This window comes from uncultured Microscilla sp., from assembly GCF_947493425.1.
In the GTDB taxonomy this organism is placed as follows: domain Bacteria; phylum Bacteroidota; class Bacteroidia; order Cytophagales; family Microscillaceae; genus Microscilla.
The window spans coordinates 1-45,105 of sequence record NZ_CANLRP010000055.1 but is presented as its reverse complement, the minus strand read 5'-3'; the positions used below and the strand labels follow the sequence as shown (position 1 = coordinate 45,105).

44 protein-coding genes are annotated in these 45,105 nt (G+C 39.5%); 17 read left to right on the top strand and 27 right to left on the bottom strand.

Features of this window, described 5'->3' with window-relative positions; all coding sequences use genetic code 11:
• Window positions 1-664: 664 nt before the first annotated feature.
• From ccoN to Q0954_RS15640, 7 genes are all read left to right on the top strand, one after another.
• Window positions 665-2,812, top strand: coding sequence for a cytochrome-c oxidase, cbb3-type subunit I (gene ccoN / locus Q0954_RS15670; RefSeq protein ID WP_299458436.1), 2,148 nt, complete (start codon window positions 665-667; stop codon window positions 2,810-2,812).
• A gap of 75 nt (window positions 2,813-2,887) precedes the next feature.
• A complete protein-coding gene (locus Q0954_RS15665; protein ID WP_002698469.1) occupies window positions 2,888-3,091 on the top strand; it encodes a hypothetical protein in 204 nt (67 codons plus the stop codon).
• Complete coding sequence (locus Q0954_RS15660) at window positions 3,088-4,014, top strand: cbb3-type cytochrome c oxidase N-terminal domain-containing protein (protein WP_299458434.1); 927 nt, start codon at window positions 3,088-3,090, stop codon at window positions 4,012-4,014. The genes Q0954_RS15665 and Q0954_RS15660 overlap by 4 nt, the downstream gene beginning before the upstream one ends.
• A 78-nt stretch (window positions 4,015-4,092) precedes the next feature.
• A complete protein-coding gene (locus Q0954_RS15655; protein ID WP_299458433.1) occupies window positions 4,093-4,512 on the top strand; it encodes a globin domain-containing protein in 420 nt (139 codons plus the stop codon).
• 107 nt (window positions 4,513-4,619) lie between these two features.
• Window positions 4,620-6,068, top strand: coding sequence for a cytochrome c oxidase accessory protein CcoG (ccoG, locus tag Q0954_RS15650; RefSeq protein WP_299458432.1), 1,449 nt, complete (start codon window positions 4,620-4,622; stop codon window positions 6,066-6,068).
• Between the two features lie 97 nt (window positions 6,069-6,165).
• Window positions 6,166-6,633 carry a FixH family protein gene (locus Q0954_RS15645; protein ID WP_299458431.1) on the top strand — a complete coding sequence of 156 codons (468 nt, stop codon included), beginning with the start codon at window positions 6,166-6,168 and terminating at the stop codon, window positions 6,631-6,633.
• A gap of 130 nt (window positions 6,634-6,763) precedes the next feature.
• Window positions 6,764-7,498, top strand: a complete 735-nt coding sequence (locus tag Q0954_RS15640) for a sulfite exporter TauE/SafE family protein (protein ID WP_299458429.1) — start codon at window positions 6,764-6,766, stop codon at window positions 7,496-7,498.
• 103 nt (window positions 7,499-7,601) lie between these two features.
• Here the strand turns inward: Q0954_RS15640 and Q0954_RS15635 are convergent, their stop codons facing one another.
• Complete coding sequence (locus Q0954_RS15635; RefSeq protein ID WP_299458427.1) at window positions 7,602-8,705, bottom strand: type III polyketide synthase; 1,104 nt, start codon at window positions 8,703-8,705, stop codon at window positions 7,602-7,604.
• A 334-nt stretch (window positions 8,706-9,039) separates the two neighbouring features.
• Here Q0954_RS15635 and Q0954_RS15630 point away from each other — a divergent pair, with 334 nt between their 5' ends.
• On the top strand, window positions 9,040-9,786 hold the full coding sequence (locus Q0954_RS15630; protein ID WP_299458425.1) for an ABC transporter permease: 747 nt from the start codon (window positions 9,040-9,042) through the stop codon (window positions 9,784-9,786).
• A 79-nt stretch (window positions 9,787-9,865) separates the two neighbouring features.
• On the opposite strand, the gene Q0954_RS15625 is transcribed toward Q0954_RS15630, so the two are convergent.
• Window positions 9,866-12,715: an exodeoxyribonuclease V subunit beta gene (locus Q0954_RS15625; RefSeq protein ID WP_299458423.1), complete on the bottom strand. Its 2,850-nt coding sequence runs from the start codon at window positions 12,713-12,715 to the stop codon at window positions 9,866-9,868.
• Window positions 12,716-13,402: 687 nt separating this feature from the next.
• Between Q0954_RS15625 and Q0954_RS15620 the strand changes: the two genes are divergently transcribed.
• Both Q0954_RS15620 and Q0954_RS15615 read left to right on the top strand, forming a co-directional pair.
• Window positions 13,403-13,561 carry a hypothetical protein gene (locus Q0954_RS15620; protein ID WP_299458421.1) on the top strand — a complete coding sequence of 53 codons (159 nt, stop codon included), beginning with the start codon at window positions 13,403-13,405 and terminating at the stop codon, window positions 13,559-13,561.
• A gap of 22 nt (window positions 13,562-13,583) precedes the next feature.
• Window positions 13,584-13,943 carry a CoA-binding protein gene (locus Q0954_RS15615; protein ID WP_299458420.1) on the top strand — a complete coding sequence of 120 codons (360 nt, stop codon included), beginning with the start codon at window positions 13,584-13,586 and terminating at the stop codon, window positions 13,941-13,943.
• Window positions 13,944-14,029: 86 nt separating this feature from the next.
• Here the strand turns inward: Q0954_RS15615 and Q0954_RS15610 are convergent, their stop codons facing one another.
• Both Q0954_RS15610 and tmk read right to left on the bottom strand, forming a co-directional pair.
• Window positions 14,030-14,482, bottom strand: coding sequence for a GNAT family N-acetyltransferase (locus Q0954_RS15610; protein WP_299458418.1), 453 nt, complete (start codon window positions 14,480-14,482; stop codon window positions 14,030-14,032).
• Entirely contained in the window at window positions 14,483-15,181 is a 699-nt protein-coding gene (gene tmk, locus Q0954_RS15605; RefSeq protein ID WP_299458416.1) for a dTMP kinase, read from the bottom strand.
• Window positions 15,182-15,553: 372 nt separating this feature from the next.
• On the opposite strand from tmk, the gene Q0954_RS15600 reads away from it, so the two are divergent.
• Window positions 15,554-15,796, top strand: a complete 243-nt coding sequence (locus tag Q0954_RS15600; protein ID WP_299458414.1) for a hypothetical protein — start codon at window positions 15,554-15,556, stop codon at window positions 15,794-15,796.
• A 314-nt stretch (window positions 15,797-16,110) separates the two neighbouring features.
• Here the strand turns inward: Q0954_RS15600 and Q0954_RS15595 are convergent, their stop codons facing one another.
• From Q0954_RS15595 to kbl, 4 genes are all read right to left on the bottom strand, one after another.
• A complete protein-coding gene (locus Q0954_RS15595) occupies window positions 16,111-17,268 on the bottom strand; it encodes a formimidoylglutamase (RefSeq protein WP_299458413.1) in 1,158 nt (385 codons plus the stop codon).
• A 162-nt stretch (window positions 17,269-17,430) separates the two neighbouring features.
• Window positions 17,431-18,231, bottom strand: coding sequence for an N-formylglutamate amidohydrolase (locus Q0954_RS15590; RefSeq protein ID WP_299458412.1), 801 nt, complete (start codon window positions 18,229-18,231; stop codon window positions 17,431-17,433).
• 24 nt (window positions 18,232-18,255) lie between these two features.
• The gene (locus Q0954_RS15585) at window positions 18,256-18,681 is read right to left on the bottom strand and encodes a thioesterase family protein (protein WP_299458411.1); all 426 of its coding nucleotides are present in this window, start codon (window positions 18,679-18,681) and stop codon (window positions 18,256-18,258) included.
• 59 nt (window positions 18,682-18,740) lie between these two features.
• A complete protein-coding gene (kbl, locus tag Q0954_RS15580; protein WP_299458410.1) occupies window positions 18,741-19,928 on the bottom strand; it encodes a glycine C-acetyltransferase in 1,188 nt (395 codons plus the stop codon).
• A gap of 209 nt (window positions 19,929-20,137) precedes the next feature.
• On the opposite strand from kbl, the gene Q0954_RS15575 reads away from it, so the two are divergent.
• Complete coding sequence (locus Q0954_RS15575; RefSeq protein ID WP_299458409.1) at window positions 20,138-21,100, top strand: TIGR01777 family oxidoreductase; 963 nt, start codon at window positions 20,138-20,140, stop codon at window positions 21,098-21,100.
• A 131-nt stretch (window positions 21,101-21,231) separates the two neighbouring features.
• Window positions 21,232-21,978 carry a hypothetical protein gene (locus Q0954_RS15570; RefSeq protein WP_299458408.1) on the top strand — a complete coding sequence of 249 codons (747 nt, stop codon included), beginning with the start codon at window positions 21,232-21,234 and terminating at the stop codon, window positions 21,976-21,978.
• Window positions 21,979-22,123: 145 nt separating this feature from the next.
• Here Q0954_RS15570 and Q0954_RS15565 read toward each other — a convergent pair whose 3' ends face one another.
• From Q0954_RS15565 to Q0954_RS15490, 16 genes are all read right to left on the bottom strand, one after another.
• Window positions 22,124-23,020, bottom strand: coding sequence for a hypothetical protein (locus Q0954_RS15565; RefSeq protein WP_299458406.1), 897 nt, complete (start codon window positions 23,018-23,020; stop codon window positions 22,124-22,126).
• Window positions 23,021-23,052: 32 nt separating this feature from the next.
• Window positions 23,053-23,589, bottom strand: a complete 537-nt coding sequence (locus Q0954_RS15560) for a sigma-70 family RNA polymerase sigma factor (RefSeq protein WP_299458404.1) — start codon at window positions 23,587-23,589, stop codon at window positions 23,053-23,055.
• A 145-nt stretch (window positions 23,590-23,734) separates the two neighbouring features.
• Entirely contained in the window at window positions 23,735-24,304 is a 570-nt protein-coding gene (locus tag Q0954_RS15555; protein ID WP_299458403.1) for a MarC family protein, read from the bottom strand.
• 170 nt (window positions 24,305-24,474) lie between these two features.
• Window positions 24,475-25,536: an aminotransferase class V-fold PLP-dependent enzyme gene (locus Q0954_RS15550; protein WP_299458401.1), complete on the bottom strand. Its 1,062-nt coding sequence runs from the start codon at window positions 25,534-25,536 to the stop codon at window positions 24,475-24,477.
• Between the two features lie 188 nt (window positions 25,537-25,724).
• The gene (locus Q0954_RS15545) at window positions 25,725-26,147 is read right to left on the bottom strand and encodes a hypothetical protein (protein WP_299458398.1); all 423 of its coding nucleotides are present in this window, start codon (window positions 26,145-26,147) and stop codon (window positions 25,725-25,727) included.
• A 14-nt stretch (window positions 26,148-26,161) separates the two neighbouring features.
• Window positions 26,162-27,682: an alpha/beta hydrolase fold domain-containing protein gene (locus Q0954_RS15540; protein ID WP_299458396.1), complete on the bottom strand. Its 1,521-nt coding sequence runs from the start codon at window positions 27,680-27,682 to the stop codon at window positions 26,162-26,164.
• Window positions 27,683-27,738: 56 nt separating this feature from the next.
• The gene (locus Q0954_RS15535) at window positions 27,739-28,161 is read right to left on the bottom strand and encodes an STAS/SEC14 domain-containing protein (protein ID WP_299458394.1); all 423 of its coding nucleotides are present in this window, start codon (window positions 28,159-28,161) and stop codon (window positions 27,739-27,741) included.
• 67 nt (window positions 28,162-28,228) lie between these two features.
• Complete coding sequence (locus Q0954_RS15530) at window positions 28,229-30,232, bottom strand: ThiF family adenylyltransferase (protein ID WP_299458392.1); 2,004 nt, start codon at window positions 30,230-30,232, stop codon at window positions 28,229-28,231.
• 419 nt (window positions 30,233-30,651) lie between these two features.
• Window positions 30,652-31,995, bottom strand: a complete 1,344-nt coding sequence (gene accC / locus Q0954_RS15525) for an acetyl-CoA carboxylase biotin carboxylase subunit (protein WP_299458390.1) — start codon at window positions 31,993-31,995, stop codon at window positions 30,652-30,654.
• A gap of 107 nt (window positions 31,996-32,102) precedes the next feature.
• Complete coding sequence (gene accB / locus Q0954_RS15520) at window positions 32,103-32,603, bottom strand: acetyl-CoA carboxylase biotin carboxyl carrier protein (protein WP_299458389.1); 501 nt, start codon at window positions 32,601-32,603, stop codon at window positions 32,103-32,105.
• Between the two features lie 36 nt (window positions 32,604-32,639).
• Window positions 32,640-33,695 (bottom strand): beta-ketoacyl-ACP synthase III, encoded by a 1,056-nt coding sequence (locus Q0954_RS15515; RefSeq protein WP_299458387.1) that lies wholly within the window; start codon window positions 33,693-33,695, stop codon window positions 32,640-32,642.
• A gap of 45 nt (window positions 33,696-33,740) precedes the next feature.
• Window positions 33,741-34,700 carry a phosphate acyltransferase PlsX gene (plsX, locus tag Q0954_RS15510; RefSeq protein ID WP_299458437.1) on the bottom strand — a complete coding sequence of 320 codons (960 nt, stop codon included), beginning with the start codon at window positions 34,698-34,700 and terminating at the stop codon, window positions 33,741-33,743.
• Between the two features lie 92 nt (window positions 34,701-34,792).
• Window positions 34,793-34,987: a 50S ribosomal protein L32 gene (gene rpmF / locus Q0954_RS15505; RefSeq protein WP_045113766.1), complete on the bottom strand. Its 195-nt coding sequence runs from the start codon at window positions 34,985-34,987 to the stop codon at window positions 34,793-34,795.
• A gap of 42 nt (window positions 34,988-35,029) precedes the next feature.
• Complete coding sequence (locus tag Q0954_RS15500; protein ID WP_299458383.1) at window positions 35,030-35,590, bottom strand: DUF177 domain-containing protein; 561 nt, start codon at window positions 35,588-35,590, stop codon at window positions 35,030-35,032.
• A gap of 152 nt (window positions 35,591-35,742) precedes the next feature.
• Entirely contained in the window at window positions 35,743-36,771 is a 1,029-nt protein-coding gene (gene pdxA / locus Q0954_RS15495) for a 4-hydroxythreonine-4-phosphate dehydrogenase PdxA (RefSeq protein ID WP_299458382.1), read from the bottom strand.
• Window positions 36,772-36,836: 65 nt separating this feature from the next.
• Window positions 36,837-38,300 (bottom strand): M17 family metallopeptidase, encoded by a 1,464-nt coding sequence (locus Q0954_RS15490; protein ID WP_299458381.1) that lies wholly within the window; start codon window positions 38,298-38,300, stop codon window positions 36,837-36,839.
• A gap of 176 nt (window positions 38,301-38,476) precedes the next feature.
• Here Q0954_RS15490 and rsmA point away from each other — a divergent pair, with 176 nt between their 5' ends.
• Window positions 38,477-39,253 (top strand): 16S rRNA (adenine(1518)-N(6)/adenine(1519)-N(6))-dimethyltransferase RsmA, encoded by a 777-nt coding sequence (gene rsmA / locus Q0954_RS15485; protein WP_299458380.1) that lies wholly within the window; start codon window positions 38,477-38,479, stop codon window positions 39,251-39,253.
• A gap of 4 nt (window positions 39,254-39,257) precedes the next feature.
• Here the strand turns inward: rsmA and Q0954_RS15480 are convergent, their stop codons facing one another.
• Complete coding sequence (locus Q0954_RS15480; protein ID WP_002698408.1) at window positions 39,258-39,437, bottom strand: hypothetical protein; 180 nt, start codon at window positions 39,435-39,437, stop codon at window positions 39,258-39,260.
• Window positions 39,438-39,673: 236 nt separating this feature from the next.
• On the opposite strand from Q0954_RS15480, the gene Q0954_RS15475 reads away from it, so the two are divergent.
• The 3 genes from Q0954_RS15475 (at window position 39,674) to Q0954_RS15465 (ending at window position 42,676) form a co-directional block, all read left to right on the top strand.
• The gene (locus Q0954_RS15475; protein ID WP_299458377.1) at window positions 39,674-40,636 is read left to right on the top strand and encodes an NAD-dependent epimerase/dehydratase family protein; all 963 of its coding nucleotides are present in this window, start codon (window positions 39,674-39,676) and stop codon (window positions 40,634-40,636) included.
• 516 nt (window positions 40,637-41,152) lie between these two features.
• Entirely contained in the window at window positions 41,153-41,527 is a 375-nt protein-coding gene (locus tag Q0954_RS15470; protein ID WP_299458375.1) for a Rid family detoxifying hydrolase, read from the top strand.
• A gap of 642 nt (window positions 41,528-42,169) precedes the next feature.
• Complete coding sequence (locus tag Q0954_RS15465; RefSeq protein ID WP_299458372.1) at window positions 42,170-42,676, top strand: hypothetical protein; 507 nt, start codon at window positions 42,170-42,172, stop codon at window positions 42,674-42,676.
• 232 nt (window positions 42,677-42,908) lie between these two features.
• On the opposite strand, the gene Q0954_RS15460 is transcribed toward Q0954_RS15465, so the two are convergent.
• Together Q0954_RS15460 and Q0954_RS15455 are read right to left on the bottom strand one after the other, a co-directional pair.
• Window positions 42,909-43,820 (bottom strand): ATP-grasp domain-containing protein, encoded by a 912-nt coding sequence (locus Q0954_RS15460; protein WP_299458370.1) that lies wholly within the window; start codon window positions 43,818-43,820, stop codon window positions 42,909-42,911.
• Window positions 43,821-43,883: 63 nt separating this feature from the next.
• On the bottom strand, window positions 43,884-44,738 hold the full coding sequence (locus Q0954_RS15455; protein ID WP_299458368.1) for a hypothetical protein: 855 nt from the start codon (window positions 44,736-44,738) through the stop codon (window positions 43,884-43,886).
• Between the last annotated feature and the right edge of the window lie 367 nt (window positions 44,739-45,105).

The window sequence follows — 45,105 nt, the reverse complement described above, 5'->3', positions numbered from 1 at the left end:
TCCTAACCACAAAGCTTATTAAATATCTTTGGTTAGTATATATTCAAACCTAAGACCAAAAGCTTTTTAGCCTGAAATTATTTTTTAAGTAATTGATAATCAGTGAAATAAAATTTTACTTTTTTACTTTTATGAAAATAAGGGAAGCTAAAAACAAGGATTTTTATACGTTATTTCGTAATGGGTGCGGTATTTCGTTAGGCTCTTATAAAGAATTGGGCTGAAGGGTCATTGTATGCTCATGTTTGCTCTGCACTAGGGCAACCATTCCGATAAACCGCGAACTTCCATTGCATTACAGCAAGGGATTGCCCCTACACTTATCGCTTTGCGTTATACATAAACACCTGTATATCAGAGATTTTAAAAACTTCGTACACTCTTAAAATGTATCCGCAGGATGCTTAATAAGAGCCTTTCGTTATTGGTGTAAGTACAACTACTTCAAGCAAATCATACCACCTCATTGAGCTTCCCTCCTATTTTGGCAAGTACATCAACAACAATCATCAAAGTTACCAACCACCACAAAATCAAGAGGTCATTTCAAAAGATGACAATTGTCAGTTTTTGCTCTGTTAGATGTCATTTGTTACCGAAAGGCTTGTGCCTACTTTTGAACCACATTGCGATTAGAATACCCTTAAACTTATACTTTTAAATCATGCAAGTAGAAAAATTTCGGTACGACAATGGGATTGTAAGGCTATTTGTCATTGCCACTGTAGTATTTGCTATTGTGGGGATGACGGTAGGGCTTTTGATAGCCATACAACTCTTTGCTCCTCAATTCAACTTCGGAATACCCTACACTTCTTTTGGGCGTATCCGACCCCTCCACACCAACGCCATCATATTTGCCTTTGTAGGTAACGCTATGTTTGCCGGGGTGTATTACTCTATGCAACGTTTGCTCAAAGCCCGCATGTTTAGCGATGCGCTTAGCCGGGTGCACTTCTGGGGCTGGCAACTGATCATAGTTGCAGCAGCTATCACGTTGCCTCTGGGTATCACTACCAGCCACGAATACGCTGAGCTTGAGTGGCCTATAGACATTGCCATTACGCTGATTTGGGTGGTGTTTGGTATCAATATGATTGGTACCATTATCAAGCGACGTGAGCGACATATGTATGTGGCTATTTGGTTTTACATAGCTACCTTTATCACAGTAGCGGTATTGCACGTGGTAAACTCATTTGAGTTGCCTATCAGCTTTACCAAAAGTTATTATTTGTATGCTGGAGTACAAGACGCACTGGTGCAGTGGTGGTATGGTCACAACGCAGTGGCGTTTTTCTTAACTACTCCATTTTTGGGTATTATGTATTATTACCTGCCCAAAGCAGCCAATCGTCCGGTATATTCTTACAAGCTCTCCATTATTCACTTCTGGGCATTGATATTTATTTACATCTGGGCAGGCCCTCACCACTTATTATATACCTCATTGCCAGGTTGGGCACAGAGCTTAGGGGTTGTTTTTTCTATTATGTTGATAGCTCCTTCATGGGGGGGTATGTTGAATGGTCTTTTGACTTTGCGTGGCGCTTGGGACAGGGTACGTGAAGACCCCATTCTTAAGTTTATGGTAGTGGCGATTACTGCTTATGGTATGGCTACTTTTGAAGGGCCAATGCTGTCGTTAAAGAATGTAAATGCCATTGCTCACTACACCGACTGGATCGTAGCTCACGTACACGTGGGTGGCTTGGGCTGGAACGGTTTTATTATTTTTGGTATGCTTTACTGGATGGTACCACGTATGTGGCAAACCAAGTTGTTTTCTACCCGCCTTGCCAATATTCACTTCTGGATAGGCACACTCGGAATCATTTTTTATGCTTTGCCTATGTATTGGGCTGGTTTTACCCAAAGCTTGATGTGGAAACAGTTTGAACCAGATGGTTTGCTTACTTACAAAAACTTTTTGGATACTACCCTACAGATTGTACCCATGTATGCACTCCGTGCTTTTGGTGGTTTGCTTTACCTTACGGGTGCTTTCATTATGGCATATAACCTTTGGAAAACGGCTGGTCAAGGTAAGTTCCTTGCCAACGAAGATGCTGAGGCTCCTCCTATGGAAACCAAACAACATGCTGTTCATAAAGGTGCATGGCACCGAGTACTTGAGCGTAAGCCTATTTTGTTTACGGTATTGACTACCATTGCTATTTTAATTGGTGGATTGATAGAATTGATGCCTACTTTCCTGATCCAATCTAATGTGCCTACTATTGCCGCAGTGAAACCTTATACGCCACTAGAGCTCGAAGGGCGTGACTTGTATATAAGGGAAGGTTGTGTAGGGTGTCACTCTCAAATGATTCGTCCGTTCCGCTCTGAGGTAGAACGCTACGACCCTGAAGGAGGACAATACTCTAAAGCCGGCGAGTTTGTATACGATCACCCATTTTTGTGGGGCTCTAAACGCACTGGTCCTGATTTGCACCGTTTGGGTGGCAAGTATGGACACAACTGGCACTATCGCCACATGCTCGACCCACGCCTTACATCTCCGGGCTCTATTATGCCTCCTTACCCCTGGCTTATGACCCAAACCTATGACAGAGATGGCATCAAGGCTAAAATAAATGCGATGAGAACTTTGGGGGTTCCTTACCCTGAAGGGTTTGAAAATCAGGCGGCTGATGAAATGGACAAGCAAGCTACTGAGATAGTGACGCAACTTGCCAAGGATAAAATAAAGGTAAGCAAAGACAAAGAGATTGTGGCTTTGATTGCCTACCTACAGCGCCTGGGAACCGACATTAAGGTGAAAGACCAAGATCAGGTCAGCCAAAAATAACGATTGTTCAATGGTTTCACTGTCAAAGGGCTGGCATTAAGCTCCCTTGACAGTGAAGCAATAAAACCATAAAAAATGTTTAAACATTATTTCGAACAAGTTCAAAACATCGAGGTTTTTCCGGTGATTTCACTCATCATATTTTTTAGTTTTTTTCTACTACTCATTATATGGTTATTCAAGGTAGACAAAAAACACATCAGCGAAATGAGGCATTTACCGCTGGATTTAGATGTAACAAAAAATGAATCTCAACACTCTGAAAATACACAGTCATGAGACAAGTAATATATAAGATCTGGCAAAAAACAGGTCTGCTCAAACTCAACAAAAAAGCAAAGTGGCTGGCGGCAATGCTCACTTTGCTCAGTGTTGCTCCATTATGGGCACAAGGAACTGCCGCCCAGGAACCAAGTTATTTTGGCATGCCCAAATCTGAGTTTATGATGGTAATGCTCATTGTATTACTGATTGTGGCTGCAGTATTGGTGCTTACGGTGTCTATGTATGTGGTAGCTATGCTCAACATTATTTTGTTGAAAGACCAACGCGAAAAAGGTTTGAAACCTGACGGTTTGCTCACTGGTATGTGGAAAAACTGGATGAACAAGCAAAACTACCGAGTAGCACTTGAAGACGAGGAAGACATTATGCTTGACCACGAGTATGATGGCATTCGCGAACTGGACAACCACTTGCCTCCTTGGTGGACAGCACTCTTTTATATCTGTATTGTGTTTGCGGTAGTATATATTGCCTTATATGAGGTAACAGGTACATTGCCTAACCAAATAGAAGAGTTTGAAACCGAAATGGCGGTGGCTGCCAAACAGGTAGAGGCTTACAAAAAAACTCAGGCAAACAACATTGACGAAAACAGTGTGAAGTTTGTAAAAGATGATGCTGCTGCGCTTGATGGTGGTAAAGCAATTTTTGTCAAGAACTGCGTTACCTGTCACGGTAAAAATGCTGAGGGAGGCATTGGCCCTAACCTTACTGACGCCTACTGGTTGTATGGTGGCGACATTAAAGGAGTGTTTAAAACCATTAAATATGGGGCCAAAAACGGGATGAAGGCTTGGAAGAAAGACTTAAAGCCTGAAGAAATGCAAAATGTAGCAAGCTATATTTTGACTCTACAGGGTACCAAACCTGCCAACGCCAAAGAACCTCAAGGTAAAAAACTGGAAGCAAAGAAATAGGGAATATACCGGCAGCAGGGGCTGCTTACAGTTGTGTAGCAGCCCGCTTGTCTGGTATTGATGATCAGGTAATTAATAATGACAACACAAGACATAAATTTAGTGCGCAATTCGTGGGTATCGGTATTGGCGCATCGAGATGAAGCAGGCGATACTTTTTATAACTATTTGTTTAAGCAAAATCCACAAGTAAAACGCTTGTTTCAATCAAACACACATATCCAAAATCAAAAGCTGATGTCTTCTATCACTTTGATTGTAACCAAATTGAACAAACTGGACAACATTAAAGAGGAAGTAAAGTTTTTGGCAAAACGACATGTTAACTATCAAGTAAAACCAGCTTACTTCACAGCTTTTGGCAATGCATTTCTTTATATGCTTGCTCAAGTGTTGGGCAATGCCTGGACACACGAAATGAAAACTGCCTGGAAAAAAGTATATCAGTTGATATCTCAGGCTATGATAGAGGGGCTTACAGACAAAACAGATCATTGAGTATCTGCCTGTAAGTTTTACCAGAAAGATAAGCACATAATTGAAGGGCCATTAGGCAAGTTGCCCTGTATAGAAAGACCATCGTAAAAAAGACAATTAATAAACACATGAATAGTTTAGAAGATATTATCGACACGGAAGAGTACCGTGACACTATTGCCACTGTAGACGACAAGGGCAAACGTGTATGGCTTTATCCTAAAAAGCCTAAAGGTAGGTATTACAATCGCCGTAAACTGGTGTCAGTGGTGTTACTCATCTTATTTTTTGGGGCACCATTGATCAAAATAGATGGTAACCCTTTGTTTTTGTTCAATGTTTTTGAGCGCAAGTTTGTCTTGTTTGGCAGGTTGTTTCTGCCGGCAGATTTTCACCTTTTTGTACTTGCTACCATCACTTTTTTTGTATTCATTATTTTGTTTACTGTAGCTTTTGGGCGTGTATGGTGTGGTTGGGCTTGCCCCCAAACTATCTTTATGGAAATGGTTTTTCGCCGCATAGAGTATTGGATAGAAGGCGACGCTAACCAACAGCGGAAACTCAACAAACGCCCTTGGGACAAAGACAAGGTTATTCGTAAAACAAGCAAACAACTTATTTTCTTTGCCATTTCACTGCTTATTGCCCACGCAGCAATGGCCTATATGGTAGGCATTGAGCAAACCATTGCTATTATATCTAAACCTCCTACAGAAAATCTTGCCGGATTTGTTGGACTAATGGCGTTTACAGGGGTTTTTTATGGCGTATTTGCCAAGTTTCGTGAGCAAGCTTGTATAGCAGTATGTCCTTATGGTCGCTTACAAAGCGTGTTGCTTACCAAAGATTCGGTAGGGGTAGCTTACGATTTTGAACGCGGTGAACCCAGAGGAAAACTCAAGAAAAAACAAAGCGCCGCAAATAGCAATAAACCGTTGAAACTGGATGACCTGGAAAAACCACAAGGCGACTGTGTAGACTGTAAGCTTTGTGTACATGTGTGCCCTACTGGTATCGATATTCGCAATGGCTCGCAAATGGAGTGTGTAAACTGCACTGCTTGTATAGATGCCTGCGATGCTGTCATGGAAAAGATAGAAAAGCCCAAGGGGTTGATCAGGTATGCCTCACACAATAACATTGAAAACAAAACCAATTGGAAGCTACGTAACCCACGAGTGCTTGCTTACACCGCCGTTTTATTTATTCTTGTTGGTTTACAGGCTTTTTTATTGATGGAGCGTGGCAAGTATGAGGTTACTTTATTGCGTGCGCCTGGCTCTTTGTACAACGAACAACCGAATGGCAATATTACCAATGTATACAATGCCCGCATTATCAATAAGAGTAACGAAAATGCCTCTTTTACTTTTAAACTTAAAAATAGCAAGGGTAAAATTCACTTTGCAGGTAATACGCTTAAAGTAGCAAAAAGCGAAACTGCTGAGGGGGTATTTGTCTTGGAACTACCTCCAGGTGAGGTAAAATCTCTTAAAACTGAGGTAGAAATAGAGGTATGGGATAGCAAACAAAAAATAGAAACTATCCATACAGTATTTTTAGGGCCAGGAGGTTGACACAAGTTGCACTTTCGAACCAAAAAAGCAAATTTCAAATCTTAACATCAAAAGTCAGTAACTAAAGGGGTTGCTGGCTTCAAAAATATATAAAACTATGAATTGGGGACACAAAATCACTGGAGTAATTATCGTATTTGTGGGTATGATCATGTTTATGGTGGTCAAGGCAATGCGTCAGGATGACATTCACTTGGTGTCTAAAGATTATTATAAAGAAGAGATTGAGTATCAAAACGAAATTAACAAGCTAAAGAATGTTCAAAATCTAAAAGAAGGCTTTGCTTTTCAGTATATCAGCGAACATCAAACTTTTAAGCTCAAATTCCCTAAAAATACTACGAAAGGGCAAGTCACGTTTTTCCGACCAGCAAATGCTCGTAAAGATTTTACAGTGCCAGTAGAAACTGGCACCGATGGTATACAGCTTATTCCTATAGCCAACCGAAAGCTTGACAAAGGGTTTTGGCGAATAAAGATTAACTGGCAAGATGCTCAAAAAAAATACTATGTAGAAAAGCGAATTATCATTGCCAAAGATGGTAACGTGGAGATTAAGGTTTAGAAAGAAGGGGCAAGCTCAGCTTTGGTTTGATGGTTTAGCTTTTACAAAGTGTAGCAATGATCAAACATAAGAATTTACGCTTCGCGCACCATAGAGCAATCAAACAATTTTTAACTCTGTCTTAGTACTTATGTTATTATACACTGCATTTATATTGGGTTTATTGGGTAGTTTCCACTGTGTGGGCATGTGTGGTCCTATTGCCTTTGCTTTACCGATTAGCAAGCGTAACAATGCCCAACTGATCAAAAGTAGAGTATTGTATAACCTGGGGCGAATACTCACCTACACTTTGTTGGGGGCTATTGTAGGTATATTGGGGCGAGGTGTGGTATTGTCTGGTGCCCAGCAGTGGTTATCTATTGGTGTTGGGGTGCTCATCTTGTTATTTTTTATCTTGCCTGGTCGCCTTACCCGCCGCCTTGACATGTTGCGTCCTGTGCAAAAGCTGGTATTTAGGGTAAAACAAAACCTGGGGCATTTGTTTAAGCAAAAAACAGCCAAGTCTTATGTATTGATTGGCACCTTGAACGGCTTTTTGCCTTGTGGATTGGTATACTTGGCAATGGCGGGGGCTATAGCTACAGGAAGTGTAACCCACGCAATGGCTTATATGGCGCTGTTTGGTGCAGGAACTTTTCCGGTAATGCTCACGGTGGCACTGGCAGGCAACTTTATCAAACCTCAGCTCAAAACCCGCATGTACAAACTAGTACCTGTGTTTACCATTACCCTGGCGGTATTGCTTATTGTAAGAGGGCTCAATTTGGGCATTCCTTACCTAAGCCCCAAAATTGTAAAGCATCGTCACCACACCAGCATCGAGTGCTGCGAAGTGCCTGACACAGGTAAGCAACAACCATAAAAATATCAAAAATACTCACTAACGGAGTGTGTTTATAATTAGTCTTTCTGAATACCAACTTCTTTATGAGAAGTTGGTATTTTTTATTGCGGTCAATGTCAACCTAATCATTTGGGCAAAACACCTTCATTAATGCCGACTCCAGGGTAAGCCCCGGACCAAAAGCCATACTCAGAATACGCTGGTCGTGGTGCTCCTCTCCTACTTGCTCCAATAAACGCTTGAGCACAAACAACACTGTAACTGACGACATATTGCCGTATTGCTTTAAAACCTCGTAAGCAGTAGCGTTGGCTTTTTTGGGAATACCCAAACTTTGTTCGATGCGCTCTAATATACGACGCCCACCAGGATGAATGGCAAACAGTTCTATATCAGGCATATTGAGTTGATAGTTTTGCAACAATCTGCCTACCAATGCCTTAAGTTTGCCTTCGAGCAATTGAGGTACATAAGACGAAAGCTTCATCTCGAAGCCATGGTCTTTGATATGCCACGCCATATCTCCTTTGCCATCGGGCTCCAGGTCACAATAAAAACCCTCCAGAGCAATGGCTTTATGAGCAGGCGGATGCCCCTGAAGCAATACTGCCGCTGCTCCATCGGCAAAAATGGCGTTGGCCACCAGGTCATCTTTAGCAGTCGACTTTTGGAAATGCAACGTACACAGCTCTACCCCTACCACCAACACCTTGGCCTTGGGGGTAGCACGACAAATCGTATCGGCCATTTTGAGCGCATTGAAAGCTGCATAACAGCCCATAAAATTAATACAAGTGCGCTGTACTGAATATCTTAAACCCAGTTTTTCTACCAATTCTATGTCAAGCCCTGGGGCATACATACCTGTGCAACTTACTGTAATCAGGTGAGTAATTTCAGCTACAGCAAAATTAGCGGGTAAACAATCAGCTACTGCGGCTGTAGCCAGAGAAGCAGCATGTTGTTCGTATTGCTGCATGCGTTGGGCAGTAGAAGGAAACGTATTGCCTGTATTGGGATAAAAATCAAAATTGTTGGTCTTTGTGTAATCTTCCAGTACCGAATAGCGATAGTCGATAGACGTAGCACGGTACAATAGCTGGAGCTTGCGTGCCTCACGAGGCGATAAGTCCAGAAATTTTACCATAAACTCAGCAGTAGTTTGTTGGGCAATCTGATGAACCGGGTTGGCGGTTCCTATGGAGTGAATATATGTTTTGTTCATGCGCCAGTTGGCTTTGGGTAATGTATCAACGATACACTGGTTTTTGTAAGAAAGTTGCCTACAGATTCATAAAATACTGTTTTAAAACCGGGCAAAAGAATTTTAACCTTTGAAATTAGTGATTGTTTACAAATCTTTATTTTTTGCGTATTGGGTAAAGTTACATTAGCCCTTATGGTTTTAACAAATTTCATCATAACTTCGTTTACAGAAATCGCTTGTATCAAAACTCAAATATACAAGGCAAACATATTTTATCAGGCAAATTGTTCATAAGTCGATGATAAAATATGTACTTTTAAAATCTCAGAACAGAATTGATCATTAAAACAATATGCAGACTTTAGGCAAATACTGTATTTTTATTGCAAGCTTATTTTACAACCGCGAACGTTTTAAAGTATATGTGCGCCTGACCATAGATGAATGTATGCGTATAGGCATAGACTCCGTATTTATTGTAGCTATTACGGCTACTTTTATAGGAGCAGTAGCCGCAGTACAAACCGCTTATAACCTGGTGAGTCCTGCCATACCTTTGTATGTAATAGGTACCATTGTACGCGATATGGCAATACTAGAGTTTGCCCCTACCATTACTTGTATTGTGCTGGCAGGTAAAGTGGGCTCAAACATTGCTGGTGGGCTCGGCACTATGCGTATTACCGAACAAGTAGATGCTATAGACGTGATGGGTATCAACGCTGCCTCTTACCTGGTACTACCCAAAATTACGGCAGCTTTAATCACCATTCCAATGTTATGCGTCATCGCCGGGTTTTTGTCTATTATGGGTGGTTTTATATCAGGCACAATCACTGGCGCTCTTACTGAATCGCAGTACATTTATGGCATCCGTTGGGATTTTAACCCAGGGGGTATCTACTTTGCTATTATCAAATCCTTTGTATTTGCTTACCTCATATCTTCTATATCAGCCTTCAAGGGCTTTTTTACCACCGGGGGAGCATTAGAGGTAGGGCAATCAAGCACCAATGCGGTGACCAGTAGTACCATTGCTATTTTGTTTGCCGATTATATTTTGGCACAATTACTTGCCGATATATTGTTAGGACAATAAGATTAAGCTACATATCACCAAAAAGCTCAACGGTTGGTTAATCGCTGAGCTTTTTGGCTGTAGCCAATACCTGTGTAGTTTATACTTGCTCGGAGGTTTCTTCGGCAGGTTGTTCTGTACCTTCTTCAGTCAACGACCGCTTCCATTTGGCAGTGTTTTTTACTCTTTTATGAATATCGGTAGAGATGAGCTCATCTATATAAAAATACTTGTCTTCGTCCTCTTCTGTTGCCTCACCCTGCGCTTTGGGCTCACCCATTTCTATAGGATAAGTAGCATTGCCTTCTTCCCAAAACTGTCGGTTGAGCAAGTATTGATGCATCAAGGTACTTACTCTTTTTGGGGGCTTTTTAGAAGCAAAGTTTTCAAGGCGGGTAAAAATATACAAACGATCTACAGCACGGGTAAAAGCTACATACAATAAGTTTACATTTTCTATAAATGTTTTTTCTATTTCATTGTGGTATTGGTCGGCCACCAACGTATCAGCCAACTTGCTGCTTACTTGCACTATAGAAGTGCTTAAATAATTGCTAGAATGCTTAAAAGTAAACTCCTCACGGGGTAGGTTTATCCACATAGTAGAGTTACGTTTGGGGGTGTACTCCCATTCGGCAAATGGCAAAATAACCACCGAATACTCCAACCCTTTGGATTTATGGATGGTAGTAATGGTAATAGCATCTTGATCTTTGGGGGTATTGACACTTACTACGTCTTTTTTATCTTCCCAATACTCCAGAAAATCGGTCAAAGTTGTATTTTTTTGCAAGTTAAACTCAATCACCAAGTCAAGAAAACGAAACAAATACTCTAGGCGGTTTTGGTGCTCAAATAATCCAAATATTTCTATCAGTTTCTCTACCAATTCGTAGACTCCCAATTGCTGTAACATTCCTTGGCTAATGTCATACCCCTCGCCTTGGATGTGTTCAAAAAACTCGGCTATAGGTTTTGTAATCAAGCTTTTAATTACATTATTTATCATATCATCAGGGGTAATACGCTTGATCACCCGATAAAATAAATACAATACCTCAGACTTTAACAAGCGGTCGTGCGGGTTTTTGATTAGCTTAAGAAAAGCAATGATAAAGTGTACCTTGTCGTCACTGGCAAGCAACAAAGAGGTTTGAGAAATCACCGGAAAGCCTTTACTTTTCAGAAAAACAGCTATTTCCTGCCCACTGCCATTACTACGGGTGAGCACGGCAATGTCTTTTTTGGCAAAACCCTGGTTGAGCGCCGTAGAAATGGTGACCAAAATATACTCAAGGGTATCGGTATGGTAGGTGTCTTTGTTTACAAATTGTATTTCTACGTGTCCTCCGGTTTTGGTGTTTTGTTCGGGAATCGCCTGTTCAAAATCCTCATCGTATATTTGATCAAGCAATGGAAACTCGTGACGGTAAATGTCTACCAAATCTCGAAAGAAACTGTTGTTAAACTCTATCACCTCACGAGTACTGCGGTAGTTGTGTTTCAACTGGGCTGCCAGATGGTTTTGGTGCAAAGTAGCATAACGGTCGCGCAGCAAGTTAAAGGTGTTTTCTTGCATCAACGAGGGCTGAAGCAATGCCCCAATATTGTTTTTATATAAATGAACCAACTGCTCCATTTCGCCACCTCGCCAGCGGTAAATCGCTTGCTTAGCATCGCCTACTATCAGGTTAAAATTGTGCTCGGCAAGGTTGTTTTCTACCAGTGGCAATAGGTTTTGCCATTGCAGCACTGAGGTGTCCTGAAACTCATCTATCAGAATATGGTTGTACTTCTCCCCTACCCTTTCGTAAATAAAAGGTACGGGTTCGTTAGAGATAATCTCGGCTATTTTTTTGTTGGTGTCCGAAATGTGAATCGAGTTATTTTCTGTTTTTAATTCTTCCAGTTCACTTTCTACCTCGTGGATCAACGCCATTTTGTAAATGTGTGGGGTAATCAACGATACCAACAGGTAAATGCTTTTCAGGTTTCGTAAGTGGGCAATGTCTTGGGCAAGCGAGGGGGCAATGGCGTCTATACCAGGGTTCGCCTTGCCCGAATACCACTTATTATTATTCAATGCTTGCATTACATAACTGTTGGCAGGTTTTTCCAGGTCTTTGCCTTGAGCCAGTTTTTGAAAGTAGCCCCCTACCCCTTTGGCTTTCTGAAAAAAATCATTGACTCCCACCCCTTGCGCTTGCATTAGGCTCAGGCCTTGTTCGGCAATGGTTACAATTTGACTCTTAAGGTTTTTCTTATAATTAAAGAGTTCTTCTTTGATAACTTGAAAGTCATCTACAGTCAATTGTTTCAACTGGTTGAGGTAGTTATAAGATCTTTCATTCATCAAATCTTTAGAAAAGTCAGCAAGTTCGGGCGCAATTTGTCCCCAGTTTTTACCTTCTTCTGCCTTCTTTTCTGCCCAATCTACCAGTATGTTCGACAGGTTTTCTTTGGTTTCTCGCCCTACCTTTGCCAACACCCGGTCTATAGCAGTTTCTAATAATTTATCGGTGTCCAGGTCTACATCATAGTTATAAGGAATGTCTAGTTCTTGGGTAAAAGCCGTGGTAATTTTATTGACAAATCGGTCGATGGTACTTACGGCAAAGTCGCTGTAGTTATAAATAATTTTGACAAATACTTTTTGCGCTCTTATTCTGAGTTTGTCAGGCGCTACCTCTAGCTCTTCGGCTATGCCAAACAACAACTGATCGCTCCCTTTTCGGGCTTTATCGTCTAGTGTATCGGGTTGGGCAAACCCTTGCAAAGCATTGACAATACGTGCCTTCATTTCATTGGCAGCATCATTGGTAAATGTGATGGCCAAAATGTATTTGAAGTAGTGAGGTTGGTCTCCTTGCAAGGCAAGTTTCAGGTACTCTCTGGTAAGCGTGTAGGTTTTGCCCGAACCTGCCGAAGAACTGTATATTTTAAAAAGCATTTATTCTTGTTTTGAATGAGGGCAGGTCAGCTTTTAGAGCTTGTTTGGAGTTCATTCTTTGGCGTCCTAGTGCGACTTTGACTAGCAGTACTTTGTTATATTTTTCGTCAATAGCGCTGCTATTCACTCAAAATCTAACGCATACTACTAGCAAATTCATCACAACTACTCTCAAAAACGAAAGTCCAAACAAGCTCTTAGCAAAATTGCCTGCCTGTTTGCTATAAACTTGATGTCAATTGTTATTATAAAGTTAATCAACATTCGCCAGAATCTGTTAACTCCCCCAAGTGTTTTCAAAAATATCCGGCACTGTTAACTGTTTTTTATCCAAATTACTCCTTGTATGCAAAAATATAAAAAACTGGTTATCAGACAAATAAGTAGGGTTATTGAAGTTTATTTGATTTTTTTAAATAAAAATAGTACTCTAAGTGCTCGATAAGACTGGTTTGGCAGGCTTGTTTAGGGAGCAAACAAGAAATAACTTACCCATTTTGTAGCTGCTCTTTTGCCCCGAGACTTTGTTACTTTTTGCAGCCGTAGCTCTGCTATGACTTTAAAAAGTGCCGCGTCTCAGAATAAAATAGCTTGCAAAGAACAGGTATACTATTTTTTAATTGCTCCCTTATCCTTCAGAACATTGGTTATACAATAAATGTTTGTATAGTTAAAATACCCTAAATTATGAGTACACTACAAATTACAGAAGAACAAAAAGAAAAGTTGGCTAAAATTACTGAGGAAAATTTTTGGCATATAGCCAAGCAAGTACAAGACGATGTAAAGGTGCTGAATGAACAAAAGGAAGAGGAAAAAACAGCACAAACACCTCCCTCAGAATAACTAAAAAAAAGTAAATCAACCAATGAAAAACACACTGATTCTAGGAGCAACCACCAACCCCTCACGTTATGCTTTTTTGGCGGCAGACCGCCTCGCTGGACATGGTCACGAGATTTTTCCGGTGGGTATAAAAAAGGGACAAGTATTTGGCAAAGACATCATCAATGACAAAAAGGTAATCAGCAATATAGATACCATTACGCTATATATTGGGGCTCGCCACCAAAGCGAATGGTACGACTATATATTGAAAACCAAGCCCAAACGCTTGATTTTTAATCCTGGTACCGAAAACATGGAGTTGGCGCAGCTTGCCAAAGACAATGGCATAGAGCCTGTGTTTGCCTGTACGCTGGTCATGTTGTCTACTGGGCAGTATTAAACTCACAAGCGATCTTATCACAAGATAAGGTCGCTTGTTTTTTATTTTCATTACAATCACTGAGTATATCGCTCAACTACACTCGCCTACTTCAACGCTTTCTTCATACATACACTTGTGGCTAACCCAGCATATTGCCCGTAGTTATCCATCAGTTCATAACCCGCCTTGGTATATAACCTAATCGCCTCTACTTGCTTTACTCCAGTTTCCAATACACAAGTGGTAAACCCCTCTTCTGCAGCCCACTGTTCCAAATGTTGCAGCATTGTCTGGGCAATACCCTTACCTCGATGATCGGGGTGCACAAACATGCGTTTGAGTTCTATGGTTTGCTCATTGTAAGGTTTGATAGCCCCACAGCCTGCCGCTACTCCATTGCTATAAGCCACTAGCACCCAGCGTATAGCGTCTACCTTGTTGTATTGGGCATAAAAATCATGATCTTCTCCATCTTGCACCTTCAGATAAGCATCCAGGTGTTTGATGAGCTCTATAAAATCTTCGTTGTCCGAATGAGTTCTTTCTAAGGTAATCATTTATCCTTCGCTCAATTGATCAAACCTTGCTTTTATCTCGGCATGAATTTGCTCCGGGGGCAAATAATTTCCGTCCTCGTCTGAACATTTGACCAAATGAAAATCGGGTTGTTCTTTGACCATCTGCAAGTACTCTTGGCGCACTTTTTCTTGCAAATCGAGTGAGTCTTCGTGAATATCGCTTTTACCTTGTAAATAGGCACGATCGTCGCCTTCGCGTTGGTTGGTTAACGATTTTTTAATCGAAGCAAAAGGCACATCTAAAAACAGAGAAGAAGCCGGTCGAGGCAGCAAATTAAATTCATATTCAAACTCTAGAATCCACTTCTTGAGGGTGTCTTTTTCTGTTTGGTTGTCAAACTTAGCACATTGAAAAGCAATGTTAGAGTTGACATAACGATCGGCAATGACTACGTACCCATCGGCAAGCCATTGCTTGATTTGCGCCAAATGCTCTACCCGGTTGCCCGCAAATATCAAAGCAGCTATTTTGGGGTGTACCTGGTTTAGGGCACCCAAATCACCACGTAAAAATTCAGCTGTAAGTTGTCCATAGTAACCCTCGCTCATGACCGGAAAATGAATGTGTTGGTACTTGATACCTGCATTTTGCAAGTGAGCCGTGATGAGCTTAAGCTGGGTTGACTTACCTGAACCGTCCAGCCCTTCTATTACAATAAATTTATTGGGTTTTGTCATTGTTCTATTAGAAATTAATTTGCTGGCGCAAATATAGTAATAGTCTACAGCTTTTAGTCCTTGGCCCATTGCAAACTTAAGGCTGAAAATTGGCACACTACAGCTCCAGTGTATGGGGAGTCAATACCGCATTTTATTGTAATCAATGCATTGAAATGAGGGCATAAGGAAGTATTTTTAAGGTAGTTGTAATGCAAGCAAGTGCAATATATAAGCCACTGAATATCAACATATTAAAACTCAAAAACCTTTGATTTTGATGGTTTTTTTGTTATCTTTACACCATATTCTCAGGGTGAGAATATAGCCCAAGAGGTATTAGTTTGGAGACTTCCCTCAAGGGCTTTTAATAAACAATAAATATTTATTAGCATGCAATATAAAACATTTGTATCAGCTGCCCAAAGTGTAGAGGCACCCATTGCTTTAGACATTACATTATTCGAACAATCGGTTCGTAGCCGTATCGAGGCTTTTGCGCTCAATGCTGACGTACTCATTGAACATTGTCAACAACCAGGTTTAGTCAATGTTGCCCAACATTTAGAGCAAAGGCTTTTAGAAATCCGTTTTTTACTCAACGATTTGAGTTTTTTACACGCCCATCAAGCCTAAGGAATGGTACCAAAATAAATTTACATTCTTAACCTCATCTTTTGAGGCTATACTTTGTTAAAAAATAGCCGAATAGCGCTGCTATTAGCCGATTTTTTGCCTCGTCTAGCAACAAAATATTTTATTAAACCATAGAAATTTATTTTTACACCATTCCTAATAAATTTTATACCCTCCAGGTTTTTTAAAACCTGGAGGGTATAATTCTCTTTTAACAGAATATTCTCCTCAAATTTATTAGACAGCCTCTAACCTGACAAAAGCCATTTAGCCACAAAGCAATACCAGCATTGATTACTCATCGTTCCAAAAAACTACCCCAACTTATTATAAGTCATCAGCCAACGATCGGGTATATCTCCACGGCTGGCTTTTTGGTAATCTTTATAACTACAGGGCACAATCATTTTTTCTTTATTAGAAGTAACAGTCTGAGGGTAAGGCACTTCCATCCACCATTTTTGGGTAACCTTGTGTTTATAGAATATAATGTTGCTGGAGTTGTTTAGTCTCGAAACTACATATTTCATAAAGGCATTGCCATTAAAATTGAGCTCATCGGTGCGGTGATAATACCCCTCTACAAAATACCAAATCATGGTAGCAATCAACGAAGCCGTTTGATGGCGCACATCTTCATCGGGGTTGTACTCATAAAAACCAATAGAGCTCAAGCGTGCGCTTAACCCCGCATACCAACAAATCTGACAAGCTTCTTCTCCAGTTAGCCCAAAGTTTTGCGCATTTCGGTTGCCTACAGCATCACTCATTTTGATGGCGGTCAGGTCAAAGCTCAACATATCAGCGTTGCGCACCACTGGTTCTATTTCATTCAGGTCGTCCCGCATTTGTCCTACACTGTACGCATCAAAATTGAGTTTTTCGAGGGTTTCGAGGGTTTTAGGGGAGTTAAGGTAACTTTGGTAGCCTAAGTGACTAAAAGCAAACAAATAACCGGGTTGGTGAGTAAGCATTTTATGTACATGGCAAGTGCTCATATCTGGCAAGGGGGTTTGCTCAAGGTCTATGCAAGCATCTACATTTACCATATTGATAATTTTACCTGCCTGTTCGTATGCTAAAAACTGCCCCAAAGTCAGGTCGTGTGACCCTCCTAATACAATGGGGATCACGTTTTTATTGAGTAAAAACTCACAAGATTGACGCAAACGAGTGTAGGTTTCTTCGAGACTCATCCCACTACGTAAATTACCTAAATCTACAATCTGATAAGCCCCTTTGCCTTTCTTCAGGCGATACAGGCGTTTACGAATTTCGTTGGCGGCTTTTGCCACTCCCTGATTGGTTTTGGTACCCCGTTCTTCGGTTACCCCAATAATTGCTAAATGCTTTTTCTCCCATTTTATTGGTCTTTTATCATAGACCTGCACATGCTCATACCAAGTATCAGTACCTGCTATTCCTTCAAAAAGGGTCTTGTCTAATGCATCGAAAAAGAGCGTAAAGTCCATAATGGTACCTGGGTCTTTTAAAACAGTTTGAGCAAATATAGTTTTAATTCAGCACAAGCTGCAAGTAGTCAACTATAAGATCAGTATTTAATTCTAGTAATCTACAACTACTTTATTCTTTATAAATATTTAAACAATTGATTATCAAAAGCTTTACTTATATTAATCCAAGTTTTTCAATGCTGTTATCAATTGGGTAAACATAGGTTTTAAGATTGCTTTTAACTTTTCGGCACGCTCAGGAGCATACTCAGTTTCGGCATCGTTCATGTACAAAACCTTGCTGCGTTCGAGCTGTAGTGCATGACGCTTGCGCGATGGTTGTCCAAACGAACGAGTGATGTGTCCCCCCTTAAAAAGAGTATTGTGCTCCAGCGAATAATCACCTGCTGCCAAACCTTCAAGCGCAATTTTAATTAACGCTGCATGTGCCGATTTCTCGTCGTTACTTCCCAACAACAGATCAGGGAAAGGATTCGAATGAATGGTTTTTACTACCTGTCTTATAGAATGTGCATCGTATAATAACACATGGGGGAAATCTTTTTGCAAATCATCCAACAAATCATTTACCTTCTGGTGGTAAGGCAAGTAATAGGCCTCTAGTCTTCGTTGTACTTCGGCAGGGTCAGGAGTTGCCCCTATATACAATGACTCACCCAGGAAATTGGTAGTAGGTGTCAATGCTGTAATTACTCTGCCATCATTGTACAAAGGTTTGCTCTCAGGGTTACGGTTCAAATCTATTACCCAACGGCTATAGTGCGCTTTAATCACTGTAATACCCAAGGCTGGGGCAAAATCATACAAACGGTCTACAAACCAATCAGTATCGTCGGGTTGAGCAATCAGTTCGGGTACATATTGTGACTTAATATCGTCAGGAAAAGCTACTCCGCAATGGGGTACACTTATCACAATAGGCACTCTGGGTGCAGTGGGGGCTATAATTTGGTAAGTCATTTTTTTAGGCTTGATTGGTTTTAATTATTTGCGTTCATACGCCAACATTTTGTCTTTGAGCACCTGTGGCAAAGGGGCTTTTTCTCGTTTCGAGTAATCATAACTCACAATGCGCGATGTACCCTTGGCAGCTATTTGTTGGTGTTGGTGACTCACTACAACATGTTCCATGACAAAACCAAACTCATAAAAGCTATCTGTTTGTATTCGGGTAGCAATAGAGATAGTATCAGGGTGTATCAAAGGGATGCGGTAACGACAACTGGTTTCGGCAAGGATAGGTCCTATTTGGTCAAAATCAGAAAAACCAACCTCATCAAAATAAGCAATGCGTCCACTTTCAAAATACCTAAAATATACGGTATTGTTGATATGTTGTGCCGCGTCCATATCGCCCCAGGCTATTTTTTGTTCTATTACCGACGGATAGTCTTTTAGTAAGTCTTGCATGTGTGTTTCAATAAAATACCTGCCAGCACTGAGATACCGACAGGTATATTTTAAATGATTTATATTACTCCTAATTCTTTACCTACTTCGGTAAATGACTCAATGGCTTTGTCAAGATGGTGACGTTCGTGTACTGCCGAAATTTGCACTCGAATACGTGCTTGCCCCTTAGGTACTACCGGGTAGTAAAACCCAATGACATAAATGCCCTTGGCGAGGAGTTTTTCGGCAAACTTTTGCGAAAGTGGTGCATCGTACAACATAATAGGTACAATGGCATGTACACCCGGCTTAATATCGAACCCGGCAGCGGTCATTTTTTCACGGAAGTAGGTCGTGTTGTCTTCCAGCTTATCGCGCAAAGCAGTGGTTTCTGAAAGCATTTTAAATACCTCGATAGATGCCCCTACAATGGCGGGCGCCAACGTATTAGAAAACAAATAAGGACGTGAACGCTGGCGTAGCATTTCTATGATTTCTTTTTTACCTGTAGTAAAACCACCAGAGGCACCTCCCATAGCCTTGCCCAAAGTACCTGTTACAATGTCTACCCTGTCCATCACCCCACAATGTTCGGGTACACCACGCCCAGTTTTACCCATAAATCCGGTAGAGTGGCATTCGTCCGTCATTACCAACGCCTTGTATTTGTCGGCAAGGTCACAAATTTTATCCATTTGGGCTATAGTGCCATCCATCGAAAAAACTCCATCAGTTACAATGATACGGTGGCGACAGTTTTGGCTTTCTTTCAGCCTTTCTTCCAGGTCTGCCATGTCGTTATGCTTGTAACGAAAACGCTGAGCCTTGCACAGTCTTACGCCGTCAATGATAGAAGCATGGTTTAACTGGTCAGAAATGATGGCGTCTTCAGCATTGAACAGAGGCTCAAAAACTCCCCCGTTGGCATCAAAAGCTGCGGCATATAAAATGGTATCTTCGGTGCCAAAAAACTCAGAAATACGACGTTCAAGCTCTTTGTGAATATCTTGAGTACCACAAATAAAACGCACCGAAGCCATTCCAAAGCCATATTTCTCTAAGGCATTTTGGGCTGCTTTGATTATTCGTGGGTGATTTGCCAAGCCCAAATAGTTGTTGGCACAAAAGTTAATCACCTCACCCGCTTCATCGGTGGTAATGTCAGCGGTTTGCTGTGAGGTAATAATACGTTCTGATTTATATAAACCAGCTTCTTTTATTTCAGCCAGTTCTTTTTCCAATACAGGTTTAAGAGTCTCGTACATAATGATTGTGTATTTTGTAATAGTTCCGCACTGGAGCAAACGCTCCACAAGAAAATTGAAGGTAGAAAACAAGTAGGAGAATGCAAAATTTAGGTTTTCTGATTTTTCGGAGGCATAAAAAGCAACAATAAAATCAAACTTTCAGAAAATTCTGAAACTTCTATTAAAAAAATCCCGTTATACAACTACCCACTACCTTTATATAGAACATGAACAAGCAAAGAAAAATAATAATACCAGGTGGTACTGGATTTATAGGTCAGGTAATGGCCAAGCATTTTGTGGCACAAGGCGATGAGGTGATTATATTGACCAGAAAAAAAAGCACCCAAAAAGATGGTGTTCAATATGTACAATGGGATGGCAAAACTTTAGACAGTTGGGCAACTACTTTTGAGGGAGCAGATGCTGTTATCAATATGGCAGGAAGAACAGTCAACTGCCGTTATAATGAGAAAAACAAGCAACAAATTTACGACTCACGCTTGTTCTCTACTGAGGTGATAGGGGTAGCTATAGCCCAATGTGAGCACCCACCTGCACTTTGGATCAATGCCGGGTCGGCTACTATTTATCGCCATGCACTAGACCGCCCTATGGATGAAGCTACCGGGGAATTTGGTAGTGGTTTTTCGGTAGATGTATGCCAAAAATGGGAAGCTACTTTTGACAAAATGAAAACACCTCATACTCGTAAATTGATGCTAAGAATTGCCATGGTATTGGGGCGTGAAGGCGGAGTAATACCCCCTTTCATGAATTTGGTAAAACGTGGTTTGGGTGGTACTCAAGGCAAAGGCAATCAATTCATTAGCTGGATACACGAATACGATTTTGTAAGGGTAATAGAGTGGTTAATGGCACACAAAGAAGTGACAGGCGTATTGAACGTGTCGAGCCCCCACCCTGAGCCCAATCAAAAGTTTATGAAAACTTTGAGGCAGGTCATGAACGTTCCTTTTGGTTTACCTGCCACCCAATGGATGCTCGAAATAGGTGCTTGGTTTATTGGTACTGAAACCGAACTAATTGTAAAAAGCCGTCAAGTAGTACCAGGGCGTTTGCAAGCATTAGGCTTTGCCCTCAAGTACCCTTATTTGAAAGAAGCCTTCGAAGAAATTATACATGGTCAACGAAGTCCTCAAACTACTCAGGAAATAGTAAATGGCTAAACTATTGTAAGATTGATGATTGTTAAACTCTCTTTTGGATTTTCTAAAAGAGAGTTTTTTTTATGTAAAAGCTTTTATTCCAAGGATTTAACGAACATATTTATGCATTCACAAATTATCGACATTAGATTATGCAAACTATCTCTAAACACTCGGTTAGCTCTTTACTCCTGACCTTGCTGGTAACAAGCTTCTGGAGTTGCAAAACGGTTAAAACTCCTACAACCACTCAAAACTCCATTGCCAATATTGTTTCTGGATACGATCAGGTACCTTCTGAAGACTACAAAGCTCCTATAGTGACTGCCATGAAAAAAGGCTGGAAGCCTATGCCCAAAGATCAGGTAAAAGCAGAAGTAAAAAAGCTGATTGCTCAAGTCAATATTTATCCAGTACCCGCAAACACGTTTTATTATCAACAATATGTTACTGGTAGTACCAACGCTGGTTTTACTACATTTTATCGGGTATTTGGGGGAGTCGCTGCCCTGGGGGGTTCTTTCGTAACACTGAAGCCTATCAAAAGCAAAGAAAAAACTATCAAAGAAAGTGCTTTAATTACTGCCTGGGGCAATACTGTTACCTGGGAGGCAAAAATACAAGTACCGAAGGGAACCATCATTAGTGTAGGTTTAGCCGGACCACAGTTGAGCACCAAATCTCCTCCTCAGTTTTTAGCCGGAGGAGGCAGCCAAATGATTTTACCGTTTGGATGGATAAAAAATGCCCGTTATAAGGTGGCTGTGCGCAAGTTAGACGCCAGCGGTAAGCCTATTAGTAACTTCAAAGACATTCCTTTTAGTCAAAGAGCAGCTCTACAAACCGCAATTAAAACCAATGATAAATTTACTATCAAGCGAATTATGGGCATAGAATAGTAATACTATCGAAAAGAAAAAGCACCTGCATTGCAAGGTGCTTTTTACCAAAAAATATTGAGGGAATTATTATTTTTGAGCTAATTTGACTGGCTCTTTATATTTTTATTGCCTTTTGTAGGCTAATATTTTTAATCAGTATTATTTACTGTTTTTTGGTAAACTTGCCAATAAATAAAACTTCTTCTGTTTCAGTACTCATCACTCGCCAGTAATATAAACCTTGTTTCAATGACTTGGTATTGAGTGTTGTTTTACCAGATTTATTCGGGAAATTATATGTTTTCATAATCTGGTTTTTATTGTTGTATACTTTTACAGTGATGTTTTCAACCGAAGTATCATTCGATTTCCATTGAATGAGCATTTCATTGCCTACTGATGGAGTTTTTTGGGGTTGAATAATTTCAAACTTTAATTTAGACTGGTTTTCACTGCGGTTTTTTAAAACACTTGATTGCTCTAAAATAAGCTTTTCAAATGTGTCATTTACTTCAAAATTGGTAGCCAAAAAAGCCATTTCTTGTGTTGCCTTTGGCTTTTTCTCTGTCACAGTCTTTGCTGTCTTTTCAGGTATTTTAGTGGGTTTGCTGTCTTTTCGCTCATACTCTACAGTAAGCACCTTAGAATTTTTACTGCTAGAGGCTTGGTTCCAATCAATGTTTGAAAACATCAAACTTACGGCTACCAAACTTACAAAAAGTAAAGCTATAGCAGCAGCATAACGGTTGCTTACTCTACGTGGAAAAAATATTGGTTTAACAGTTGCGCGTTGATCTTTTTGGTTAAGGGGTGCATTAGCGGCTAGTTGATGTTTGTTTGAGTTAGTTTTTTTATTTGTAAGGCTCAGATCCAAACCTTTCAATAAGATTTCTTCATCCAGAAAGTCGGTAAATGCGGTTAACTTTCTATAATCGTTTACATCACTGATAAATTCCTGGTCTGTGGCCATTAGCTGGTCAAAAATACTTCGCTCAGCAGCACTTAGTCTGCCATCAAAATACTTTTCTATTAGCTCAAACTTTGATTCATTATCTCTCATTGTACCATCCATAAATTTTGTCACTTTCCTTTTTAATGACGTTGGTTTTTCATCTCATTTAGCATCCTTTTCTTCAATTTTTGCGAACATTTATATTTTGCTGCTGAAGCATTTTGGGTATCACCAAAACCCATTTCTGTGGTGATTGATTGAAGAGATTTATAGCTGTAATAAAATAGTTTTAATAATTTTTGACACCGCTCGCCCAGTTGCTCTAAGCACTTAGCCATAAGGTGCCGCTCTGTTTCCCAAACATCCTGTTCTGACTTATCTTCCAAGTCAACACTTAGTCTGAGATTTTGTTGGGCTTTTTTAGAGTCCCGATATAGTTTGTTTCTTGCAATTGCAAAAATATATGATTCGATTGATTGCTCTATGTGGGTGAGCTTTCCTTGGTTAATATTGTTAAATAATACTTCTACGGCTTCTGAATAAGCATCTTCTACTACCAATACATCACATTCAGGAAAGCGGGCTTTCATAATATTTACGAAACGATTTTTATGCTGATGATAAATCGCTTGTAATAATTCTTGATCCCCCTGTTTTAGTTTATCAATAAGTTGCATTCTATTTTTCTCCCTCTTTGCTTTTATGTACATCCATCAGCACGAATCTATCCCCCTGTATTCTTTTTTTTCTCAAAAAAATAGCCAACTACTTTATAAGCAGCTGACTATCAAATATATAAATTTATTTTTACTTTATAGCACACTAAAGCAACATAACATTGGTTTTGAACAATTTGACGGCTATTGCCAATAAAATCACTCCAAATATCCGCCTTAATACATCGGCTCCTGCTTGCCCTAGCTTTCGTTCAATCCATCCTAATGATTTTAGAACTATCAAAACAAATATCAGGTTTACAAATATGCCCACTACCACACTCAACTGAGCATATTCTGCTCTTAATGACACAATGGTGGTCATTGTTCCAGCTCCAGCAATGATAGGAAAAGCCAAAGGCACTATAGAGGTACTTTTAGGATCATTGGCAGATTTAAACAAGTGCACTCCAAGTACCATCTCTACCCCCAACACAAATAAAATAAACGAACCTGCAATGGCAAAGGAGGCAACATCTATTCCGAAAAGTCTAAGGATAGATTCACCCAGAAACAAAAACACGAACATAATTACCCCTGCCACCAAAGTGGCTTTCACTGATTGAATTTCACCGGCTTTTTTCCTAAGGTCAATGACAATAGGTATTGAACCTAAGATATCAATCACAGAAAAAAGCACTAAAGATACTGATAAAATCTCTTTCAAACTTAACATTGTTACCTCCTTTCAATTTAAGGACACCATAAAAAAAACCACCGCACACTTATTACTTAAATACAATTAAGCAACACGCACACAAGGTGGCTGTATTTGAATGGCGCAAAGGTATAATGTTTTAAAATATTTACCTCAGGGTTGTAATAAAAGAATATTTAAAGTAATTATCAATTCATTGCTGCGTTAAAGAAATCTTTCAATAGTTCTATTTCAAAATCTTCAATTGCGGGAAAATTAGCTATTCTAAAAGTGGTATCTTTCCATTTGCCATAACCATTGCCCAAAATAATGTTTTTTTGCTTTGCCAGATTTTTAATATGGGCTATTCGATTTAAACTACCTTTTAGGGAAATTACTGTGGCTGATCTTACTGCCGGATTTTCATTCAACAACTGTAAACCTTCTAACTTTTCAAAAAAACTATAGTATGCCTGAGCTCTTTGCTTCACTATTTTATCTACTTTATCAATGCTGGGAACTTGCTGCAAAACTTGGTTCAACAAGTAAATATTTAAGATATTGGGCGTGTAAGTTGTTTGCCAATCTTGCATTTTTTCTATCATAAACGCCAAACTATTGTAATGATTTCGTTCATTGATTGCCAAAGCACGTTCAATTGCTTTGGGTGAACACAACATAATTGCCATTCCGGCGGGCAAACCCAGGCATTTTTGCACTGAAGCATACCAAACATCTGCCTGAGCAATGTCTAACTGTACCCCTCCCAGCGATGAAGTAGCATCTACTGCAATGAGCTGTTCTGGAAAACTTTGCCTTAAGTCATGCAGAAACGAGGAAGACAAAGCTGTCGCATTGGAGGTTTCGTTGTGAGTAATAGCAATGAGTTCATGAGTTGGGTGTATGGTAAGTTGTTTAATATCTAAAAGAGTAGTCGGATCAAAAGCATACTGGGTAGTATTAACCCCTAGTTTTTTGGTATAGTGTGCCCACTTTTCGCCAAATGCCCCATTGTATACATGATAGCTTTGCTTTTGTATCAACGACTGGGCAATGATTTCCCAACATTCGGTTGCCGACGAAGTATAAAACACCCAATAATCTAGTGGTATGGCTAGTTTTTGTTTAAGTAAGCGGATAGTTTGGCTTGAAAGCTCGACAAAAGCAGGGCTACGATGATTTTGCGATAAAATGCCTTGCTCAACGGCTTGTTGGGTATATTTTCCTATTTGTGGGTAAACCTTGGCGGGTCCGGGGTAAAATGTAATCATAGAAACAGCGTTTAATAATGAATCTTTGGTTGAATGAACCATGATTCAAATATCAACAAAAATGTTTCAAGTTTATCCATCTACAATAAATACACCGCTGTTGTGAGTGAAAAGGTATAATATTGTTTTGCCTGAATACAACAAAAATACAGCTCAAGAAAAAGGGGGGTAATTAATAAAGTAACAAGTTATAAACCTAAAATCCACTCAGTAGCTTGTTGTTCATCTTCAAAATAACGCACCACTCCTTCATTTATGTTATCTTCCTCAATGGCTTGCTCTATAGATACTTGAGTATAAAAGTCTTTGCTGGCAATTACTGCAATTTTTAATACATTATACTTAGAAAAAATCTGCGAAGAAATAGCAGCAGTAGACCATTCCTGCAGTTCTGGCGACATGGTATCCATGCGTTCCTTGATGTTGAGTACTATATAGTTTAGTTTATCACATTTTTGTAAAACATTGTCACGGTCGGCATTCATCAAAGTTTTATACTCATCATCTTCCATAGCTTCGCTTGCCTTATGCCATACCAACTCATACAGCTTAAGCTCTTGATCAAACGAAGACTCAAAATATTGATTACTAGAAAGGGAGATTTTTGCCATGTTTTTTATTTAAGTCAATAAAGATCAATAAAATCTTTTATCTGTGTTAAGCCTGACTCACTTTGTGGTGCTTTTGGCTCGAACCCGTACCAGAAATGCTGCATTCCTTCCCATTCTTCTAAGTGTACATTTACTCCATCAACGCTCGCTTTTTTAGCTAGTCGTCTGTTTTCACTTAGTAACAATTCGTGGGTACCCACATGAATTAACATAGGAGGAAAGCCTTTGAAATTTGCGAATAAAGGAGAAACAAGCGGATTATTGGGGCTACCTCCGCCTTGGAGATACATTGCTGCTGCTTTCCATAAAGCATCTTGTGTTAGCAGTTTATCCTTTTCTTTTAATGTTTTGTAAGCCTTGCTATTACAATTTAGGTCTAACCAAGGCGATAATAAGACTACTGCTTTTGGCATCGGTAATTGTTCACTCCTCACCTTTTGTAATAAAGCAAGTGCTAAACCTCCTCCAGCACTGTCACCCATAATTATGATTGAGCGATCAGCATATTTTTGAGCGACAATTTTATATGTGTTTAATACATCATTCAACCCGGCAGGAAAAGGATGCTCAGGAGCCAGGGGATAATCAACAAAAAATAGCTCTGTTTTACTAACATCAGCAATTCTACTTACAACGCCTAAATAATCATCTATACCCCCTTGAATATACCCCCCTCCATGTAGGTAAAAAATTATTTTTTCTTTTGTTGTATTTTCAGTCTTTATTAAATGACAGTTTTCTTTATGTTGATGTTTAGTAATTGTTGTTCCCTTTAGTGAAGGATTATTTTTTTCTATGAAAGCTAGGCTGTGGCGCACTCTCTTCAAAAACTCAGTATCAACCTTTGTTGGCAAAAAACTATGCACATTGGCTGGTTCACCCAATACTACTGAAAAAGGAGGAACATCTTTTGTTACTATTGCTCCTGCTCCAATGATGGCACCTCGCCCAATAGTAACCCCTTTCATAACAATCGCATTAAAATTAATCCAAGCATCATCTTCAATTACAATTGGAGCTGTTTCGATGGTACTTTTTTGGGCAATTGAGTCTTCGTTATCAAGCAACGGGCCTTTAAATGAAGCCCTTCTTTCTAAATAGTCAGTTTCATGAGCATTAGAGTCAATCACATTTACATTATAGGCAATGAGCACGTTATTACCTATTTTGATACTTTCTCCACTGGTAATATTTGTGCCCATGCCTATATAGGTATTGTCTCCAATGTGTATTTCACCTCCGTATTGAAAAATGAGCAATTCTCCTTTTATATGCGTATTGTCTCCAACTGTAATCTTTGCCTTATCTTTATCCTTACGCAAATTAAAGACCTCTGCCTGTTTATAGAATAAGCTATGCTTGCCTACAGTACAATGTTCATAACAACGATCTATTTTGACCTGATCAGCTGCTTTTTCAAAACTGTTCATGAACTCTTTCATGTCCTCAACAGTAGGAGTTTCCTCTTTTTTTGACAATGCCTGAAATTGTTGAGCTAACTGAGCATAAATACTGTTTGATACATCGTTTTTCATAAAACCAGAGCCTTTCTAATGAAATGTTATGAAAATAGTGTTTAAATTAAATCCTTTTATAATCCTAGAATCCACTCTCTAGCTTCTTGCTCTTCTTCAAAATATTTAGTAGTCTGTCCAGCATTTTCATCTTCTTCCATTGCTTGTTCAATAGACAGTTGAGCAATAAAGTCAGAACTTACCAGCACAGCTATTTTTACCTGTTTTGTCACCATTTTAGCAAAAATCTCATTTGCCTGCCATTCTTGTAAATCTGGAGACATACTGAATAAAAACTCTCGGTTGTCAAGTAAGAAGATTTCTGTTGAGTAGTTATTATCTAAAATCTGCTTTACTTGGGTCTCCATCAAAACTTTGTATTCTTCATCTTCCATATCCTCACTTTCCTTGCTCCAGAAAAGTTCATACATGTTCAACTCCTCATCAAAATAAGAAGTAAAATACTTATTATCGTCGTCTGATAGTTTAATTCGCGGCATATTTATTTCTCTATTTATATATTTGTTCAACAGAACAAAGTAAATATATATATGTTTTTTTTAAAAGTCAGGATTTGTTACTATCAAAGTTTGCATTTACAAAATATACCTCAGGAAAAGACTTGATATGCTCTACACCATTCAAAATATCTATCATAATCTTGGTTGTTTGAGCTGCCACTAAGCCAGCTCCTACCGACATTTGTGGTGAAGGCAAGTGAGGGTTCTCTATCAACTTAGAAGGTATTTCAGTAAACCATTTAAGGTTAATATAAGGATACTGCTTCTTAATTTCAGTATGTAAAAAACGTACAACACTATTTAAATTTACCTCTTTAATCACACTATCTAACCTACTCTTTTCATCTGACACTACAAAGGCTTGAGCTCCCCAGCTAAAATTACCTGGGTGGATAATTTTGATTTCTTTATTTTTTTCCAAACAAGCTTTATCAAATATAAAAGGGGCTCCATTGTCATAATCTAATGCATTTACTGCAACGGCAACATCATCATCTATGTATTCTTGTACATTTTTCTCATTTAAAAAAACCTTATGCCCTTTTATTTTAACCTTATTGTTGATTGACTTAAGTCTATTTTCAAGCTGAATAACTTTAGATTTCCCAACATCATTCATTGTATAGTTTTGCCGATTAAGATTACTTAAGTCTACACTATCGGTATCTAACAGTACAATGTTATTGAATCCCATTCTTACCACTACCTCAGCAATAACACTACCCACACCTGCCCCTGCAAATAATATCTTTTTATCAAAAATTTTCTTATGCTTAATATCAAATGGCGTAGCTTCTTTAATATGTAAGCTTATCTGCTTCAAACAATTATTAGCGCCTCTTTGATCCTTTTCTAGTAGCAAAGTTTCTTGATGCTGTGATAACCAAGTATTGCTCTTGATTAAGCTCATTAACTGATCATTTTTTTTATCATGGTTTAAACTATGATAATAAACACTAGTTTCAGGATTAGTGCTTTTGTCGTCTTTAATACTTAAGTGGTATAAAAGGCTTACAGTTTGTGCACTTGCTACTCTAACACTAATGGCATTTACTTCTTCCTCTTCCCTCCAAACTTCATCCCAAAGCTCATTTTTACTTACAATGAAAGCACCACCTCCATTACTACCAGTATGAAAAGGGTAAACAGATGGAATGTTGTTTGTTTCACAAAAAACTTTCATTTCACCTTTTTCGCTTTTCGGCAAATCATTCACCACAATACATTTTTTTTTGCTTATATCCCTCTTAATTTCCTCTATACTTGTTTTAACTTCTATTTTTGCCTCTTTATTAATAGCTTTCAGACGCGCCTCTAGTGCTTTTGTTTTCTGGGTATCTCTTAAAGTATAGTTATAGGTTTTAGTATTACTTAACACGTCATCATTATCATATAATATTATCTGCTCAAAGCCTAACCTTAAAGCATCCTCTGCAATACGGCTTCCCGTATTCAGACCCAAAATCACCAAACAGGCATCTTTAATTTTTTTTTGGTTTTCTTCATTAATGAATAGTTCATTGCGAGAATAGCGGCTATAGTCTTTAATGAACCGTTGAAGCATATAGTATTCAACCAGTAACAATAACTTTGGATCTAAGCTTGCAGTTTGTGGTTCTGAGAATTTTGTTGCATCCTTGAATTCCCCTTGTAAAATGCATTGTGCTTGCCAACAACCTTGATTGTTTTTTTTGATATATTTACTGTATTTCCCATAAAGCTTCCATTTAGCGTCACTTACAGTAGTGGGTTTACCTGCATTTTCGTCTTTTAGTAGCATTTCTATAGCTTCAATACTTGATAAACTATTTTCAAGTGCTTGCTCAAACTCTTTTTTATTTTTTTTCCAAGTATTGTAATTTAACCCCTTCTCCTTCAATTTATTAGTACCTACTATTACCTCCCCATCTAAGAACCATTGACACTCCATAAAATCAACCTGTTCTTTCAGTTTTTTGACTGTTTCTTCCTCTGATTTTGAATCAAAACCTTTTAAATTATCTTTTATCTGATCTAATATCTTTTTTTCTGTTAGGTTGTTGTTTGCCATATTATTTCACATTTTTAGCCTCAATCAAGGTAGTAATAAATCAAAAAAATGCCAAACTTAAAGTATATTAAACATGCATCCGACTTTCCGCACGTATACTTTAGAATTTTTTTTAATTTAATCAGGGCTTTGTCAATATAAAAATTTGCAAAGATAATGAAATAAGAATTATATTCTGAGGGATTTTTACACCTAGTTCTAGAAATAGGTTTTCAACGATTTTAGGTATTTTCCCTAAGACAGAATATACTGATAAGCTTCTGATTTTCAAATACTTGTTAATTATTGATTTTTAAAACACACGTGCGGAAAGTGGGATGCATTAAAACCTTATAATGATTGCTTTTTGAGCATCAAAAAAACCCCTTGCTCATCACAAGGGGTTTTTATTATTTTTTAAAAAGCTTTCAGAAAACTTTCTACAAGTCAGAAAAGTCAAAATCATCTAAAAATGCAGTAGTAAAGTTTCCAGCCTTAAAATTCTCATCGTCCATTAATTTGATATGGAATGGGATAGTAGTTTTGATGCCTTCTATGACAAACTCCTGCAAGGCTCTTTTCATACGTACCAGGGTCTCTTCACGCGTTTGAGCCGTTACAATCAACTTGGCAATCATAGAGTCATAAAATGGAGGTATTTCATAGCCAGCATAAATATGGCTATCTATTCTTACTCCATGACCACCTGGTATATGTAAATTAGTGATTTTACCTGGTGAGGGTCTAAAACCTTTAGCTGGATCTTCGGCATTAATACGACACTCCATAGAATAAAGGTTAGGCGTGTAGTTTTGTCCAGAAATGGCGATACCAGCAGCGATTTTTATTTGTTCTTTGATCAAGTCAAAGTCGGTCACTTCTTCTGTAATAGGGTGCTCTACCTGAATACGTGTATTCATTTCCATGAAGTAGAACTTATTATACTTATCTACCAGAAACTCTACCGTACCTACACCTTCGTACTTAATAGCCTCAGCAGCTCTAACAGCTGCCATTCCCATTTCATCGCGCAACTCTGGGGTCATAATAGGTGATGGGGTTTCTTCTACCAGTTTTTGGTGACGACGCTGAATAGAACAATCTCTTTCGGACAAGTGACAGGCTTTGCCAAACTGATCACCCGCAATCTGGATTTCAATATGGCGTGGTTCTACCACAAATTTCTCCATGTACATGCCACCATTACCAAACGCAGCCTCTGCCTCTGCAGTAGCACTGTTCCAGGCATTCTCAAACTCCTCATCTGAGTTGATAATTCGCATTCCACGACCACCGCCACCGGCAGTCGCTTTTATGATTACAGGATAACCAATTTCTACGGCTAGTTTTTTACCTTGCTCTGCCGACTCTAGTAAGCCATCAGACCCTGGCACAACCGGGACTCCAGCAGCTTTCATAGTATCTTTGGCAGAAGCCTTGTCTCCCATAGAGTTAATCATTTCAGGAGAAGCACCAATAAATTTGATGTCGTGCTCGGCACAAATACGTGAGAAATCTGCATTCTCCGATAAAAAACCATAGCCAGGGTGTATCGCGTCTGCATTGGTAATTTCGGCAGCAGCTATCAGGTTAGGAACTTTAAGGTAAGAGTCTTTACCAGCAGGAGGTCCAATGCATACCGCCTCGTCAGCAAAACGTACGTGCAAGCTACTTTGGTCAGCAGTAGAGTATACTGCTACTGTTTTGATGCCCATTTCCTTGCAAGTACGAATAATTCGAAGAGCAATTTCGCCTCTATTTGCAATTAATATCTTATTAAACATAGAATATGTTTTCTTTGCTTATGGAATGATCGTGACTTCCTCAGAATAAATAATGTGAGGTAGTGTATTTAAACTAGTCTGCAATATATAAAATGGTAAAATCCAATTTAGTTAGGCTCTACCAAAAACAGAGGTTGGTCATACTCTACAGGTGTAGCATTGTCAACCAACACCTTGACTATTGTCCCTGATACATCAGATTCAATTTCATTGAATAGCTTCATTGCTTCAATGATACAAACAGTTTTTCCAGCCTCTACCGTATCGCCAATATTGACAAATGGAGGAGTTTCGGGGCTTGAAGATCGATAGAAAGTACCAATCATTGGTGACTTTACAGCAATCAACTTTGACTCATCCACCGCATTGTTGTTACCATTGCTTGCAGGCACTTCTGTTGTAGGTGCTGGTGCTACACTATTCTCTTGTGTAGCTACTGGAGTAGTGACTGCTGTAGGAGCAGCTACCAAAGTAGCTGGAGCCTCAGTTACATTTACCGGAGTGTTTCGCTTAATGCTAATTTTGAAGTCATCTGACTCTATATTTACTTCAGCAAGCCCCGACTTGGAAATAAAATCTATTAAATCTCTGATTTCTTTTGCTTTCATAAGTATTCTGTTTTTTATACTTAATGTGTATATTTCTTAAGAACCTGGTAATAAGTGTTTATATTCTTCCCGCTTTGCTATTTCCTGACCATCATAAGCCCATTTAAGGTATACCGCTCCCCAAGTAAAACCTCCACCAAAAGCAGCCAATATAACATTGTCTCCTTTTTTAAGCTGAGGTTCATAGTTCCAAAAATTCAAAGGAAGCGTACCACTGGTAGTGTTTCCGTATTTGCTAATGGTCATCATTACTTTATCAGATTCCACCCCTTCATCCAATCCCATGCTTTTTGCTGTAGCATCTACAATGCGCATGTTTGCCTGGTGTGGATTTAACCAGTCTACATCAGCAGTAGTCAGATTATTACGTTTCATCAACTCTACAACTGAAGATCCCATGTTTGTTACGGCATGTTTAAACACATGCTTGCCTTCCTGGTATACGAAATGTTCACGATTTTCTACCGTTTCTTTAGTGGGTGGACGACGACTCCCACCAGCTTTTTGGTGCAAGTGTTTCCAGCCCGACCCATCAGACTGCAGCACTGCATCTTGTATTCCAACCCCACTATCATCGCCTTCTAACAAGACTGCACCAGCTCCATCACCAAAAATCACGCAGGTTGTACGATCAGTATAATCAATAATAGATGACATTTTATCGGCACCCACCACTACTACTTTTTTATACATGCCAGTTTCTATAAACTGTGCTGCAGTAAATAGTGAGTATAAAAATCCTGAACAAGCTGCTTGTACGTCGTAGTTAAAGGCTTTGGTTGCTCCTACTCCATCTGCTATAAGATTGGCTGTAGCCGGAAAGACCATGTCAGGAGTGGTAGTGGCGCAAATAAGCAGGTCAATTTCTTCTGCTTTAGTATTCGTCTTTTCCAACAATCCCTGCACTGCTTTGACTCCCATGTGGGAAGTACCCAAGCCCTCTCCTTTGAGTATTCTTCTTGTTTTTATTCCTGTACGAGTAGTAATCCATTCATCATTGGTATCTACCATCTTAGACAGTTCCTGATTGGTTAGTATATAATCTGGAACATATCCTTGCACTCCGGTAATAGCAGCTCTTAATTTTGTCATGGCATTTTTTTGGATTAAGGGTGTATTCGTAAAAATCAGGTATTTTTACTTCACTGATGATTCAACAATAAAACTTTCTCTGATTTCCTCAGTGATATTGCTTTCAGTGATTTGCTGTCCTAACAGGATCATATTTTTAATCGCAAGATCGTTTGATGCTCCATGTGCAACTATCACATTACCATTTACTCCTAAAATAGGGCTGGCTCCTACAACGTCTGAGTTAAAGTCATCAAAAAACTCATTACTAATTCCCAGTTTTTTTATAATATCAAACATTGATTCCGCCATTTTCACCACCACATTACCTACAAATCCGTCACAGACCAACACATCAGCTTTATCAAGAAAAATACCTCTACCTTCTATATTTCCAACAAACTCGATATGCTTATGGTTTGTCAATAACTTGTGAGCTTCTTTGACAGCCAAATTTCCCTTTTCCTCTTCTTCTCCAAGGTTTATAAGCCCTACTCTGGGAACAGGTATTTTTAATACATGCTGGCAGAACAAACTACCTAATTGCGCAAATTGAGCTAATATATCGGGTTTGCAGTCTGTGTTAGCGCCTACATCTAGTATAATTCCTTTTTCACCACTTACTTTGGGTACATACGCCATAATGACCGGACGAATAATACCAGGGATCAATTGAACACTAAACATAGCTCCAACCATCATAGCACCAGTGTTTCCTGCGCTACAAAAAGCATCTACTTGTTTATTTTTAAGGAGGTTGTACCCAACAGAAATGCTGGACTTAGGCTTTTTTTGTAATGCTTTAATGGGATTTTCGCCCATTTCTATAAAATCGGGGGCATCTATAATTTCTATATTGGATGGGATGGGTTGGCTTTGTTGGGAAAAGGCAGTTCGTACTGCCTTTTCTTGCCCAATCAAAACAATTTTAGTGTTCTTATTCACCTCTTCTGAGGCCAATAAAGATCCTTTAACAACAACATCAGGGGCAAAATCACCACCCATTGCATCTACTGCAACTCTCATATCCAGCTTTTGCATTTAAACCTGTAATAAGTTTACATAATATTACTTTTTAATATTGTAAACTTTTTTGTAAAAGAAAAGAAAAAAGGATTTTAAGCGATAGGTTCGTAGTCTTCAACTATCATTTTACCACGATAGTAAAGGTTGCCGTCAACTACGTAGGCACGGTGGTACAAGTGAGCCTCGCCAGTGTTTTGGCAAACAGCTATAGTACGCTCAGTTGCTTTATAGTGAGTTCTACGTTTGTTGCGTCGTTGTTTCGAAATTTTTCGTTTTGGATGTGCCATGACACTACTATTTTTTTAATGTTTTGAAAAAATTAAATCTAATTAATCTTTATTTTTTAGATTTTTAAGTGCTTGCCAACGAGGGTCTACCTCGTCCTCTTCGTCGACTTGCTTGGTACTATCAGATGATTTAGAACTATACACAAATGTAGAGTTTTCTTCGTCGTCTTCTATGTCTTCTAAACCCTCTTCTTGCTGAAACTTTGGATGCAGTTTTTTCATTGGAATAGCTAATCCAATGAACTCATACACATATTGGGCTATATTGATTGTTTGTTTGTCGCGATTGATGATTTCGATTTCATCCGTCAACGCTTCACTATGATCTCCAAATTTTAGAATGAGGCTTCTTTCTTCCTCAAAAGGAAAATCAAACAATTCAAGACTACGATCACACTCTAACTCAAGTTTACCCTGAATTTGAAAATCGAGTTTTAACAGCGTTTCAGACTTTTCCAGGTCTAATAGTACATTAAATTCACCTTTTTGAACCAAACTGTTGGGAAAAGCAGTAAAAAAATCACTACGTGAATTAAACTCGTAGCGATGCTTTCCCAGAGCCATCTTAAATAACTCTATATTATAGTTTGCTATTTCTTTCACAGTTTATGCCTTGAAAATGAATGCGCAAATTTAGTGAGATAATTTTAATTAAAAAAAATATATGGGCTCATATAAATATTTTAGCTATCTATATGTCGTCTCTCTACTGTTTTCTACTCAAACAACCACAATTATATACAGCTACTTGTGCCTTATGCCTCGTCAGTCATTTGTAGTTTTCGGTTCTTCACCACATCACAAGCAGTAAAAATTGCCTCTCGAAACGATGTCTCATCTGCCAAGTTCTTGCCTGCTATTTTATAAGCTGTGCCGTGGTCAGGAGAGGTTCTTACAAAAGGAAGCCCACAAGTATAATTTACCCCATCTGCAAAGGCCAAAGTTTTGAACGGTATCAGCCCTTGATCGTGGTACATTGCCAACACTGCATCAAATTTTTTGTAGTCATGAGTACCAAAAAAACCATCTGCCGGGTAAGGCCCAAAGACGAGGTTTCCTTTCTTTTTCATTTCTATCACCGCTGGTTTAATAATTTGTTGTTCTTCATTACCCAACATCCCTTCTTCGCCTGCGTGTGGGTTCAACCCTAGCACAGCTATTTTTGGCTTTTGAATATTGAAGTCTTTTTGTAACGTAGCTTGTAGCAAGGCAACTTTTGAGAACATCTTATCACGGGTGATATGTTGACTTATTTCTGCCAATGGCACGTGCCCGGTAAAAACCGCTACCTTCATGGAAGGAGACACCATCATCATGAGGCTTTCGGTAATGTTTGCTTGAGTAGTAAAGTATTCAGTATGCCCCGGAAAGTCAAAATCAGGGCTTTGAATTGTATGTTTATTAATAGGGGCAGTGATTACTGCATCAATCAACCCTTGCTTTAAATCTTTAGTAGCAGCCTCGATTGACTCTAAGGCAAACTCTCCGGCTTGTTGACTCACTTTTCCAGGTACTATTTCTGGGTTTTTCTGTTTGGTACAATGCACCAAATTTGTTTTTTTAAAACTAATTTGAGTGACCCGATTCACCTGATTAATATACCAGCTGTCCAACTTGAGTATTTTTCTATATTTAGATATTACCGCCATTGACCCATAAATCACGGGCGTACATATTTTCAGAATTCTTTTATTAGCAAGGGCTTTTAGTATTACCTCGGTACCTACACCATTGTAATCTCCCATGGTGATTCCAATGATGGGTTTATTATCTTCTGTTGACATAAAACTTGCTTGTATTTTGGTTTAGAACTGGAAGCGAACCTCCCCCCTCCTATTTTATATAGTAATTAATTTACCAGATTTGTCAAGAAATGATACATCAAACGTACTCCTGACCCTGTTCCGTTTTTACCTTTATAAGTTTGAGGCTTATGCAAATAGGCAGTGCCTGCAATGTCTAAGTGTATCCAAGGGTAATTGTCTACAAAATGCTCCAAAAACTTTCCTGCGATAATGGCTTGTGCTTCAGATATGCCCAAGTTATTTATGTCAGCAATGTCTGACTCAAGTGGCTCGCCATATTCTTCCCACAAAGGCAGCTCTACCATACGCTCATAGGTCTGCTCACTACTGTTAAGCAATTGACTCTTTATATCTCTTTCGGCGGTACCCACCATTACCATGGCATGGTTGCCTAAAGCCCGCACTGCCGACCCAGTAAGGGTCGCAAAATCTAGCACCAATTGGGGTTTAAACCTAGCCGCATAAATCAAAGCATCTGCCAAAATTAATCTTCCCTCAGCGTCGGTATTCATTATTTCTACACTCTTGCCATTGCTGTATGTAATCACATCACCTGGCGCAATGGCATTTTGTCCTGGGCGATTGTCAGTAGCAGGTATCAAACCTATCACATACACAGGGGCGTTGTTTTTTGCCAAAGCATACAAACTGCCTACTACGGCGGCCGCCCCTCCCATGTCTGACTTCATAAAGTCCATAGAATTGCCCGTGGGCTTAAGCGATAGTCCTCCTGTATCATACACCACCCCTTTGCCTACCAAAATATAAGGTTGCTCATTAACGGCATTGGCAGGCTTATGTGTCAATATATTAAAAGTAGGAGGATCAAGGCTTCCTTTATTTACTGTAAGCAAGCCTTCCATATTGTGGGCTTGTATTTGTGCTTTGTCAAACACTTCTACTTCAAAGCCTGCCTCTTTACCCAGTTTTTTAATTTCTTCGCTTAATTGCGGGGCTGTCAAATACACAAATGGCTCATTTACCAAATTACGCGCAGCAAAAGTTCCCTGAACAATATTGTTCAATGTGGTTATTTTATCTTCAGTCAATCCTTGCCCCGACAATGTCAATTGCACAAGTGGGTGAAGTTTTCGAGGGTCTGATTTGTATTTCAAAAAATGATACGTACTTAGCAAAATGCCCTCTGCCACGTCTAATACTGCTTCATACACAAGATCACTTGTTATCGCATTGGTTATTTGCAAATCAGATAAATCTTCTCTGGCGAGTATAGAGGCTATTTCGTGTCCTTTTTTTCTATAGCTCTCTTTGAGATAATAGGCAGCCTTGTTTTGTGGAGGGCTATACAACACAAAGGTATGGTGGGTAAACTGATTGAGATGAATCAGCTTGACCTTTTCTTTATTTTCGTCTTTTACTTGTTTCTGCAGATATTGCCATACTTGTTCGCTGGCACAATAAGACTGTGCCTGTTGAAGGTCTTGCACAATTACTACAAGGTTTTGACTTGCGTTAATATCTGAACGGTATAAAAGGTTTACTTGCATAAGTATTTGTCGATTTTGGGCTACAAATCTATAATATTTGTCTTGATTAAGCTAAATGAAGCAATGGTTTGCTTAGTTTTGTTTTTCGGATGCTTATCTGCCTTACCTGTTGTAAAGGCTTTTTCAAATAAGCATTTCAATTTAGTACTAATTATCAAATATGCATAATTTCGAATATGGTCAAGCCTAAAAAACACCTGGGACAACATTTTCTAACCGATTTGTCAATTGCTGAACGCATTGTAAATCAGGTGCAACAGCACAATGGTTATAAAACTATAGTAGAAATAGGCGCTGGAACGGGGGTTTTGACCGATTTTTTGGTAAAATCTGACAATTTTCAGACTCATATAATAGAAATAGACACTGAGTCGGTAGAATACCTGCATAAGCACTACCCAACTTTGGTACCTTATATTACAGAAGGAGATTTTTTGAATATTGACTTGGGGGCACTCTTTAAACAACAACCTATAGGTATTATAGGCAACTTTCCTTACAATATTTCTTCTCAAATATTTTTTAAGGTACTCGACCACAGAGACCAAGTGCAGGAAGTGGTATGTATGCTACAAAAAGAGGTGGCTGAACGCATAGCTGCCCAACCAGGTAGTAAAACTTATGGCATCCTAAGTGTATTGCTGCAGGCATACTACAATATTAGCTACGATTTTACGGTTCCTCCCGATGTATTCAATCCTCCGCCCAAGGTGTACTCTGGGGTAATATCTTTGCAAAGAAATAAGGTAAAAAAACTTGATTGCGATGAAAAACTCTTTAAGAGAATTGTAAAACAGGGTTTTAACAATCGTAGAAAAACCCTGCGTAATGCTCTTAAGTCTATCCAATTGCCAGACACACTTAAAACCAATGAAATGCTCAGTAAAAGAGCAGAACAATTATCGGTAGACAACTTTGTAGAGCTTACTCAGCTTTGGGAAGCCACCCTGTAAATCCCTACTCTTTCAACAAATACTTTCGGCGTATATCATTGATTAAAAACTTTTTTTGGGCAGTAAAACTGTTTGGGTGCATCTGCTCAAAAAGAGTTTTCCACTCTTGCCAACGCGCATGTTCTTTTTCTTTGAACAAATTTTCGTCAATTTTTTTATTTTTTAAAAATTCCTCAAAATCCATTTTTGTAAGGTAATTATATAGTTAATCAAAATTATATACCCTGCATTAATTGTTCATTAAAACAATCTTTTCAGTTCATTTTTCGTCAATATATCAAAATATATCTTTGTATAGTTATATTTAATATATTGCAGTAAATAACTATGGTTATATGATCACTAATACAGGCATCTTCCTGTATTGCTTGCACTTTATATATACAAAAAATAATATAGTTTAATAATATAGAAGTATTTATGACTACTAAGGAAAATATTTTAGTAATTGGCGCGTGTGGACAATTAGGCACGGAGTTGACGGTTGCTTTAAGAAACATTTATGGTGAGCATCATGTCGTTGCTACTGATATTCACTGTGCTGATCCTGCATTTAAAGAACAGGGTATTTTTGAAGAACTGAATGCAATGGATGGCAAAAAAATGGCTGATTTGGTAAATAAATACCAAATTACTCAAATTTACCACCTGGCAGCAATGCTGTCTGCCAAAGGTGAACAAAATCCCTTGTTTGCCTGGAAACTCAACATGGAAAGCCTACTCAATGTACTGGAGATTGCCCGCGAAAAACAATTAAGTAAGATATATTTTCCGAGTTCTATTGGGGTGTTTGGTTTTGATACTCCCAAACAAAACACTCCTCAACAAACGATCATCAATCCTACGACAGTGTATGGTATTAGTAAACAAGCCGGCGAACATTGGTGTAACTATTACTTCGATAAGTTTGGAGTAGATGCCCGATGCTTGCGTTACCCTGGGTTGATTAGTTACAACACTTTGCCAGGAGGAGGTACCACCGACTATGCTGTGGATATTTTTTATAAAGCCCTGGAAAACAATGCCTATGAGTGCTTCTTGTCTGAAGACACTTACCTACCTATGATGTATATGCCCGATGCTGTAAAAGGAACCTTGGATTTGATGCATGCGCCTGCCAATCAAATCAAGACACGTACAGGCTATAACCTGGCAGCTATCAGCTTTTCTCCTAAAGAAATCACTCAGGCTATTCAGCAGCATATTCCAGCGTTTACCATAAGTTACAAACCTGACGGACGCCAGCAAATAGCTGACTCTTGGCCAGATAGCATTGATGACACGCAAGCACGCCAGGATTGGGGATGGCAGCACCAGTATAATTTGGCAACTATGGTAGAAGATATGCTGGTAAATCTCAAAAAAAAAGTAGTTTTGGCATAAATGGTTAGTAATTCGAGCTACGAGGTACAAGTCACAAGTCTTTAGATGCCGATGTATACCAGCATCTAAGGAACGATGCAAAAATAAAGTTCTATAGTTTAAGGAAATATTTTTTTAACGAAGCATGTCCAAAAAAGATGAGGTTAAGAATGTAAATTTATTTTGACACCGTTCCTAAGGACTCCCTACGTTCGGTTCCTTAGTAGAGACTTTATGCGTGCATCAGCCACTATCGACCATCGACTGTGGACTAAAGACGCTCCCACTACTTTCAGCCAACCAAGGCTTGGGGAAAACAACATTGGACTATCGCCTGAAAGCTTCTAACTACACTTTTTGTAAACAATTGAAAATCAGTGTAATACAAAAGTGTGGTTACTTGTGGAACAGGGTGTAGCACCGATATTCATCGGTATCTAAGGACTTGCGACTTGTCGCTTGAAGCTTGCCCCTGTCGGGGCTGTGGACTATTGTTAATAACCATTTCGACTATTTTCAAACATAAAAAAACAAACAATGGCTAGAACTGTTATCACAACTGCCGATGCACCTGCTCCAGTAGGACCTTACAACCAAGCAATTTTAGTAAATGGTACTTTGTATGTTTCAGGACAGGTAGCACTGATAGACGGAAAAGTAATAGAGGGCAGCATAGAGGATGAAACCCACGCAGTAATGAAAAATCTGGGGGCAGTACTCAAAGCAGCTAATATGGACTATTCTAATATTGCCAAATGCTCTATTTTTGTAAAAGACCTGAATAACTTTGGGCGTATTAATGAAGTTTATGGTAGTTATTTTGGCGAAGATGCACCAGCCCGCGAAACGGTAGAGGTAAGCCGACTACCCAAGGATGTCAATGTGGAAATATCTTGCATTGCTATACAATAACGATAAAATAAGCATTGATAAGCTATTTGGGTGTTATTTGGAGTAGACAAGGGTATGAATTTTGTCGCAACAGAAGACAAGTTACAGATTCAAATCTACAGTTGATTTGCTTCTATCTATTTTCTATTAATCTCTCATTAAAAACCCAAATAGCTTTTTAGTTTTTAATGAATTAATTATTATCTTGACAATAAGTAGCAGCAAGCAATTAGCTATAAGCTACAAGTAAAGATAACTCTCTCATAATATGATAGTTATACTTGCATATTAGATATATTTAATTTTGTCCACTTAAGTAGCAGCAAGCTATAAGCTACAAGTAAAGATAACTCTCTCATAATATGATAGTTATACTTGCATATTAGATATATTTAATTTTGTCCACTTACTTACTAAGGAATGGTACCAAAATAAATACGCATTCTTAACCTCATCTTTTGAGGCTATACTTTGTTAAAAAATAGCCGAATAGCGATGCTATTAGCCGACCATCCCTCAAGCTCGCTCAATATCCACTGGATATTGCCGTGCCGCGTCTAGTAACAAAATATTTTAGCGTTACTATAGAAATTTATTTTTACACCATTCCTAAGATTCCTGACTATTTATTATGAACTGACAGTTAAAATATTCTAACACATTATGAAACTTTTCCCCCGCCAAAGCTCTGTATTTGTTTCAGGGTATACTATTGATGAAATTGCACACAAGCTAGAAGCTGCCATTAAGCCTGCCAAGGTAAAAGAAGATGCTTTTTCTGAGCACTGGCTGTTACCTGCCCGTAGTTTAGAGCAGGATTATCCTTTTAGAGGAGTCATTCAAGAAGCTGGATTTCGCATTTCACGTAAAGTCACTTATCCGGAATCTTTTATGCCTGTAATTGATGGCAAAATTGAGTCTACGTCTAAAGGTTGTATTTTATTTATTGACTATACCCTGCTTAAAGGCACCCGTTTTTTTATGTCGGTAGCTCTGGTGTTTAGTTTAATCCTGGGAATGCTCTTGTTGTTCGCCGAACATAACTTATGGTATCTTTTGGCATCTTTAGGTTTTGTAGGCTTGGGTTATGCAGTTGCTTGGCTCAATTTTCAGCAAAAAGTAAAGATTTGTAAAGACTTGTTAGAAGAAGTACTGGAAAAAGAAGTTTAAATAACTCTACAAAATCATTCACCATCTACCCATTTTTAGTATTTCACTATGCTAAATGAATGCTTTGCTCCTCCAACTTATCTCATTTCTTTTACTGCATTGAACACAGCCATACCTTGCTCGTAATCACTGAAGTGATTCAAATTGACAGCAGTGATTTTCTTTTACCTATTTCTCCTGACATACATCCTATTACTTTCGCCGACATCAAAAACTTGCCAATAGCAGTCGCCTATTCTGCCACTACTTGCAAATGTTCCCGCATTTTTTGGTAAAATTCGTGGTGGCGGTTATAGTCTATGCCTGCCAATTGCCCAGGGTTGAGTTCTATAATCACCAGGCTGCCGTCTTGCCGACGTGCCACATCGAGCGTAAAAAAGTTAGAGTCTATAGTTTTTGCTACCTCCTTGAAGGGCTCCAACTCTTTGTCGGTCAATTGGTGCGAATAATCGGGCATTTCTTCCCAATAATTGGTGGCAAGCAATAGCTCGTGTTGCAAAAAAAACAAGCGGTACTCTTCGTACATAGGCTGGTGGGTCATCGGGAAGGGATGATCGTGCACCACGCGCAAGTCGGGAATGTACTCAGAGAACACAAAACCACCATTGATCACTCCTTGGTGGTGCGCCTTAAAATTGACCATAGCGGCTTGGGCTTGAGCAAGGTCGGTGTGGTCGGCTACGTCGTAGGGGTGTTCGCGTTGGTATTTTGCCGAACGCATGTAGTCTTTGAGCATGAGGCACTTGCCTTCTTTGCCAAAGGCGCTGAGTGCCGCGCCTAGCTTTGCTTCGTCTAGCGCCGCCTCGCCGTCTATCCACACCGTTTGGGGGCACCAAGCCTTGATTTTATCATAATGATTGACTACCGAGCACACCTCGAGGTGTTGTTCGGGGGTGTCTATCAGGTAGAGGTTCTTTTCTTCTGCCAAGTGCTCGTATATGGCAGTATAAGCATGAGGCGGCATTACAAAGCTACGCAACATGGCGGGCATAGGCTGGGCATAAGCGGGCACTTGAGCCAGCATCAACGCCATAGCTCCTGAGAGCATGTGTTGGTGGTTGTAATACGCACCTTGAAAACCCGCTCTTTGGGCACCTATGATTTCAGCTTTGTATTTGACTTCTGTAGGGAATATTAGTAGCATAACACAGCGTTTCTCCAATCATCAACTCAAAAGTAAGTCTTTATTAATGCTAATCAGGTAACTTTAAAAACCATTACTATAAGCAGCTGAAATATATCCCACATAGCCACCAGGAAAAGTAACTTTAAGTACTTGGGATGCATTGCCTATTGGTAGAAACTGTGTTCCAGTATGTCCAGTGAGTGGTCCATTAAACACCATCCCACTATCACTTCCGGCAGGTCCCTGGGGTCCAGTAGCTCCCGTATACCCCCGCGGTCCTTGGGCACCAGTCGCGCCGGTTGGTCCCTGGGGGCCAGTAGCGCCCGTATCTCCTTTGGGTCCTTGCACACCCTGAATGCCCTGGGCTCCTTGTGGGCCAGTGGCGCCGGTAACTCCCTGGTCGCCTTTGTCCCCTTTTTCGCCCTTGAGGTCTACATAATTGCCCCAGCTGCCGTCTTTGTTTTCAAAGCGCAATTGGGAGCCGTTCCATTCGTGGCGGGGTTTGGCTTCCAGCTCGGTAATCAGCATTTTTTTGCTTCCTCCTGCATTGGTAAAAGTGATGTATTCGCCCGAAGCAGGCGGGGTGGTCACCAATTCTACCGAGTAGTTGCGGCGGGTGTTCCAGGCGGCTACTATGCCTCCCCCCTTGGGCGCATCGTCTACTGCGGGGCGTGCCGTGAGGTAAGCCACGTTGCCTGCCCTGAGGTCTACTCCGGTGGCACCAGCAAAACTCACAATCACGCCTTCGATGTATACCTTGCCCGGGGCAATGGTGGCGCTTTCGGGCAGGGCAGCGTCTACCTCGCAGCCGCTGAGCACAAAGGCGCCCCGCCCGGCAAATATCGCTTCCATGAGCTTGATTTGCTCTTGTAGTACCTGGAAGTCATCGGCAGTGTATTCGCGCCCCCCAGGGGCAAAAATCATTTCCTTGTCCATATTTTAATAATTTGTGTTTTAGGGATTTAGGGTTTTATTGTTCTATTGTTTTATGGTTCTATGGTTTTATGGCTGAGGTGCTCCGAAGTCCCGTTCTTTCCACGGGATTGGCGCGAGGCGCATTCGTAATTTTTTTCAATTGTTTTATTGTTCTATGGTTTTATGGCTGAGGTGCTCCGAAGTCCCGTTCTTTCCACGGGATTGGCGCGAAGCGACGCATAATCACGCTTTGCGAACCGTTTTTTAACCATAAAACCATAAGCGAAGCGATAACCATTTTAACCATAAAGCCATAAGCGAAGCGATAACCATTTTAACCATAAAACCATAAGCGAAGCGATAACCATTTTAACCATAAAGCCATAAG

Bases quoted from the DNA above. Each gene is read 5' to 3' on its own strand.
- pdxA (WP_299458382.1), bottom strand. From the start codon at position 36,771: ATGTCAACAGAAGATAATAAACCCATCATTGGAATCACCATGGGAGAT.
- ccoN (WP_299458436.1), top strand. From the start codon at position 665: ATGCAAGTAGAAAAATTTCGGTACGACAATGGGATTGTAAGGCTATTT.
- Q0954_RS15540 (WP_299458396.1), bottom strand. From the start codon at position 27,682: ATGAAAAACGATGTATCAAACAGTATTTATGCTCAGTTAGCTCAACAA.
- Q0954_RS15490 (WP_299458381.1), bottom strand. From the start codon at position 38,300: ATGCAAGTAAACCTTTTATACCGTTCAGATATTAACGCAAGTCAAAAC.
- Q0954_RS15465 (WP_299458372.1), top strand. From the start codon at position 42,170: ATGAAACTTTTCCCCCGCCAAAGCTCTGTATTTGTTTCAGGGTATACT.
- Q0954_RS15620 (WP_299458421.1), top strand. From the start codon at position 13,403: ATGAGTACACTACAAATTACAGAAGAACAAAAAGAAAAGTTGGCTAAA.
- Q0954_RS15460 (WP_299458370.1), bottom strand. From the start codon at position 43,820: ATGCTACTAATATTCCCTACAGAAGTCAAATACAAAGCTGAAATCATA.
- Q0954_RS15570 (WP_299458408.1), top strand. From the start codon at position 21,232: ATGCAAACTATCTCTAAACACTCGGTTAGCTCTTTACTCCTGACCTTG.
- Q0954_RS15585 (WP_299458411.1), bottom strand. From the start codon at position 18,681: ATGCAAGACTTACTAAAAGACTATCCGTCGGTAATAGAACAAAAAATA.
- Q0954_RS15560 (WP_299458404.1), bottom strand. From the start codon at position 23,589: ATGCAACTTATTGATAAACTAAAACAGGGGGATCAAGAATTATTACAA.
- Q0954_RS15610 (WP_299458418.1), bottom strand. From the start codon at position 14,482: ATGATTACCTTAGAAAGAACTCATTCGGACAACGAAGATTTTATAGAG.
- kbl (WP_299458410.1), bottom strand. From the start codon at position 19,928: ATGTACGAGACTCTTAAACCTGTATTGGAAAAAGAACTGGCTGAAATA.
- Q0954_RS15645 (WP_299458431.1), top strand. From the start codon at position 6,166: ATGAATTGGGGACACAAAATCACTGGAGTAATTATCGTATTTGTGGGT.
- Q0954_RS15595 (WP_299458413.1), bottom strand. From the start codon at position 17,268: ATGGACTTTACGCTCTTTTTCGATGCATTAGACAAGACCCTTTTTGAA.
- Q0954_RS15470 (WP_299458375.1), top strand. From the start codon at position 41,153: ATGGCTAGAACTGTTATCACAACTGCCGATGCACCTGCTCCAGTAGGA.
- Q0954_RS15640 (WP_299458429.1), top strand. From the start codon at position 6,764: ATGTTATTATACACTGCATTTATATTGGGTTTATTGGGTAGTTTCCAC.
- Q0954_RS15455 (WP_299458368.1), bottom strand. From the start codon at position 44,738: ATGGACAAGGAAATGATTTTTGCCCCTGGGGGGCGCGAATACACTGCC.
- Q0954_RS15615 (WP_299458420.1), top strand. From the start codon at position 13,584: ATGAAAAACACACTGATTCTAGGAGCAACCACCAACCCCTCACGTTAT.
- accC (WP_299458390.1), bottom strand. From the start codon at position 31,995: ATGTTTAATAAGATATTAATTGCAAATAGAGGCGAAATTGCTCTTCGA.
- Q0954_RS15535 (WP_299458394.1), bottom strand. From the start codon at position 28,161: ATGCCGCGAATTAAACTATCAGACGACGATAATAAGTATTTTACTTCT.
- Q0954_RS15530 (WP_299458392.1), bottom strand. From the start codon at position 30,232: ATGGCAAACAACAACCTAACAGAAAAAAAGATATTAGATCAGATAAAA.
- Q0954_RS15655 (WP_299458433.1), top strand. From the start codon at position 4,093: ATGACAACACAAGACATAAATTTAGTGCGCAATTCGTGGGTATCGGTA.
- Q0954_RS15635 (WP_299458427.1), bottom strand. From the start codon at position 8,705: ATGAACAAAACATATATTCACTCCATAGGAACCGCCAACCCGGTTCAT.
- plsX (WP_299458437.1), bottom strand. From the start codon at position 34,700: ATGAGAGTTGCAGTAGATGCAATGGGTGGTGATTTTGCCCCTGATGTT.
- rsmA (WP_299458380.1), top strand. From the start codon at position 38,477: ATGGTCAAGCCTAAAAAACACCTGGGACAACATTTTCTAACCGATTTG.
- Q0954_RS15515 (WP_299458387.1), bottom strand. From the start codon at position 33,695: ATGACAAAATTAAGAGCTGCTATTACCGGAGTGCAAGGATATGTTCCA.
- Q0954_RS15555 (WP_299458403.1), bottom strand. From the start codon at position 24,304: ATGTTAAGTTTGAAAGAGATTTTATCAGTATCTTTAGTGCTTTTTTCT.
- Q0954_RS15665 (WP_002698469.1), top strand. From the start codon at position 2,888: ATGTTTAAACATTATTTCGAACAAGTTCAAAACATCGAGGTTTTTCCG.
- rpmF (WP_045113766.1), bottom strand. From the start codon at position 34,987: ATGGCACATCCAAAACGAAAAATTTCGAAACAACGACGCAACAAACGT.
- Q0954_RS15600 (WP_299458414.1), top strand. From the start codon at position 15,554: ATGCAATATAAAACATTTGTATCAGCTGCCCAAAGTGTAGAGGCACCC.
- Q0954_RS15590 (WP_299458412.1), bottom strand. From the start codon at position 18,231: ATGACTTACCAAATTATAGCCCCCACTGCACCCAGAGTGCCTATTGTG.
- Q0954_RS15625 (WP_299458423.1), bottom strand. From the start codon at position 12,715: ATGCTTTTTAAAATATACAGTTCTTCGGCAGGTTCGGGCAAAACCTAC.
- Q0954_RS15480 (WP_002698408.1), bottom strand. From the start codon at position 39,437: ATGGATTTTGAGGAATTTTTAAAAAATAAAAAAATTGACGAAAATTTG.
- accB (WP_299458389.1), bottom strand. From the start codon at position 32,603: ATGAAAGCAAAAGAAATCAGAGATTTAATAGATTTTATTTCCAAGTCG.
- Q0954_RS15475 (WP_299458377.1), top strand. From the start codon at position 39,674: ATGACTACTAAGGAAAATATTTTAGTAATTGGCGCGTGTGGACAATTA.
- tmk (WP_299458416.1), bottom strand. From the start codon at position 15,181: ATGACAAAACCCAATAAATTTATTGTAATAGAAGGGCTGGACGGTTCA.
- Q0954_RS15660 (WP_299458434.1), top strand. From the start codon at position 3,088: ATGAGACAAGTAATATATAAGATCTGGCAAAAAACAGGTCTGCTCAAA.
- Q0954_RS15565 (WP_299458406.1), bottom strand. From the start codon at position 23,020: ATGAGAGATAATGAATCAAAGTTTGAGCTAATAGAAAAGTATTTTGAT.
- Q0954_RS15545 (WP_299458398.1), bottom strand. From the start codon at position 26,147: ATGGCAAAAATCTCCCTTTCTAGTAATCAATATTTTGAGTCTTCGTTT.
- Q0954_RS15550 (WP_299458401.1), bottom strand. From the start codon at position 25,536: ATGATTACATTTTACCCCGGACCCGCCAAGGTTTACCCACAAATAGGA.
- Q0954_RS15630 (WP_299458425.1), top strand. From the start codon at position 9,040: ATGCAGACTTTAGGCAAATACTGTATTTTTATTGCAAGCTTATTTTAC.
- Q0954_RS15575 (WP_299458409.1), top strand. From the start codon at position 20,138: ATGAACAAGCAAAGAAAAATAATAATACCAGGTGGTACTGGATTTATA.
- ccoG (WP_299458432.1), top strand. From the start codon at position 4,620: ATGAATAGTTTAGAAGATATTATCGACACGGAAGAGTACCGTGACACT.